This is a genomic window from Serratia sp. CY33525 (assembly GCF_052169115.1).
Lineage (GTDB): Bacteria > Pseudomonadota > Gammaproteobacteria > Enterobacterales > Enterobacteriaceae > Serratia > Serratia sarumanii.
The window spans coordinates 1-54,389 of sequence record NZ_JBJNLK010000012.1; the positions used below are offsets into that span (position 1 = coordinate 1).

The window sequence follows — 54,389 nt, forward strand, 5'->3', positions numbered from 1 at the left end:
CCCTGATGTACAGTTCAGCCAATGACCGCCGGAAACTTCGATTTCAAATACAGGCTTGCTCAGTTCGCTCAGCTTATTGTCCATCATGCTGCAATACCTCTCACTTGCCCCATATAGCGAATCATCTCCGCTCCAACCCACATGCCCACCTGAACGCTTACCCCGTTACCGATCTGCTTGTAAGCGGCGGTATCAGAAACAGGGAAGTTGAACCAATCAGGAACGCCCTGCAGGCGCGCATACTCACGTTTCGAATATGGGCGCACGCCAAGCGGGAAGCGTTTATCGACGACGAGCCGAGTGCTCTTGTCTTTCGCGTAGTGGGCGACACATGTCGGCGCCAGATCACCCGCTGCAGGGTCACTGATAATTGGTAGGTCGCGGTAGGCGCCGTTCATGCGCTTGGCGATAGCCGATGGCAACGTGACTTGCGGGTCATCTTCAAGAATCGCTGACAGCGGGATGCGCGCTGAATTCTCCGGCGGCCGCACGGCGAATGTGCGGCGGGTACCGATGATGATCAGGCGGCTTCGCTTCTGTGGTAACCACGTCTCCGACTTGATCGGGCAGAACACCTGGATGAAATAGTCCGGCATGCGCGTCATCGCCTCCATCACGACAGGAAATGCACGCATCCCTGGCACGTTCTCGATCACGTAAAATTCGGGCTTTGCCAGCGCGAAGTGACGGAGAGCATGCAGGAACAAATCATCGCCGGTGCGCACACCGTGTATATCGCCGATCGTCGAGTATTTCGTGCATGGGTACGTGAAAACCATTCCGTCGCAGGTATCTTGCTCGAAAACCAATTCCTGGCTGATATCGCACTGCTTAACGTGGTCGCCGAGGTTGTGCCGGTAGGTTTTGCAGGCGTCGGCGTCCAGCTCAAACGCCTGGTTAACCCTGATGCCGGCATCCATCAGGCCGATATCCATCAGGCCGGCACCGCAGAAGTATGAATTGACGGTTACGTTCATTGCTGCACCTCCCTAGCGCTGTCACCGGTAACCATTTTCGTAAAAGCTTCATGAACAGCACTTTTCATCTTGCCGATATCATCTTCCATACTGCGAAATTCGACCTGTTTACGGCTTCTCTGCAGGGTGTAACCGCAGCGAGCCATGTACCAAAGGAAGGTATCAACAACGTAGATATGGCCATCGCGCGCGTTGCCGTTTTGATCGGCGTTTACGATGACGTGGTGCATTGCCTTGAACACATCTTTTTGGGCATGGAAGTCGCGCATAAACTCCGGCAGATATTCTCCGCTTAGCAACCAATCTGAAAGTTGCTTCAGTTCATTTGCTGGCATCACTGGGCGCTCTTTCATTTGGCCTCCTGCTTTGCCGCGTTGTACTCGCTGCCGAGTATTTCTACCGCGCCAGCATCGGCCTTCGGTTTTGCGCCGGTTTCGATGTAAATCGTATTGGAATGGCGGAACATGGAAAAACCAGTCATGAACAGGATCCCCCAATCAAGTCCTATAGCAGGGTAGAAAGCTGAGACATCTACTGAATTTTTGGGGCGGTTACTATTCCAAAGCGCCGTAAGTTCTTTGTGCTCAGCCGACATCCCGCGAGGGGCTTTAGATTTTGGCCAACTGCAGTAACCGTTGTTGTTGGTTGGTTGAGTCCACAGAGACTCGGAAACATACGTAGTGCCGTGAAAACGAATGCCGTGGAAAGACGTGCTGGTAACGTCATTTTTAAAAACTGGGCGAGCACCGAACAATTTAGCGAACTCTGAACCCTGTTGGCGAAGCGCGGCATCAGCCTGCTGCATTGCATCCCAAGCGGCGATCGCTTCCGGGGTACTGATTTTATAGAAGCTCATTTGGGCTCCCGCAGCTGCTGAATCTTGCCGTCGAACAGGAAATCGATGTGGTCAGCCGAATCGCTGGAAATTGCCGACTTTGCGAGGTCTTTTGCTTCAGCCCAAACGCGCGCTTCGATAGATGCAATGGCGGAGTCAGTGTCTGGTATTCCTCGCAGAACGCTGCACACGTCGTCAGTGGCGCACGGGTCATCTTCACCACACCTTTCACAGAAGTGCGTTGAGTTTTTGTGGTCGGTAATCGCTCTAACGAGGCAGGCATTCTCCACAGCCAGCGCATCGCTCTTGATTAACGCTGCCGCGGCATCAGAAAAGTATCCTTTGCATTTGGCTTCAGACATTAAAAGCTGGCGTTCCAGCGCATCGCGCTCAGCCTTCAGTGCCTCATAACTCATTGGCAACGGCTTATCAGTTTTTATACCTTGATTTTCAACGATATTTTTCATTATCAAATCCTTACCTGTGTGTACGTTGGTTCAGTTCTTCCAGCTCTTTACAGTCGATGCAGAGCCGAACGCCTGGCACGGTTCTGCGCCGTGCCTCTGGTATTTCTTCGCCGCACTCGTCACATTCGTGCGCCGCACTCGTCACATTCGTGCGCCGCCGGCAGTGATGACTTTTTGGTTACCGCATCGATCTGCGCCTGCAGATATGTGGCTGCGCGCTCGTTTGCATCGTCGATGTTGTCCATCGTTAAAACTCCTCTTGCTGCCAGCCACCGCCGGCCTTTTTGCTTTTGGCCTTGAGCGCGATAAACCTGAATGGGTACATATCAGCGGCGACTTTGATTTTTACCCTGGCGTCGTCAGTCCAAAATCCTTTCACCTCATGCAGTTCAATCGTTCCGTCTGCGCGCATCACTGCGAAGTCAGGCGTGTAAAACGTGTTATCTGCCAGGCGGAGCTTTACCCCTTCGAACTTGAACCAGGCGATCAAGCCAGATGACTTCTGCGTATTGAGTTCAGCGAAATACGCCTCTTCGGTTTTATTCATCTGCCCTGTCTTAAGGCGGCCAAGGGCAAAGGAACGGTTTGCAACTCGCTTCACTGCTCACTCCTTAAATCACCTTTTAGGTAATCATTACCAATTAGGTAATTATTTGCAACTAAAAAATAGCGATTGCTCTCACAAATCGCACATGCAATAAAACTCTCCGTACGGGCCTACAATCGATTTTATGGCTTAACCCATCTCGTTACATGCCATCAAGGCACTTAACGCAATCTACCCACCGTAGCCGCGGAAATTTCAGCATTTCAATTCGTATTCGGTTTTCCATTTCGCAATCTCGCCAGCATTTCCATTGCTGCGGAATGGCCAGCACCAGGTGCACCGCGTTTCCGCGAGGATGCTTTTTCAGAGAGCAAGGGAACCGGATCGGGGATCGATTCTCCAGCCTGCACTTTGGCGCCCCAAGCATTCAGTTTTTTCTTTGCCAGCTTTTCCAGTTCTCCGCTGGTAAGGTTTTTCTGGATCATCTCAGAGCGAAGGTCACAGCATATCCAGTAGAAAACCGGATGCTTCCACGGATATGTTTCCGCGCAGCTGTAGCGGCTTCGATTCTTGCAGTAGGCGTTAAACTCCTGCATCACCTCGTCAACGTCGATTCCAAGGCCATGCTTTGTGGTGCTGCTGACGTATGCCAAGAAGTCGGATAAGTCCGGAGCAAACTTATTGCCTTCAACCAGGCACTGCCTCATACACTCACCTATGCCGGCCTTGATCTGAGCGTCAGACAGCTTTCCAATCGCGTTGATCCAGAGTGATGGCGGGGTCAGCCCGTTCCGCCTGGTCCACTTGTCTGAATACAGCTCCACCATGCGATCCCAAATCCTGATTGTTCTGTCCAGTGCTTGTGAGTCCGTATTGCTCTCGCATCCTGGCTGTTGCTGCGTGAACTGCTTCGACTGCGTTGCCTTTGTAATCAGGTCCCGCACCATATCGCCCGCCTGTCTCATGGTTGCCTCCGGTCTTAAGTTCAAATAACCCATGCCAACTATTGGCCATGCTTTGCTTGATGATTTCTGCCTGCACCTGCAGATCTCCACCTGACAGCTTCAACAGGTTCGTGATTGCTGCCCCTTCGCTCCTTGGCGTCGGTGCATACGCCTTGATCTTCAAATCACGTCGATACTGCTTCCACTCCTCCCAGGCGGATACGTTCAATCCTTCCGGATAGGGATAAGCTTGTTTTTCCTTTGGGGGAGTAAGAGGGGGATCTTTATCTTTTAGATCTTCTCTTCTCTTCTCTTCTCTGGTCGTCATTTTGTCCGCTTGCGATGCGGACATTTTGCGGACGCTTCTTTTCCTCGCTGCATCCTGCGCGCGACGCTTGGCAGACTGCCCGTTATGCTCGTCAAATCTGGGCATTACGAGGTTTTCGCCGTCAACTTCCAGCCAGCCAACAGCCATCATTGCGCGAGAAAATCCAGGAAATCCGATCATGTCGTCGAGCGTTTCAGGACTGTAACCGTCAAGGAATCCGTCAACAGAATGGACATCAAAAAGACACCATGCGGAATGTAGTCCGCCAACAATCCGAAGTCTGTCCGCTTTCAATGCGGACGCCATGCGGACAATTTTCGGATGTGTGTGGAGGTCAGAACGCATTTTTATCCAGTCGCCGGCCATCAGCTCACCTCCGCTACTTTTGCCCTAGCGTCGTGGATCAGTTTCTTGATGTGCTTGCGGTAAGCGGATGAGTGTTGCGCGGAGCATTCCACACAAACGCCGTTACTCGTAAAGCGCTCAGAGTAGTGACCATTACGGCAAGGCTTGCCGGTATAGAACCGGAGTTGACCGAGATTTATGGCCTCGGCCCGGGTAACAATTTTCATTCATAGGCCCCTTTTACTGTCGTCAGTGATGTAAGAATGCATGCAAAGCAAAAATAGATCAACCATAAATAGATTTTTATTACCCATAACCGTGGGGCAATAAAAAAGGGCCGCGTTAGCGACCCTTGATATGGTGTTGTCAATCAGTAGAAGAACAGCACCAGCTCCTGCTTTGTCAAATCCGGATTTCTTTTCTTGCACGCCTTAAACAGCTGATCAATGAACTTTTTCTTCGGCATTCGCGTCTTCCTCTGCGTATGCGTCATGATGTAGAGCGCGGTGGTGCCGGCTTCTTCTGCAAACGCATCACGCTCATCTTTGCTCATCCCCAGCCAGAATTGTTTGAAGTTAAACGGCTCCATATCCTGCCTCTTTTCAATGTTTGATCGTGCAGATAATTACCTAAATGGTGCCAATTCGCAAGTTTGTTACCTTTCCGGTTCGTTTACCATTTAGGTAATTTTGTTTTAAATACAGGCAACAACCTATTCAAGGGACTGTGAAACCACTATGAAAAGCATTAACGACATCCGCCGCGAGAATCTCCGCGACATCATCAACCGTGATTTCGATGGCCGACAAGTACGCCTGGCGGAACGGCTGGAGATTAATGCCAACGTGATAAGCCGTTGGCTGAAGCCGGCGACAGACAAGAACCACAAGACAATCGGTGACTCAGTAGCGCGCAAGCTTGAGGTTGCAGCGAATAAACCTAAGTTTTGGTTGGACCGCGATCACATGATGGCAATGGCTGCCGGCGCCGAAGCTGTGCAAGAAGAAACCGAAGTCGGCGCCATTGTGGCGAGCAACCTGGAATTGTGGATGAGCAACAACCGCGAGCTTTCCAGCCAGGCTAAAGTTGGTGCCGCCGCCGGCGTTGGCCAATCTACAGTTAATCGGGTGCTGAGCCGTGAAGGAAATATCACGATCAACAGCCTGGAAGCGATCGCCGGTGCGTTCGGGCGCCGCGGCTATGAGCTGCTGCTGAAGCCGAAAGACCCTACTCTGATTAACTATGATCGATCACAATACGCGCAGTTGCCGGCCGAAGATAAAGCCAAGATCGAATCATTCATTGAGTTCGTGATGCAGCAGGCGCGAATCTAACAAGGCAATCCCTTTCCATGACAACAAGTTACCGCCATGCGGCGGTTTCTCACGCCACCAATAATTACCTTTTTGGTAATTATTTCTATTACTGACTATTGACAACAACCCTTTTACGGTCGATTATTACCTCAAGAAGTTACCAATCTGGTAATGATGCTCTTTAACAATCAGGCAGGAATTGAGGCACCGCGATGATGCGGTGAAACAGCACGGATTGCGTGCATTCCTTTGACCTTAATAGTTACCAAATGGGTAACCTAAAGAGATGAAAATGATTTCTCAAACCATCAACGGGATTTTCTGCGTGACCGTCTGCGGCTGTGTCAGTTGGCGGTTTGCAGATTTCGGCGAAGCCCTCGCTTGGGCATTTACAACACGTGTCGCGCTGGACGCGGCCAATCAATTAGAGGTTGCACACAGATGAGCGAAGAAAAACAACTGCCGGCCATCAGCATAACCGAAGAGATGGCACCAGCAATTTATAAACCTAACGGCCTGGATCAGTTTTTCGAACAGATCAAGGAGGCGGTGGCCAATGAAGTACCAGACCTGTCAACCAAGAAAGGGCGCGACAGGGTCGCATCACTGGCGGCGCAGGTTTCCAGAAGCAAGACAGCGGTCGAGAAGCCAGGGCGTGATTACCTCCGCCGCCTGAAAGAGGCGGTAAAACCTGCAGAGCAGGAAATTAAAAGATTTGTTGATGCATGCGATCAACTTCGTGACGCAGTACGCCTTCCTCTTACCGAGTTTGAAAACGCAGAAAAGCAACGCGTTGCCGACCTGCAGCAACGACTGTCAGCTCTTCGTGAAATTTCCAACGTTGTCGATGAGTTTGGCAGCATCCCATCAGCGGAAGAGATAGCGGCAAGGCTGGAATCGGTTAAAGCAACAGCGATAGATGACTCATGGCAGGAGGTTACGGCAGAGGCAGGCGTAGCAAAAGATGCAGCTATCACCAAGTTAGAAGTAGCTCTGAAAGCAGCACAACAACGCGAGGCGGAAGCGAAAGAGCTTGAGCGCCTGCGCATTGAGCAAGCCGAGGCTGCACAGCGGGAACGAGAAGCACAAATCAAACGCGAAGCAGAAGAACGCGCGCGCAGAGAAGCAGAAGAAAAGAGCCGGGCAGAACTCGAAGCCGCGGCCAGACGAGAAGCCGATGCAAATGCAGCCGCCGAACGCGCAGAGCAAGAGCGCATTGCAGCAGAACAACGTGCTGAACGCGAGAAGCAAGAAGCCGTTGAGGCTGAACGGCTCCGGGCACATAAGGCAGAGCAGGATCGGATTGCTGCAGAGAAAAAAGCAGCGGACGAAATTGCGGCTAAATCGGCAGATGTTGAGCATCGTCGCGCTGTTAATCGCTCTGTTGTTGCCGATTTGGTAGCGGCGGGAGTGCAGGAAGATTGCGCGAAAAAATGCGTTGAAGCAGTTGCACGTATGCAGGTGCAGCACATGACCATTAACTACTGAGGCCATTATGAACGCACAACAGGCTATCGATATTGAAAAAATCGTTGCCAGCTTCACGGAGCAGGACAACGAAGCAGTTTATGCAGAGGTTGAGGCGTTGGATAAGAAGGTGCCGATCCACGGCTTCACCGCTTTCATCAGTAAGTACCTTCCGCCGGACTTTGACCCGGAGGTTTTAGCCCTTGGCGCCGACTCAACCGAATACCAGGAACTTGCAGGCGCTGCAATTTTTGATTGCATAACGGAGCTGGTAAAGCGTCAGCGCGCAATGGAGATCTACCGCCGGCGCCACCAGTTCGACGAGGTGGCGTGATGAAACAAGGTATCTACCACGACATTTCAAATGAGGATTACCACGCCGGCGACGGCGTGAGTAAGTCGCAATTGGATATGGTTGCCAAGAACCCGGCTCTGCTGCAGTGGATCAAGTCGGCACCGGTCGACACTGAAAAGCTGAAGGCGCTGGACATGGGAACGGCGCTACATTGCAAGTTGCTTGAGCCGGACGAATTCAGCAAACGGTTCATCATCGCGCCGGAATTTAACCGGAGAACCACGGTAGGCAAGGAATCCGAGGCAGCATTCCTGAAAGACTGCGAGCATACCGGCAAAACTGTCATGGACGCAGAGCAAGGCAGGAAGCTCCAGTTAATGCGCGACAGCGTTATGGCTCACCCCGCGGCGCGCTGGATGCTCGAAGCAGAAGGCCATTGCGAATCATCGTTCTACTGGACTGACCCGGAAACTGGCGAGTTATGCCGGTGCCGGCCAGACAGGCACTTGAGTGATCACCCGGTGATTGTGGACGTGAAGAAGGTCGCAGATATGGACCGTTTTGCGCGCCACATCGAAGAATTCCGGTATCACGTCCAGGATGCCATGTACCGCGATGGATTCCAGCAGGTCACCGGCGAAACTCCTGGATTTTTCTTCTTGGCTGTCAGCGAGACGATCGACTGCGGCCGCTACCCGGTACGCGTTTTTGAACTCGACGCAGCAGACGTAGACGAGGGTCACCGACTCTACCGCCGGGATCTGAATTCCTATCACCAATGCCGCATCACTGATGAATGGGGCGGCGTAGAAAAAATTCAACGTCCAGCATGGGCGCGCAAACAGGACCAAAACGCATGAGCAATGACATCATCACAGTGGGAAACCACGACGTAACAGACACGGCCACGGCAATTTTTAGCCCATCCGGACTACGCCAGTTACAACAGTTCGCTGAAGTAATGGCTCAGAGTGTACAGACGCTGCCAAAACACCTTGCAGGAAAACCAGCGGATTGCATGGCTGTGGCCATGCAGGCGGCCCAGTGGGGAATGAACCCGTTTGCAGTAGCCCAAAAAACCCATCTGGTAAATGGCACCTTGGGCTACGAGGCTCAGTTGGTTAACGCAGTGGTAACCAGTTCTCGCGCCGTACAAGGTCGATTCAAGTACGAATATGGCGGCGACTGGGATGCGTACATGCTGCACCCTGATAAACAGCATGAAGCCGGTTTATTTATTCGTGTAGGCGCAGTGATCCGCGGTGAAACAGAAATAACTTGGGGTGAGCCAGTCTATCTGGCTCCGATCACCACGCGAAATTCCCCCCTTTGGAAAACTGCACCAAAACAGCAGATCGCCTACCTGGCAGTAAAATACTGGGCGCGCCTGTACTGCCCTGAAGTGATTCTCGGTGTGTACACGCCGGATGAATTCGACGCGCCGCAACCACGCGTTGAACGCGACGTCACCCCACCCGCCACCAGTGCCGCCGGCGTAAATAGCCTGATAAACGGCAAGAAGCCAGAAAAAGAGATCAAGACGGTGAACCAAGATGAGCGGTCGCCTGATGACCTGCTGGCTGCATTTACCGAAGCGGCAAACAAAGCCGCAAGCGTGGAAGAACTGGACAAAGCCTATAAATACGGCGCCCACGTTCTGGCGCCACATGAAGAACAGTTGCAGGCAGCCACCGACGTTTACAACATCCGTCGCGATGAGTTGAACGAAGTCCCTATGTAACCAACAGCCGCGGGGCTACGGCCCCGCCAAAGGAGAAGCAATGAAAGCAGCAATTCGAAAAACCCGACTCCTGGCGATGGTTCCCATGTCGGAGTCGCAGATCACCAAACTGGAAAAAGCAGGAGAGTTCCCGCAGCGCTTTGCACTGACCAACCGAACCGTGGCCTGGAACTTGGATGAAGTAGAAGCCTGGCTCGATGAGCAACAGGCCAAGAATACCGGCCGCACGCCGGATTATTCCCCCGATGTCCGCCAGCGCAAGCAACGGCCAGTACAGGAGCGCGCAGCATGAATATCAAACGTCACATGATGCGTAATGTGTGGGCCTATATGCTTGCTGGCCTGTTTGTGTTTTGGTTTCTGTCGATCGGCCTGACTGTGCTGGTCGTTAAGATGGCGGAGGCGATAAGTGGATAGGCTACGTGAAGAGTTTGAAAAGTGGTTTAACAAAGAAATGGTGCTACACATCAGCGCGTCAAATGAGACTGTCGTTCGCTTGATGTGGAAGGCATGGCAGGCAAGCCGCGCGGCGATTGTCGTTGGGCTGCCGGAGAAAGACGACTTGAGATTAGCCGGGGATGCATCGACAAAAGTCGTGATTAAGTTCCGCAACTCAGCAATCGATGAGTGCGCTGAATCCATCCGCTCTATCGGCCTATCAATCAAAGGGGAGTGATAGCCATGAAAGACACAAGTTTTACTGATTGGATGATTATCGGCCTGATGGCTATCAGCTACCTGTTCATTTTGTCTCACGCGTGGAAGTGGCTGATACAGATTCTGGCCAACAGGTTCGATCGGTTTTTAAACCGTAACAGCCCAAAACAATTAGCTATCAACGCACTGTGCGATGCCTTTGAATTGCAGAAAATGAAGCAAGGCGACCGCATAACCGCGAAAACAGTGAACGGTCTGTGCATCAGGATATCGCGGGAGCCACGCGAAGAGGATAGATCATGAACTATCAACTCATCTACGCAGATCCGCCTTGGCAGTACGGCAACAAGATCAGCAACGGCGCCGCCGGCAACCACTACAGCACGATGACGCTGCAGGACTTGAAGCGGCTTCCTGTGTGGTCAATAGCAGCAGAAAATAGCGTATTGGCAATGTGGTACACCGGCACGCATGCAGAGCAGGCGAAGGAGCTGGCTGCGGCATGGGGATTCGACGTGCGGCAGATGTTCCTGTTTACCTGGGTGAAGTTCAACGAACTTGCAGAGCGTACCGTCAACGCCGCTATCGAAGATGGTTTGGTCGACTTTTACGACTTTCTCGATCTGCTAAACGGCGTGACAAGGATGAACCCTGGGAATTACAGCCGCGGCAACCAAGAATCAATGCTCGTTGCCGTCCGCGGCTCCGGACTTGAACGACAGGATGCATCTGTGAAGCAGGTGATCTATGCGCCGATAAGCCAGCACAGCGCGAAGCCCTGGGAGGCTCGCCACCGGATTGAACGTCTGTACGGTGACGTGTCACGAATTGAACTTTTCAGCAGAGGTGACGCGCCAGGATGGCACCATTGGGGTAACGAATGCCCACGGAATGACGTCGAACTCCTCCCCGGCGGTTTTACCATACCAGCAGCAGTGAGGATCGCATCATGAAACACAACCGTGATGATGTTATGCAGATCGTGAAAAACAACGAGAACATCGGCTATGCAAAGATAAAGGAACTGTACGAGATGGCACACAAGCCAATCTCGTCACATGCCCTTAGCCGCGCGCTGGCGACGTTGGTTGACCACCAGCTTATCGAGCGTAAGCTCCACGGCAATCAACCATGCACTTACGCGTATTCCGGCGGCAAACGCCGGTTCTCGCAAAGCCCCAAAATAGCCATGTTCGATCAGTGCCTGGCATCAGTCAGCGCACGACAAAATTGATTTCTATTTTACCCGCTCCGCATCAATCCACCCATCCACCATATTGGCCCATTGCTGCAGCATACCCCGGCGCTGTTCGGCATACTCTGCTTTGTTGTATACCGCGCGCACGCCGCGCTGCTCATGGGCCAAACACTTCTCAATCCAATCCGTATTAAACCCCTCTTCATGCAACAGCGTGCTGGCAGTTCTACGCAGATCGTGAACTGTGAAGTGCGCTATTTCTTTTCCTGATTCCCTGATTTTTTCGTTTGTCGTATTGATCACCCTATTAAGCGCCGAGTTTGACATAGATTTTCGTGGGTTATACCTGGCCGGCAGAATGTAATCTGAACCACACGCTGCCACTTGCAGTGCAATCATGATGTCGATCGCCTGCTGGGACAGATAAACAACATGCGGCCGCCCTGCCTTCATCCGTTCCGCTGGTATCGTCCAGCGCGATGAAGAAAAATCGACCTCCTTCCAGGTGGCGTCAGTCAGCTCTCCCTTGCGCACCATCGTGATCAGTATCAGTTTCAAAGCCAGCTTTAATGAAGATGCGGCGCCGGTAGAGTTTAGGGCATTGAAGAACAACCCGATCTCATAAGGCTCCAGCGCGCGATCGCGTTCTTCAAATGTGGCAATGCTGGAAGCTTTGATATTTGCCGCCGGGTTTGGAACTGCGTGGCCGCGGTCAATAGCATGGGTGAAAACGGCACTGACAATTTCCCGCACCTGGATCGCCGTCGCCCTGGCGCCGCGGTCGACTATCTTGTCGCACAGTGTGCGGAGCATTGGCGTAGTGATTTCATGCAGAAGTTTTTTCCCCAGCGTTGGCAGGATGTCTCTGTCGATCACTGCCTGTTTCATCGCCCGAGTGCTATCTGCAAGGCGGACGTGTTTCATATAGGCGACGGTATAGTCTGAGAAATTTTCCGCCCCCTTAATTTGCATGATACCGTCGCGCTTGGCTGCAGCCGGCGACTGGCCTGCATCCACCATCTTTTTGGCGGTATTGAGTTCGTCGCGCGCTTCAGCCAATGTGATACCGTCAGCACCATATCGGCCGATCGTCAGCGTCTCGCGCCGGCCATTAATTCGATAGTCATATCGGAAGGAGACGGAGCCGCTTGGTTGCACGGCAACGTAGAGGCCATCACGATCGGTGACTTTATAGAGCTTCTCTCTTGGCTTCAGGTTTTTCAGTTTCGTATCTGTGAGCATGACCGCTTCTCTCTGCTGTGCTTGATACCGTCAAAAATGACCAAAAAGGTGGTGAACGGATTAGGCCGAGAGTACAGCGAAAATGGATATACCGTCAAAGGTACCGTCAAAAATTAAATGCTTTCAAAAATAGTAATTGATAGTCAGAAAGAGAAAACCCCCGAACAGCTAAGCCGCAGCGGGGGTTTTTAAATAATCACTGATAGTCAGTAATTAGCTGTTCATCATTCCCACTCGATCGTCGCCGGCGGCTTGCCGCTAATGTCGTACACCACGCGGGAGATGCCGTCCACTTCGTTGATGATGCGGTTGGAGACGCGGCCGAGGAAGTCATACGGCAGGTGCGCCCAGTGCGCGGTCATGAAGTCGATGGTTTCTACCGCACGCAGGGAGACCACCCAGTCGTATTTGCGGCCGTCGCCCATCACGCCGACCGAACGCACCGGCAGGAACACGGTGAACGCCTGGCTGACTTTGTTGTACAGGTCGGCCTTGTGCAGTTCTTCGATGAAGATGGCGTCGGCGCGGCGCAGCAGATCGCAGTACTCTTTCTTCACTTCGCCCAGCACGCGCACGCCCAGACCCGGGCCCGGGAATGGGTGACGGAACAGCATGTCGTACGGCAGGCCCAGCTCCAGGCCGATCTTGCGCACTTCGTCTTTGAACAGCTCTTTCAGCGGCTCGACCAGGCCCAGCTTCATCTCTTTCGGCAGGCCGCCCACGTTGTGGTGCGATTTGATCACGTGCGCTTTGCCGGTGGCGGAAGCGGCGGATTCGATCACGTCCGGGTAGATGGTGCCCTGTGCCAGCCATTTCACCTGCTCTTGCTTGCAGGCTTCTTCGTCGAACACTTCAACGAACACGCGGCCGATGATCTTGCGCTTGGCTTCCGGCTCGTCCACGCCCGCCAGTGCGGTCAGGAAGCGGTTTTCCGCTTCGACGTGCACGATGTTCAGGCCGAAGTGGTCGCCGAACATTTCCATCACCTGCTTGGCTTCGTTCAGGCGCAGCAGGCCGTTATCGACGAACACGCAGGTCAGGCGTTTGCCGATGGCGCGGTGCAGCAGCATCGCGGTCACGGAGGAGTCGACGCCGCCGGACAGGCCGAGGATCACGTGATCTTCACCCACCTGCTCGCGGATGCGCTCGACCGCATCTTCGATGATGGTGGCCGGGGTCCACAGGGCTTCACACTGGCAGATGTCCAGTACGAAGCGCTCCAGCATGCGCTGGCCCTGGCGGGTGTGGGTCACTTCCGGGTGGAACTGCACGCCGTAGAAGCGTTTTTCTTCGTTGGCCATAATGGCGAACGGGCAGGTGTCGGTGCTGGCGACGGTCACGAAGTCGGACGGGATCGCGGTCACTTTGTCGCCGTGGCTCATCCACACGTCCAGCAGCGGTTTGCCGGCCGGGCTGATGGCGTCTTCGATGTCGCGCAGCAGCGCGCTCTCGTTGACGATTTCCACCTGCGCATAGCCGAACTCGCGTTCGGTGGAACCCTGCACATGGCCACCCAGCTGCATCGCCATGGTCTGCATGCCGTAGCACACGCCCAGCACCGGCACGCCGGCGTTGAACACGTAGTCCGGGGCGCGCGGGCTGCCGGCTTCGGTGGTGCTTTCCGGGCCGCCGGACAGGATGATGCCGCTTGGGTTGAATTCGCGGATCTGCTCTTCGCTAACGTCCCAGGCCCACAGTTCGCAGTAAACGCCGATTTCGCGCACGCGGCGGGCGACCAGTTGGGTGTATTGCGAACCGAAGTCCAGTATCAGGATGCGATGCTTATGGATATTTTGTGTCATGTGAGGCGAATTCCAGCAACAAGAGAAAAAGAGCGAAAATGTGTGTTTCGGGATGGGGCTTAACGCCCCACCCCGGCCTCTCACTCAGGAGAGGTTAAGGCATTAGCCCATGCGGTAGTTCGGCGACTCTTTGGTGATGGTCACGTCGTGCACGTGGCTTTCCTGAATGCCGGCGCCGCTGATGCGCACGAACTCCGCCTTGGTGCGCAGATCGTCGATGGTGGCGCAGCCGGTCAGGCCCATGCAGGAGCGCAGGCCGCCCATCTGCTGGTGCACGATGGCTTTCAGCATGCCTTTATAGGCCACGCGGCCTTCGATACCTTCCGGCACCAGTTTGTCGGCGGCGTTATCGGTCTGGAAGTAACGGTCGGAAGAGCCTTTGGACATCGCGCCCAGCGAGCCCATGCCGCGGTAAGATTTGAACGAACGGCCCTGATACAGCTCGATTTCGCCCGGGGATTCTTCGGTGCCCGCCAGCATGGAGCCGACCATCACACAGGATGCGCCCGCGGCGATCGCTTTGGCGATGTCGCCGGAGAAGCGGATGCCGCCGTCGGCGATAACCGGGATGCCGGTGCCTTCCAGCGCTTCCACCGCATCGGCGATGGCGGTGATCTGCGGTACGCCCACGCCGGTCACGATGCGGGTGGTACAGATGGAGCCAGGGCCGATACCGACTTTCACCGCGCTCACGCCGGCTTCAGCCAGCGCTTTGGCGCCCGCTGCGGTCGCGACGTTGCCGCCGACGATCTGCAGATCCGGGTATTTGGCGCGGGTTTCGCGGATGCGCTGCAACACGCCTTCGGAGTGGCCGTGCGAGGAGTCGATCAGCAGAACGTCAACGCCTGCCGCCACCAGCGCGTCAACGCGCTCTTCGTTGCCGGCGCCTGCGCCGACCGCCGCGCCCACGCGCAGACGGCCGTGCTCGTCTTTACAGGCGTTCGGTTTGCGTTCCGCTTTCTGGAAGTCTTTAACGGTGATCATGCCCAGCAGGTGGAAGCTGTCGTCCACCACCAGCGCTTTTTCTACGCGCTTTTCGTGCATCTTCTGCAGCACCACGTCGCGCGCTTCACCTTCTTTCACGGTGACCAGACGATCTTTTGGCGTCATGACCGCGGTGACCGGCTGGGTCAGATCGGTCACGAAGCGCACGTCGCGGCCGGTGATGATGCCGACCAGCTCGTTGTCTTCGGTGACGACCGGGTAACCGGCAAAGCCGTTGCGCGCGGTCAGCTCTTTCACTTCCTGCAGCGTGGTGGATGGGGTAACGGTCTGCGGGTCGGTAACTACGCCGCTTTCATGCTTCTTCACGCGGCTGACTTCTTCAGCCTGGCGCTCGATGGACATGTTTTTGTGGATGAAGCCCAGGCCGCCTTCCTGCGCCAGCGCGATGGCCAGGCCGGATTCGGTAACGGTATCCATGGCTGCGGACAGCATAGGGATGTTCAGGCGGATGGTTTTGGTCAGTTGGGTGCCGAGCTCTGCGGTGTTAGGCAGAACCGTGGAGTGGGCTGGAACCAGGAGGACGTCGTCAAACGTCAGAGCTTCTTTAGCGATACGTAGCATGGGCAATATCTCACCAGGGTGGGCTGTGAAAAAGATAAAATATTGCCGCGGCATTATACAGAGCGGAATCGGTTGCCTCCAGCACTTTCTTACAAAAAGTCTTGATTACCTTTTTCAGCCATGTAGTATCGACCAATTAAGTGATTGTTTTGAAATTTGATCTGGGTCACATGTCGCTACCTGTTTCGCCTTCCATTTTTACCGTAAGCCGCCTCAATCAGACGGTTCGCCAACTGCTGGAAATGGAAATGGGGCAGATTTGGCTCTCCGCCGAGATCTCCAACCTCTCCCAGCCCGCCTCCGGCCACTGGTATTTCACGCTGAAAGACGATCGCGCCCAGGTGCGCTGCGCGATGTTCCGCAACAGCAACCGCCGCGTCACCTTCCGGCCGCAAAACGGCCAGCAGGTATTGGTGCGCGCCAGCATCACGCTGTATGAACCGCGCGGCGACTACCAGCTGATCGCCGAGAGCATGCAGCCCGCCGGCGACGGCCTGCTGCAGCAACAGTTCGAGCAACTGAAACAGCGCCTGAGCGCCGAAGGGCTGTTCGATCAGCAGTTCAAGCAGCCGCTGCCCGCCCCAGCCAAACGCGTCGGGGTGATCACCTCCGCCAGCGGCGCGGCGCTGCACGATATTCTGCAGGTATTGCAGCGGCGCGATCCGTCGTTGCCGATCGTCATCTACCCCACCTCGGTGCAGGGCGCCGAAGCGCCGATGCAGATCGTGCGCGCCATCGAGGCCGCCAACCGCCGCGACGAATGCGACGTGCTGATCGTCGGCCGCGGCGGCGGTTCGCTGGAAGATCTGTGGAGCTTCAACGACGAACGCGTGGCGCGGGCGATCTTCGCCAGCCGCATTCCGATCGTCAGCGCCGTCGGCCATGAAACCGACGTCACCATCGCCGACTTCGTCGCCGATCTGCGCGCGCCGACCCCTTCCGCCGCCGCCGAACTGGTCAGCCGCAATCAGCTCGAGCTGTTGCGCCAGCTGCAGTCGCAGCAGCAGCGGCTGGAGATGGCGATGGATTACTATCTGGCGCAGCGCCAGCAGCAGTTCACCCGCATTCACCACCGTTTGCAGCAGCAGCATCCGCATCTGCGCCTGGCGCGCCAGCAGACGCTGCTGTTCAAGCTGCAGCGCCGGATGGAAGACGGCATGCAGCAACAGCTGCGCCTGGCCGCCCGCCGCAGCGAACGCGCCCAGCAGCGGCTGGCGCAGGTGCAGCCGCAGGGCCGCATTCATCGCTACCAACAGCGCGTGCAGCAGCAGGAATACCGCCTGCAGCAAGCGATGGAGCGGCAGCTCAACGCCTACCGCCAGCGCTTCGGCGTGGCCTGCAGCCAGTTGGAAACCGTCAGCCCGCTGGCGACGCTGGCGCGCGGCTACAGCGTGACGCAAACCCCGCGCGGCGAGCTGCTGAAAACCACCAAGCAGGCGCAGGTCGGCGAACTGCTGAAAACCCGCCTGCAGGACGGCTGGGTGGAAAGCGAGGTGAAAACCATCACCGTCGCCAAGAAGCCGCGCAAGAAACGCGCGGCCGAGTAACCCCTACTCCAGCGTAAAACGCTCGCCCGGTTCGCCGTTCACCCACAGCGCGCGCATTTCGCCTTCCGGCAGGCTGAGCGCCAACGTGCGCCAGGCCGGGCGGAAACGCCCTTCCGTCGTGATATCCAGCATGATGCGCTGATGGTCGCAGCGCATTTCCCAACGCAGCCACAGCGCATCGCCCTGTCGCCAGCCTTCGCTTTCACCGTCGTCCTCAAACAACAGCCCGCTGCTTGCGCCGCAGCCCTTGAGCGGAAACAGCTGCAGCTCGCGCCGATCGTCGGCGGCCACGTCCACATGCGCCAGCCGCTGCGACAGCGGCAGCGCCGCCCCGGCGCGCACCAGCAGCGGCAAACGCTCCAGCGGCGCCTCCAGCGTCACCGTCTGGCCGCCGCCGAACCATTGGCCGCTGTAGAAGCAGTACCAGCCTTCGCCGTTGTCCGGCAGATACACCGAACGCCGGCGCTGCCCCGGCTCCACCACGCTGGCCACCAGCAGATCGCGGCCGATCAGAAAATCGTCGTTCTCGCCGAAGGTGCGCGCATCCTGTTCATGATCGAGGAAGGTCGGGCGCAGCATCGGCTCGTCGTCGGCGCAGGCCTGCCACAGCAGGGTGTAGAAATACGGCAGCAGCCGGTAACGCAGGTTGATCGCCTCGCGCACCGCCGGGGTGGCGGCCGGGTACATCCAGGGCTCGTTGACCGTGGCGTCGTCGTTCCAGGAGTGGATGGTGAAACGCGGATGCATCACGCCGTTTTGCACCCAGCGCACCAGCAGCTCCGCGTCCGGTTTGTCGCCCGAGAAGCCGCCGACGTCGTGGCCAAGGTTATACAGCCCGGACAGGCTCATGCCCAGCCCCATACGGATGTTGTAGCGCAGCGTCTGCCAGCTGGTGCGGTTGTCGCCGCTCCAGGTCTGCACGTAGCGCTGCATGCCGGCGCAGCCGGAGCGCGAGATCAGGTACGGCCGCTTCTGCGGCGCGAAGCGCTGCTGGGCCTCCATCGAGGCGCGCATCATCAGCAGCGGCATCACCGGGCGGATGTGCTTGATGGCGATTGGCCGCCCGAAGCCGTGGCAGCGTGCTTCGCCATCCCACACTTCGTACTCGTTGTTGTCGTTCCAGGTCGAGTCGATGCCCATCTCCAGCAGCTGCTGCGTGACGCCCTGCTGCCACCAGCGCACCGCCGCCGGGTTGGTGAAGTCGAGGTGCGATCCCTCGTCATCCCAGAAGCTGGAACGCTCGGGCGCGTCGCTTTGCGAATCGCGGATGAACAGCCCCTGCGCCGCCACCGCCTGATACTGCGGGTGATCTTGCAGCAGGCACGGCTTGATGTTAGCCGCCAGCCTGAGACCGGCGTCGTGAAACGCCTGGCTCAATAGCTTGGGCTGCGGCACCTTGTCGTAATTCCAGTTGAACACGTAGCGCTTGTTGTTGATCGAGGTGTAGCCCGACGACAGCTGGAAGGAGTCGCAGGGAATGGCGTGTTGACGGCACAGCGCGATGAACTGCTGCAGCTGCTGCTGGGCATCCGGCGCGTCGGTGTAGTGCATGGTCGAGCCGCTGTAGCCCAGGCTCCACTTCGGCCCGAAGTGGGTGCGGCCGGTCAGGCGCACGAAGGCCTTGGTGACGTCCACTACCTTCGGCCCGAGGAACAGGTAGTAATCCAGATCGCCCGCTTCGGCCTGATAGCGGCGATAGGCCGCGTGGTAGTTGTCGATCTCGTTGCCCAGATCCAGCCAGCAACTGCTCAGGTTATCGTAAAACAGGCCGAAGCTCGCCTCCGGCCCGCGGGTGATGGTAAACGGAATGTGTTTGTACAGCGGGTCGGTACTGGCGGCGTTATAGCCCATCGCGTCCAGATTGCGCATCTCGAAGCGGCGGCCGGTGCGTTCCAGATCGCCGGCCTTCTCCCCCAGGCCGTAATAGCGCTCATCGGCGAAACGCCGCTGGTAGTGCGCCACGCCGTCGCCGTGCGCATTAAGCAGGTAGGCGCTGGTCGGCCGATCCGCCGCCAGCGGCCGCCATTCGCCGGCGGCGTTGCAATATTCCCATTCCAGCCACAGCGGCTGATGCACCGTCACGCGCAGCAGCGGCGTGCTGACCACCAGCCGATCGCCCTCCTGGCGCAGCTGGTAGCCCGGCAGGCTGAAGCCGGCGACGCTGAGCCGATCGCGCCCCTCCCAGGGCACATCCTCCTGCGGCGCGATGCTCCAGGTGCGATCCAGCGCCAGTTCGCCCTCACGTTTGATCAACACGCGGAACAGACCGTCTTCCAGCACGTACAGGCAGAAACGGTGGCGTTCATCGACCAGCAGCTCAACGTGGTCGGCATGCTGCGCCGCCAGCGTCCAGTTTTTCAAGGTTTTCATAAGCATTCCACTTAGCTGTGTGAAGGTGTTTTCTTACCGCCGCGTTCGGCGATCAGGGCAATCAGGAACAGGGCACCGATCAGATCGAAGAAGCCCATGGCGATGAACAGCGGGTTGAAGCCGATGGTGTCGGATACCGCGCCGATCAGCAGCGTGAACAGGAAGCTGGCGATCCAGGCGCTGGATCCGCGCATGCCGTTGACCGTCGCCATCTGGTTTTTATCGAACGACTCCACCACCAGCGCGCTGAGCATGCAGGAGATCACCTGGTGACCGAAGCCGCCGATCGAGATCAGCGCGATCGCCACATAGGGATCTTGGGTGATCGCCACGAACGCCAGCGACACCATCAGGAAAGCGCCGGTCACCGAGCTGGCGACCACCGAGTTGACGCGGCTGCAGCCGAACCATTTGCGGTACAGGGTGGTGAGATAGCCGCTGGCGACGCTGCCGATATCCGCCGCCAGGAACGGCAGCCAGGCGAACATCGCGATCTGTTTCAGATCCATGCCGCGTTCGGTGGCCAGGTACAGCGGCACCCAGAAACTGAATACCGCCCAGGCCGGCTCGGCGAGAAAGGCCGGGATGGCGATGCCGTAAAACTTCTTGTTCTTGCACAGGCTGGCCAGCGAGGTGAGGAACGGCAGCTTCGGCAGCACCGGTTCGTTGTCTTCGCGGATCAGATCCAGCTCTTGCTGGCTGAGGTTCGGGTGCTGCTGCGGCGAGTGGTAGAACAGCCACCACAGCACCACCCAGATCAGCGCCAGCCCGCCGGAGAACAGGAAGGCGCCCTGCCAGCCGAAGGAGACGTGAGCGATGACGATGATCGGCGGTGCCAGCATGGCGCCGATGGAGAAACCGACGCCCGCCCAGCCGGCGGCGATCGGCCGCTCCTTCTTCGGAAACCAGTCGGAGATCGCCTTGGCGTTGGCCGGGGTGGCCGCCGCCTCCGCGCCCCCCATGAAGAAACGCAGAATGGCCAGTTGCAGCCAGCTGCCTGCGCCGGCGTGCAGCATGCATACCACCGCCCAAATACCGGCGCAGATCAGAAAGCCCATCTTCAGGCCGATAACGTCGATCAGCCAGCCGCAGATCGGCTGAAACACCGTGTAAGCCAGTTGGAACGACGCCACCACCCAGGCATATTGCTCGGTGCTCATGTTCAGGCTGGTTTTCAGCTCCGGCGCCAGAATGCCCAGCGAGTTGCGGGTGATGTAGTTGACCGTGACGCCCAGCAAGAACAGCGCCAGCATCCACCAGCGCAGCGATTTGAACTTGCGCCGGCCGCTCTGCGCGACCGCCTGATTGATCTCCACACTCATCGGTTCTCTCCCCGCGGCCGCCGGCTACGGCGACGCGCGTTTTGGTAGGGTACGTTGTGCTATCAAACACGGGGCGGTGAAAACGGGTCGGCGCCATATCATTGGCCGACAGACAATCACAACCCCATGATTTATTTTTGTTTTCATTTTCGCACACCGTTAAAATTGGACTGACAGGTCGCTAAAATTGGTGTACCAATGCAGACTACCCAGCGAGAGCGCGCAGCGAAACGCTGTTTTTTGCAAAGATTTTCACAGGCGGGTGAAAAAATAGTCATAATGACCAAGAAATCCGGTCAAGACGCTGAAAATCTGCAATGAAAATATTCTCACGGACGAATTTGAAGGAGATCACAGAATGAACGGAAAGCTGAAAATTCAGGAGATCGCTCGCCAAACCGGGTTGTCGATCAGCACCGTTTCCCGCGTGCTGGCAGGCAAGGCCAACACCAGCGCCGAGGCGCGCCGCAAGGTGCTGGACTGTGCGCAGCAAAACGGCATTCTGCAGGGCATTTCCAGCGGCCGACTAATGCTGAACAACGTGATGGTGTTCGCGCCGCAGCGCGCGTTCGACGTACGCACCGACATCTTCTACTACAAGGTCATTCAGGGTATCGCCGCCGCGCTGATGGAGCACGAGGTGCGCATCCGCTACTGCGGGCTGGAAGAGCAACACAGCGACGGCGCGCTGTTTCTGGAAAAGATGAGCGACCCGCACACCGAAGCGGCGCTGATCATCGGCATCGACGACGAGCATATCCACACCCTGGCCGCCGATCTGCACAAGCCCTGCGTGCTGATCAACTGCAGCGATCGGCAGATGCGGCTGGACAGCGTCTCGCCGGATCATCAGCTGATCGGCGACTATTCCGCCAGCTACCTGTTTCAGCAGGGGCACAGCCATATCCTCAATCTGCAATGCCTGCGCCGCCACACCATGGAGCTGCGGCTGGCGGGCATCCGCCAGGCCTACGCCCGGCATCATCTGCCGTTCGACGACGGCCGCCATCTGATCACCACCTCCGGCTTCGGCGGCGAAGAGGCCGAGCAGGCGCTGACCACCTATCTCGACGGCATCCACGGCCACTCCCCGCTGCCGACGGCGATCCTGGCCGGCGGCGACTACATGGCGGTCGGGGCGGTCAAAGCGCTCAACAAGCGGGGGCTGAGCGTGCCGGGCGACGTCTCGGTGATGAGCACCGACGGCTTCAATCTGGCGGAAATCCACGATGTGCCGCTGACCTCGGTGCAGGTGCCGCGCGACGAACTGGGTTACGAGGCGATCCAGCTGCTGCAGCGGCGCATGCTGCGCGCCGACGCGCCGCCGTGCAATCTGCTGCTGCACGGCCGGCTGGCGGTGCGCGCCTCGGTGCGACGCATCAGCCCGCACAAGACCGCGCCGGCGGTGAGCACGCATGACCACAGGCTTTATGACGAGTAGGCTACACTTAGGCACAGTGCATTCATTCGATGAGGTAAAATTTTTGCCTAAGGAGAGCCACTATGCCAGCCCAGCGCATGCGTTCCGTCATTCCTCCCTACATGCTGCGCCGCATCATTGAACACGGCAACGCCCCGCAGCGCGACTGCGCGCTGCACACGCTGAACCACGTGCAAAGCCTGCTCGGCAACAAGCCGCTGCGTTCGCCGACCGAGAAAAACGCCCGAGCCGGCGAAGCGCTCCGCGATATCTACGACGCCCAGAACGGCACCCAGCTGCCCGGCAAACAGGTGCGCAAAGAGGGCCAGCCCAGCAACCACGACGTGGCGGTGGACGAAGCCTACGACTACCTCGGCGTCACCTACGATTTCTTCTGGCAGGCCTACCGCCGCAATTCACTGGATAACCAGGGGCTGCCGCTGGTCGGCAGCGTACACTACGGCAAGGAGTACCAGAACGCCTTCTGGAACGGCCAGCAGATGGTGTTCGGCGACGGCGACGGCGAGATCTTCAACCGTTTCACCATCGCCATCGACGTGGTCGGCCACGAGCTGGCGCACGGCGTGACCGAGAGCGAAGCCGGGTTGATCTACTACCAGCAGTCCGGGGCGCTCAACGAGTCGTTGTCCGACGTATTCGGCTCGTTGGTCAAGCAGTTCCACCTGCAGCAAACCGCCGATAAAGCCGACTGGCTGATCGGCGCCGGGCTGCTCGCCGAGGGCATCAAAGGCAAAGGGCTGCGCTCGATGTCGGCACCCGGCACCGCCTACGACGATCCGCTGCTGGGTAAAGACCCGCAGCCCGCCAGCATGAAGGATTATATCCAGACCAAGGAAGACAACGGCGGCGTGCACCTCAACTCCGGCATCCCCAACCGCGCCTTCTACCTGGCGGCGACGGCGCTGGGCGGCTTCGCCTGGGAGAAAGCCGGTTACGTCTGGTATGACACGGTGTGCGACAAAGCGCTGCCGCAAAACGCCGACTTCGCCACCTTCGCCCGCACCACGGTGAAACATGCGCAGGCGCGTTTCGATCAGAGCGTGGCGGACAAGGTGCAGCAAGCCTGGCATCAGGTGGGGGTGGAATAATGAAACCGCTGCCGACGCTCAATCAGGATACGGTCATTGAGCTGGCGCGCGAGGGAGGCTTTGCCTACATTCCCAAACTGGCGGGCCAGCGCCGCATCGCGCTGGCCGATATCACGCCGGAGCAGCGGCAGCGCCTGAATCAGTTGCTGAACCAGACGCTGCCCTATGCGCAGGAAGAAGGCCAGCCCACCTCCCCCGGCTGCGGCGACCAGCGCTACTACCGCGTGCAAATCAACTACACCAGCCCCACCCTGAGCACTGAGATCGTGCTGTTAATCCCGGAAAGCAGCGCGCCGCAGGCGCTGGTGGATCTGTGGAAAACCGGCCAGGTGGATGAGTGAGGGCTTACAGCGGCTGATAGCTGAAATTCACCCGTTTTTTGGAGATCAGCCCGTGCCCGTTCTGGCACAGGTAATCCACCGCCCCGCAGGCTTTCAATTCTTGCAGCGGCTGCCCGCACGCCGGGCAGCTCGCCAGCTGCCGATAATCGCGCTGGCAGGCTTCACAATGGTAGTGACCCGCTACCCACTTCATGGTCTGACGGCAGTGCGGACAGTGCGCTTCCATAACGACTCCAGGTTAAATCGCGCCCCATGAGCGCAAGAAATAAATCCCCAACGCGGTGGTGAAGAACGAACCGACGGTGGTGATGGCGATAATGTTGGCCGCCAGCGTGGCGTTGCCGCCCATGGCGCGCGTCATCACATAGCTGCCCGACGCGGTCGGCGTGGCGGAAAACAGGAAGATAATGCCCAGCGCAGCCCCCTGAAACCCGCACAGCCAGCCGGCCAGCGTCATCAGGCACGGCACCAGAAACAGCTTGGCCGCCGACGACAGCGCCGCCACGTTGGACGAACGGAACATGGCGCGAAAATCCAGGCTGGCGCCGGTGCACAGCAGCGCCAGCGGCAGCGACAGCGCAGAGATATAGCTGCCGGTTTGGCGGATCACGGTCGGGATGCCCAGCCCGGTTTGCGCGTACAGCAGCCCGCACACCAGGCCGATGATCAGCGGGTTGGTAACGATGCTGCGCAGCAAAGACAGGTGGCTGATTTTCTTGCCCTGCCCGCCCTGCAGGCTGCGCGTGAGGGTGATGACCGACAGTATGTTGAACAGGATCACCGTCACCGTCAGGTACAGCGAAGCGAGCGCAATGCCTTCGCTGCCGTAGGCGGTCATGGCGTAGGCCAGGCCAACGATGGCGGTATTGGCACGGAAACCGCCCTGCACGAACACCCCGCGCTCACGCGGTTCTTTCACCAGCCACTTGGCGGCCAGCTCCAGGAGCAGGAAGGTCGCCAGCGTGCCGACCGCGCCGAACAGCACCAGCGGCAGGTTGCCGAGCAGCTGCGGATGGTTGGTGGCGATGCTGAAAAACAGCAGGCACGGCAGCGCCAGATTGAACACCAGGCGGGTCGCGCCGTCGACGAAGCGGTCATCCATCAGGCGCCAATGGCGCAGCAGGATCCCCAACAGCATCATCAGCAGATTCGGCACGGTGACGTTAAACGCAAAACTCCAGGTTTCCCAGGACATGGTGTTCCTTCAGGCAGGCGAGGTAATCTTCAGATAATAAAACGATTTCGGGCCAATAAAAAAGGGGCGCGGCATCACTGCCGCGCCCCTCATGAGCGATTACTTGCTCTTTTTCAGGTGGCTCATCAGGCGCTTGCGCTTACGCATCTGGGTCGGCGTCAGCAGGTTGCGTTTGCCGGCGAACGGGTTGTCGCCCTCTTTGAACTGGATGCGGATCGGCGTCCCCATCACGTTCAGCGAGCGGCGGAAGTAGTTCATCAGGTAGCGTTTGTACGAATCGGCCAGATCGCTGACCTGGTTGCCGTGGATCACCACGATCGGCGGGTTGTAACCGCCGGCGTGAGCATATTTCAGCTTCACACGGCGGCCGCGCACCAGCGGTGGCTGGTGATCGTCAACCGCCATCTGCATGATTTTGGTCAGCATCGAGGTGTTTACGCGGCGGGTTGCGCACTCGTAGGCTTCCTGCACCGATTCGAACAGGTTGCCGACGCCGCTGCCGTGCAGCGCGGAAATGAAGTGCACGCGCGCGAAGTCGACGAAGCCCAGACGCAGGTCGAGCATCTCTTTCACGTGCTCGCGATCTTCTTCGCTCATGCCGTCCCACTTGTTGACCGCAATCACCAGTGAGCGCCCACTATTGAGGATAAAGCCGAGCAGCGAGAGATCCTGATCGGAGATGCCTTCACGCGCGTCGATCACCAGCAGCACCACGTTGGCGTCTTCAATCGCCTGCAGGGTCTTGATCACCGAGAACTTCTCGACGGTTTCAGTCACCTTGCCGCGTTTACGCACCCCGGCGGTGTCGATCAGCACGTATTCGCGTTCGTCACGCACCATCGGAATGTAGATGCTGTCGCGGGTAGTGCCCGGCATGTCATACACCACCACGCGCTCCTCGCCGAGGATGCGGTTAGTGAGCGTAGACTTACCGACGTTCGGACGGCCGACGATCGCCAGCTTGATCGGCAGATCCTGCGGGTTGAACGCTTCTTCTGGCTCTTCGTCTTCTTCGCCTTCCAGCGTTTCGCCGTTTTGCTCGGCCCAGTAAGCGGCGTTGGCCTCTTCCTCGGTCAGCTCGACGTCTTCCGGTTTTTCCGGCACGAACGGCACCAGCACGTGTTCGATCAGTTGGGTCACGCCACGGCCGTGGGAAGCGGCGATAGCGAACACTTCACCCAGGCCGAGCGAGTAGAAATCGGCGGTGGCGGTGTCCGGATCCAGACCGTCGGTCTTGTTGGCCACCAGGAAGGTCGCCTTCTGGCGGCTGCGCAGGTGCTGGGCGATGCCCTGATCCGCCGGCATCAGGCCGGCGCGGGCGTCGACCATGAACAGCACGATGTCCGCCTCTTCGATCGCCAGCAGCGACTGACCGGCCATGCGCGTTTCGACGCCGTCTTCGGTGCCGTCGATACCGCCGGTATCGACGATGATGAATTCATTGCCTTCGATTTCAGCACGACCATACTTGCGGTCACGCGTCAGCCCCGGGAAATCCGCCACCAGCGCATCGCGCGTATGGGTTAAACGGTTGAACAAGGTGGATTTACCCACATTCGGGCGCCCGACCAGCGCGACGACAGGTATCATTGTTGAAGCCTCATTACTTAATAATCAATGCGTTACTGCACTGTGGATAGACACCAGCGGTGCAGCTTATAAAAATACGAAACGGCCCCTGAACATTCAGGAGCCGTTTTCAAGCCTTGCGACGAGCGGCGTTAGCGGGTGAAAGCGTAAACTTTCCCGCCGCGAGCCTGGATGACCAGCTTGTCGCCGGCCACCATCGGCGCAGACAGGAAGCCGGAGCTGTCCACTTCCTGCTGGGCGACAAAACGGCCATCGGTGGTATTGATCCAGTGCAGATAGCCTTCGGCGTCACCGGTCACCAGATAACCATTATACATCACCGGCGGCGTCAGGTTGCGGTGCAGCAGATCGCTTTGCGTCCACACGGTCACACCGCCTTCGGTGCTGAGCGCGACTACGCGATCGTTTTGGTCGATCAGGTAGATGCGGCCCGCGTCGACGATGAAATCGTTCACCGAACCCAGCTCGCGTTTCCAGATGATCTGGCCGGAACGCAGATCCAGCGCCGTCAGGTTGCCGTTGTAGCCCAGCGCGTAGACCACGCCATCAACGATCACCGGCGTGGTGTCCACGTCGTTCAGGCGATCGATTTCGGTCGCGCCGCTCGGCTGAGAAATACGCTGTTGCCAGATCAGTTGGCCCTGCTGCATCAGCACGGCGCTGACGCGGCCGTTGTCACCGCCGACGATGGCGGCGCCAAAGGCGACGGCCGGCGCGGATTCACCGCGCAGCGACAGCGAAGGCATGTCCAGGTTAACCGTCCATTTCACCGCGCCGTCGGCTTCGTTCAACGCCTGCAGCATGCCGTTGGAGGTGTGCACCAACACCATACCGTCGCTGACAACCGGACGGGAGATCGCTTCGCCGGCCACTTTGGTCTGCCAGGCGATGGCGCCGTCGGCGGTGTTCAATGCGTAAACCACCGCTTTTTCGCTGCCGACGTAAACCTTGTCACCCGCGACCGTCAGGCCGCCCGACAGCAGCGCAGACAGGTTGCTGGAGAAGAAACCGGTCTTCTCGGAGAGATTGACCTTCCACTTCTCGTTGCCGCTGTCGGCGTCCATCGCTTTCACGATGCCGAAGCGATCGGCGGCGTAAATGGTGCTGTCCTGATAGGCCGGACGCAGGTGGGAGTAATACTCACCGATGCCGTCGCCCACCGAGGTGCTCCACGCCTTGCTCGGCGTAAACTGATTTTCAACTTTCGGCAACGGCGACATGGTAACCACGTCTTCTTCGCTGTTAAACAGCGAGCAACCACTCAGCAAGGCAGCGGAAACCAGTCCGACCAAGAGTGTTTTACGCAATTGCATGGGAATTCCCCTTAGCTGGACAAGTTATTCAATTTCATGCGCAGCAGAACCTGCAGCGCCTGAGAAGCGTTGGACTCAATGCCTTTGCTGTAAGCTTCGCGCGCGCCCTTGGCGTCGCCCTTGGCCAGCAGCACATCGCCGCGCACATCCTGCATCATCGCCGCCCAGCCTTCGCCTTTCACGCCATCCAGCGTTTTCAGCGCTTCATCCAGCTTTTTCTCCTGCAGCTGGACGCGCGCCAGACGCAGGTCGATCATCGCCAACAGGTTGTCGTCTTTGGTCTGGCCCTGCGCCAGCGCCAATTGCTGTTCCGCCTTGGCGAAATCATTCTGTTCGACAAAGTGCTTGGCCAACTGCAGCGCGGCCAATACGCCGTAGCTGTTGCCGTTAGCCTGGACAAATTTCTCCGCGGCAGCCACGTCATCCGGCTTGCCGGCCGCCAGACGATCGCTGGCTTCCTGATAGGATTGCGACGCAGCCATCATGTTGGAGTTTTCATGGCTCTGCCAGTAACGCCAGCCAACCAGGGCACCAATTCCGAGCACCACGCCCACCGCCAGCGCTTTGCCGTTCTCGGCAAAGAACCGACGCAGTGCGTCGACTTGTTCGTTTTCAGTGGTATAGACTTCCACGGTGTCCTTCTCCTTAACCTAACATCAAAGCCAGACGCGCAGCGACTTCGCTTTGCGCCAGCGTTTCTTGTTCACCACTGCGCAGGTCTTTCACCACCACCTGCTGCGCCGCCACTTCGCTCTCACCCAGGATCAGCGCAATGCGCGCGCCCCATTTGTCCGCACGGGTGATCTGCTTCTTGAAGTTGCCGCCGCCGTAATTGGTCATCAGCTTCAGCTGCGGCGCCGCGTCGCGCACCTGTTCAGCCAGCTGCATCGCCGCGCTCTGGGTGCCCGCGCCGGAAGAGATGACGTACACGTCGATAGCCGACGGCGCCTTGAATTCCGGGTTAACCGCCTGCACCAGCAACACCAGGCGTTCGAGGCCCATGGCGAAACCGACCGCCGGGGTGGCGCGGCCGCCCAGTTGCTCGACCAGGCCGTCGTAACGGCCGCCCGCGCAGACGGTGCCCTGCGCGCCCAGGCTGGTGGTCACCCACTCAAACACGGTGCGGTTGTAGTAATCCAGACCGCGCACCAGGCGCTCGTTAACGGTATATGGGATACCTGCCTGCGCCAAAAGTTCACACAGACCGGCGAAGTGAGCACGGGATTCTTCATCCAGGTACTCGGACAGGCGCGGCGCGTCGTTCAACAGCGCCTGCACCTCAGGATTCTTGGAGTCCAGCACGCGCAGCGGGTTGCTGTACATGCGGCGTTTGCAGTCTTCGTCCAGCACCTCAACGTGCTGCTCCAGGAACGCCACCAGCGCGTCGCGGTAGTTGGCGCGCGCCTCCAGCGAACCGATGGAGTTCAGCTCCAGCTTGACGTGCTCGGCGATGCCCAGCGCTTTCCACCAGCGGGCCGTCAGCAGGATCAGCTCGGCGTCGACGTCCGGGCCTTGCAGGCCGAACACTTCCGCGCCCAGCTGATGGAACTGACGGTAACGACCCTTCTGCGGGCGCTCGTAGCGGAACATCGGGCCGATGTACCACAGACGCTGTTCCTGATTGTACAGCAGACCATGTTCGATGCCGGCGCGCACGCAGCCGGCCGTCCCTTCCGGACGCAGCGTCAGGCTTTCGCCGTTGCGGTCTTCGAAGGTATACATCTCTTTTTCCACGACGTCGGTCACTTCACCGATCGCGCGTTTGAATAACGGGGTCTGCTCTACAATCGGCAACCGGATTTCGCTGTAACCGTAGCTGCCCAGCACCTGCTTGAGGGTGCCTTCAATACGCTGCCATAATGCCGTTTCTTCCGGCAGGTAGTCGTTCATGCCGCGAATGGCTTGAATGTTCTTTGCCACGTGAGTTCTCTGTCCGTTGTCTGTAAAAATGAACCTGATTATAGGGACTTTGCCGCCCGGTATTCAACGCGGATGCGGTTTTCTGCCCTTCAGGTTCATAAACAAGCGGGCCAACAGGCCCGCCGTGTAGCGATAACGCTTATTTTTCCAGCAGGTTGACCGTGATGCGGTTGCTTTCGTCCATCATCGCGGCCTTGGCGCGAATTTTCGCTTCCAACTGGTCGATCATCTGTTCGTTGTCGAAACGCTCTTTCTGGCGCACGCCGTCTTCATAGAAGCCGCTCTTCTTGTGGCCGCCGGTCACGCCCATGGTGGACACCAGCGCTTCGCCCGGGCCGTTCACCACGCAGCCGATGATCGAAACGTCCATCGGCGTGATGATATCTTCCAGGCGCTGCTCCAGCGCGTTCACCGTGCCGATCACGTCGAACTCCTGACGCGAACAGGTCGGGCAGGCGATAAAGTTGATACCGCGTGCGCGGATGCGCAGCGACTTCAGGATATCGAAACCGACCTTCACTTCTTCGACCGGATCCGCCGCCAGCGAGATGCGCAGGGTGTCGCCGATGCCTTCAGACAGCAGCATGCCCAGGCCGATGGCCGATTTGACCGACCCGCTGCGCGCGCCGCCGGCTTCGGTGATGCCCAGATGCAGCGGCTGATCGATGCGCGACGCCAGCAGGCGATAAGATTGCACCGCCAGGAACACGTCCGACGCCTTGACGCTGACCTTGAACTGGTCGAAGTTGAGGCGATCGAGGATGTCCACGTGGCGCATGGCGGATTCCAGCAGCGCTTCCGGCGTAGGTTCGCCGTACTTTTCCTGCAGGTCTTTCTCCAGCGAGCCGCCGTTGACGCCGATGCGAATCGGGATGTTCTTGTCGCGGGCGCAGTCCACCACCGAGCGAATGCGCGATTCGTTGCCGATGTTGCCCGGGTTGATGCGCAGGCAGTCTACGCCGTATTCGGCAACCTGCAGCGCGATGCGATAATCGAAGTGGATATCGGCGACCAGCGGCACGTTGACCTGCTGCTTGATCAGCTTGAACGCCTCGGCGGCGTCCATGGTAGGAACCGAAACGCGGACGATGTCGACGCCCACGCGCTCCAGCGCTTTGATCTGATTAACCGTTGCTTCAACATCGGTGGTACGGGTGTTGGTCATCGACTGCACGGCAATCGGCGCGCCATCACCAATAGGCACCTTGCCGACGTAAATGCGTGTAGATTTTCGACGGTTGATGGGCGCTTGGTTATGCATTACTTACTCTCCATTGCTGCTCTGACATCACGACCGGTGCCGCGCGATTACTGCGCGGCGACGGTCAGGCGAGCAACACGGTTTGACTTAACGAACCGGCTTAAATCAACCGGCTTACCCTGATACTGGATCTGTACTGCCGCCGGCGCGCCGATGGTCAGTTTATACGGCGCAGTGCCGGTCAGGTTCAGCTTGCCACCCTGTTTCTGGGTGCCGCTGAACAGCGTCTTACCGCTCGAATCGGTCACCTGCAGCCAGCAGTCGGCAGAGAAATCCATCACCAGCGCATTCGGATCGGCCGCCGGCGCAGCCACGCCCGCATCGGCGGTCGGCAACGGCGCTTGTGCCGCCGGCGCGGTTTCCGGCAGGGTGGTCTGGCTTGGCGACACCACGGCAGGCTGCTGCTGAGCCGCGCTTGGCGCCTGGGCGGTCGCCGCCGGCGCCTGAGCCGCTGCGCCAGTATCGGCCGGCGCGGCGCTGTTGTCGGTCAACGGCACGTTGGTGCCGGTGTCGGCATTGCCGTCGGTCAGCGGCACGGACTGCCCTTCGTTATTCTGCGAAAGCTGCGCGGAGGACTGATCGGCCATGGTGGCGATCTCTTCCTGCTGGGCCTTGTGGTTTTGCCACCACCAGGCGCCGGTCAGGCCGATCACCACGAACACGATAAGCCAGGTGAAGCTCATCAGCCAGCCGTCGCGTTTCTTGCGGCGCTTGCCCAGCGAGAAGCTTTGCATCGGCGCCACTTTCGCCATCTTCAACGGCGCCTGCTTGGCCAGCATCGGCAGCAGTTCGTCTTCCGGCAAATGCACCAGCTTGGCGTAGGAACGGATGTAGCCGCGCACGAAGGTGGACGCGAGGTCAGCGGACACGCTGTCTTCCTCGATATCGCGCACGGTGGACATTTTGAGACACAGGCGTTCTGCAACGGTCTGTTGGCTCAGCCCGAGTTGCTCACGGGCCTGACGCAGGCGCTGGCCCGTCGTCATGGATACGGTTTTATCTTGGGAGGCTTCAGTATTCATTAGCTAAGAACTGCTGGTACTGTTTGGATTGTGGAAAACTTCGCGCTAGCTGCTTGCCATAGCGTTGAACGCTATCCTGACGGCCGGCTAACGCGGCGAAACGAATCTGTAACCATAAGCTGCTGGCGCTGGCCGGCAGAACATGCTGATAAACATCCAATAAAAGTTGCGACTGGGCGCGCTTCCCTTCTCCAAATTGCTTTTCGGCCTCCGCCAACAGCGGAGTGCCTTTGTCCGGATCGACTTTCAGCGCGCGGCTCAACAGCGTGCGCGCCTCATCGTTTTGTCCGGCCTTGAGAAAACAGTAACCTGCGTTTTCCAGGCTGTCGGCGACCTGGCCATAATCGGGCGCCAGCGCCGCAGCGCTAAACTGCTGTTGCGCCGGTACATACTGCCCTAAACCGCAAAGAAACGCACCGTAATTATTCAATACGGTGCCATTGCCCGGCGCAAGTTTGAGCGCTTGCCGATAACGCTGTTCGGCCGCGGCATTTTCACCGATCCGCTGTTCATAGAGCGCCATGCCCAACTGCGTGCGGTAATCCTGCGGGGCCGCGTCCAGCGCCTTTTCCAGGTTCTGGCGCGCGGCGTCCATGTCGCCTTGCTGCAGGTACTCCAGGCCTAGCTGCAACCGCGTTTGGCCCGCCTCAGAGACTTGTGCTTCCTTTTCCGGCGCTGAACCGGAACACCCGGCCAACAACCCGGCCGCCAGCCACACACCCCACAGTTTCAGCTTCATGCCCGCATTCATTTCCTTATCGGCCGTCAGCTAACGCCCATCAGCGACACACTTTCGCATAACAGGCTGTTAGATAACAAAAAATGGTGCTATAGGATTCAGACCGCCCGTACGTTGATAGGTTCCCCGGCCATTTTCTTCTTCAGGGTACGCTTGGTACGGTCGATCACTTCACCCGCCAGTTGCCCGCAGGCGGCGTCGATATCGTCACCACGGGTTTTACGAACAATAGTCGTAAAGCCGTATTCCATCAACACCTTGGAGAAACGATCCACCCGGCTGTTGGAGCTGCGGCCGTAAGGGGCGCCCGGGAACGGGTTCCATGGGATCAGGTTGATCTTGCACGGCGTGTCTTTCAGCACTTCCGCCAGTTGATGCGCATCGTCGGTGCTGTCGTTGATATGATCCAGCATCACGTACTCGACGGTCACGCGGCCCTGGTTGGCGTTGGATTTCTCCAGATAGCGGCGCACCGCGGACAGGAAGGTCTCGATGTTGTACTTGCGGTTGATCGGCACGATCTCATCGCGGATGGTGTCGTTCGGCGCGTGCAGCGAAATAGCCAGCGCCACGTCGATCATGTCGCCCAGCTTGTCCAGCGCCGGCACCACGCCGGAGGTAGACAGGGTCACGCGGCGTTTGGACAGGCCAAAGCCGAAGTCGTCCAGCATGATTTCCATCGCCGGCACCACGTTGTTCAGGTTGAGCAGCGGCTCGCCCATGCCCATCATCACCACGTTGGTGATCGGGCGTTGGCCGGTCACCTTCAGCGCGCCGATGATCTTCGCCGCGCGCCACACCTGGCCGATGATTTCCGACACGCGCAGGTTGCGGTTGAAGCCCTGCTGCGCCGTCGAACAGAATTTGCACTCCAGCGCGCAGCCTACCTGCGAGGAGACGCACAGCGTCGCGCGGTCGGCTTCCGGGATGTACACGGTTTCGACCTGCTGATCGCCGACTTTAATCGCCCACTTGATGGTGCCGTCGGCCGAGCGCTGTTCTTCCGCCACTTCCGGCGCGCGGATTTCCGCCACGCGCTGCAGCTTGCCGCGCAGGACTTTGTTGATGTCGGTCATCTGCTCGAAATCGTCGCAGCAGTAGTGGTAAATCCACTTCATCACCTGATCGGCGCGGAACGGTTTCTCGCCCATTTCGGCGAAGAACTCGCGCATTTGCTGGCGGTTCAGGTCCAGCAGGTTGATTTTGGCCGCAGCCGGTTGCTCCACGTTAACGGAGGGGGTAGTCAGCGAATTATTTTCAGACACGGTGTGCTCGGACGTGATGGGTTCTAACATAATGATCTCTGGCCTCGTTATTACACGTTATGGCGCTAAAGAATGGACAGTAAGTTGTGCATTTCAGCCCGCATGATTCGGGTGGCGGCACTAAAAACACGCCCCTGACAAGTCGTCTTATCAGGGGCGCGGCATTGTACAAATTTTAGTAGCGGGTGGCTACGGCTGAAAGGCATTCAGGGCATTTTTATTGTTTCAGCCGGTGAATGCCTGGTTATCAGCCAAGAAACGGCACGATTAACGTGCGCAGATTTCGCTTTCGTTGAAGAAGTAAGCGATTTCGCGCTGTGCGGATTCAACGGAGTCGGAACCGTGAACGGCGTTAGCGGTGAAGCTGTCCGCGTAGTCGGCACGCAGGGTACCGGCCAGCGCGTTGTCCGGGTTGGTTGCGCCCATGATGTCACGGTTGCGCTGCACGGCGTTTTCAGATTCCAGAACCTGCACCATGATTGGGCCGGAGGTCATGAACTCAACCAGACCGTCGAAGAATGGGCGGCCTTTGTGCTCAGCGTAGAAGCCTTCAGCTTGTTCGCGAGTCAGACGCAGCATTTTAGCGGCGATGATTTTGAAACCGGCGCGCTCGAAACGCGCGTAGATAGCGCCGATGTCGTTGTTGGCTACAGCGTTTGGTTTAACGATGGAAAAGGTACGTTCTACGGTCATGATGGCCTCTGTATGACTTCCAAAACAGGCCGGTCTGCAATGTTGCCGGCCTTCTCAAGTGGCGCAGATTATATGTGCGCCGTTAACGCTTGCCTACGGGAAAATCAACATTTCATTAAAAAAATATGATCTTCATGGGCCATTTTCGACAACGTGGGGGCACTACTGGGTCTTGTCGGTAGACGGGATCAAATTGCGCAGCCAGCTGCCCCAGCGGCGCTGATAAAACGGCTGCGTATGGGAGATCAGATAGTGGCTGATGCCGCGCTCGTTCTCCGACACCAGGCAGAAATCCACCGGTTCATCGTTCGGCGCCGTTTCGCTGGCGACGCTGCCGGCCTCGTTGATCAACGCCTCAATCTCCGCCGGCTCGGCGTCCACTTCCAGACCGATCAACAGATTCGGCTTCTCGTCCGCCGCCTGGTCGTGCATCAGCGCCAGAAACGCGCGGCGCACCGGCTTGCGCTGGCTGAACAGCGTGGTCAGCGCATCCACCATCGCCGACGGATACTCTTCGGGCTGCCCCAGCAGGATTTGGGTCTCTTTATCGACGTAATGCTCCACCGGTTTGACGACGCCGCCGGTCGCCAGCAGCATCGCCACCTCTTCCGGATAGAACTCTTTGCCGTACTCCGCCTTCGGGTTGAGGAACAGATCCGCACCCTGGGTGATTTCGAACAGCACCCGCGTCGGCATGGCGATGAACGGCTGTTCGTCCTCAACGGCTTTCTGCAGCGCTTCCAGCGAGGTGAAGAACGGAATGATGCTGCCGCCGTCCTGCTTTTCCCAATGCTGGATATTGACCGGCGTATCCGCGTTCAGCGCGATGTCGCCGTCCTGCTGCAGCTGCTCGCTGTCGCCGAGGATCAGCACCGTGGCGTCGAGCAGTTCACGGAAGAACGCCGGGCGGTGGGCCGGCTCCGTCACCGCCAGCTTCAGCAGGCGTTCAAGTTCGTTCTCGCTCGGGGCGGCATCGTGATGATGGGCACTCATGGCAAACTCCAGGGATCAAATAGCGAGGCCCAGCATGCTGGGCCCCGAAGATAATGCGCATTCTAGCGCCCGACGCAGCGGGCGTTCAATTATTTGGTTTTGCTCAGCAGCAGGTTGGCCAGGGTACGCACGCCCAGACCGGTCGCGCCGGCCGACCACTGATCCACCGCGCCTTTGCGGTAGGTGGCGGAACAGTCGATGTGCAGCCAGCCTTGTTGGTAGTTCTTGACGAAGTGCGACAGGAAGGCCGCCGCGGTGCTGGCGCCGGCGGTGTAGGCCGGGCCGGCCACGTTGTTCAGCTCGGCAAAGTTGGACGGCAGTTGGCTGCGGTGGAACTCGGCCAGCGGCAGACGCCAGAACGGCTCTTGCTCGGCGGTGGCGCTGTTCAGCAGCTCCTGCGCCAGCGCGTCGTCGAAGCTGAACAGCGCATGGTAGTCGTTGCCGACCGCGGTTTTGGCGGCGCCGGTCAGGGTGGCGCAGTCGATAATCAGCTGCGGGTTCTGCTCAGAAGCGTCAATCAGGCCGTCGGCCAGCACCAGGCGCCCTTCCGCATCGGTGTTCATTACCTCGACGGTTTTGCCGTTGCGGTAGCGAATGATGTCGCCCAGTTTGAAAGCGTTGCCGCTGACCATGTTGTCGGCGCAGCACAGGTACAGCTTCACGCGCTGCTTCAGGCCGCGCGCCGCCGCCAGCGCCAGGGCGCCGGTGATGGTGGCCGCACCGCCCATGTCAGCCTTCATCGAATCCATAAAGGCGCTCTGTTTCAGGCTATAACCGCCGGTATCGAAGGTGATGCCCTTGCCGACCAGGCAGGCGAACACCGGCGCGTCCGGGTTACCGGTCGGGTTGAAGTCGAGCGCCAGCAGCACCGGTGGGCGCTCGGAGCCACGGCCGACGGTGTGGATGCCGGCATAGTTCTGCTCGCGCAGATCTTCGCCCTTGGTGATGCGGTAGCTGACGGCATCGCAGCCGACGTCGCACATCAGATCGACGGCGCGGGTCGCCAGTTGCTCTGGCCCCAGCTCTTCCGCCGGCATGTTGATGGTGTCACGCACCCAGTCAACGATCTTCAGGCGCTTATCCAGCTCCTGACGTGCGGCTTCCGGCAGCTCGGCCCATTCGACGTTGCGCTGCCCTTTCGGCCCGCGGTAGCCCTGCCAAAACGCCCAGCTGTTTTCCAAGTCCCAACCGTCGCCGGCCAGCTTGACGTTTTTGATGCCCTGACCGTCAATTTTGCGGCCCGCACGCTGGATCGCACCCAGTTTGTCGGCGCCGGTCAGGTGGATGGTCATCCCTTCGCCGTTGGTGCTGAGCAGCGCTTTTTCGCCCCAACGGGCGTCGGCAGGTTGTTGCGACAGCGTGACCTGCATGAATTCTGTTGTCATAGCCTTCTTACTCCGGATTATTCTTTTATTAATCTTGTCGGATACAAAATAAACGGGCCGCCCATGGCAGCCCGTTACGCTATTTACTCCGCTTCATCTAACCAGACCAGCAGGATCGCTTCCAGTATTTTTTCGTTGGAAGCCTGCGGATCGTCGTCGAACTCTTCGAGATCGCAGATCCACTGATGCATGTCGGTAAAACGCACGGTTTTCGGATCGGTGTCCGGGTATTGGTCGTACAGGGCTTCGCCGATTTCTCGGCTGTCGGTCCACTTCAGTCCCATTATGATCTCCGGGTTGGCGCTGCGGCTAACAATTAATGCTCACGCGCGTGGTTGACGGTGTAGCGCGGCATTTCGACCACCAGATCTTCGTCGGCGACCAGCGCCTGGCAGCTCAGGCGGCTTTCCGGCTCCAGCCCCCAGGCCTTGTCCAGCATGTCGTCTTCCAGCTCGCTGCTCTCTTCAAGCGAATCGAAGCCTTCACGCACGATGCAGTGGCAGGTGGTGCAGGCGCAGGATTTCTCGCAGGCGTGCTCGATTTCAATGCCGTTGCGCAGCGCAACGTTGAGGATCGACTCCCCTTTTTCAGCTTCCAGAACCGCCCCTTCCGGGCAAAGATCTTGATGGGGCAGGAAAACAATTTTAGGCATGGTTAAACCTCATCCACAGAATGGCCAGCCAGCGCGCGGCGAATGGAAGCGTCCATGCGGCGCGCGGCAAAATCTTGCGTTTGTGCATCTAATGTTTTGATGGCGTCTTCGATAGCGGCGGGATCTTCACCCTGCACCGCCTGCTGCAACGCCTGGGTCGCGGCGGCGATCGCCTGGCTTTCCGCCTCGCTCAGCAGCGCGGCGTCGCTGGCCAGCGCGCCCTGCAGGCTTTCCAGCACCCGCGCGGCTTCCACGCGTTGCTCCGCCAGCTTGCGCGCGCCCACGTCGCTTTGCGCGTTGGCCATCGAATCCTTGATCATGCCGGCGATTTCGCTGTCCGACAGGCCGTACGACGGCTTCACCTGAATCGAGGCTTCGACGCCGGTGGATTTCTCCATCGCGGTGACGCTCAGCAGACCGTCGGCATCCACCTGGAAGGTGACGCGAATGTGCGCGCCCCCGGCAGGCAGCGGCGGCAGGCCGCGCAGCGTGAAACGCGCCAGCGAACGGCAGTCCTGCACCAGCTCGCGCTCGCCCTGCAGCACGTGGATCATCATCGCGCTCTGGCCGTCTTTAAAGGTGGTGAATTCCTGCGCGCGCGCCACCGGAATGGTGGTGTTGCGCGGGATCACTTTCTCCACCAGACCGCCCATGGTTTCGAGGCCCAGCGACAGCGGGATCACGTCCAGCAGCAGCATGTCGCTGTCCGGCTTGTTGCCCACCAGAATGTCGGCCTGGATCGCGGCGCCGATGGCGACCACTTTATCCGGATCGATCGACGTCAGCGGCGTGCGGCCGAAGAAGGCGCCCACCTGCTCACGCACCAGCGGCACGCGGGTGGAACCGCCGACCATCACCGCTTCCAGCACCTCGTCGGCAGCGACGCCGGCGTCTTTCAGCGCGCGGCGGCAGGCCATCAGCGTGCGTTTCACCAGCGGGGCGATCAGCGCTTCGAACTGGGCGCGGGTCACCTCGCCCTGCCAGCCGGCCACCTCGACGCGCACGCTGTCGGCATCGCTCAACGCGATTTTAGCGGCGATGGCGGCGTCCAGCAGCTGGCGCTGCACGCCGTGGTCGCTGCGATCGGCCACGCCGGCCTGCTCGCGCAGCCAGTCGGCCAGCAGGTGATCGAAGTCGTCGCCGCCCAGCGCGGAATCGCCGCCCGTGGCCAGCACTTCGAACACGCCGCGGCTGAGGCGCAGAATGGAGATATCAAAGGTGCCGCCGCCCAGATCGTAAACCGCGATCACCCCTTCCTGGCCGGAGTCCAGCCCGTAGGCGATCGCTGCCGCGGTCGGTTCGTTCAGCAGGCGCAGGACGTGCAGGCCGGCCAGACGCGCCGCGTCTTTGGTGCCCTGGCGCTGCGCGTCGTCGAAGTAGGCGGGAACGGTGATCACCACGCCATCCAGCTCCCCTTCCAGCGCCGCTTGCGCGCGCGCGGACAGGGCCCGCAGGATATCGGCGGAGACGCCGACCGGGTTAACCGGACCGGCGGCGGTGACGATCAGCGGCAGGCCGTTGTCGCTGGCCTGGAATTGATACGGCAGGTTCGGGTAACGCTGCTGCACGTCCGCCAACGAGCGACCCATCATGCGCTTGATGGAGCTGACGGTATTGGCCGGATCCTGCGCCGCCTGTTGGCGCGCCTCCCAGCCGACGCGCTGCGCGTCCGCCTGATAATGCACCACCGAAGGCAGCAAATGGCGGCCCTGTTCGTCGGCCAGCGTTTCCGCTTGCCCGCTGCGCACCGTGGCGACCAGCGAGTTGGTGGTGCCTAAGTCGATGCCGGCGGCCAGACGTCGCTGGTGCGGCGCAGCGCTGAGGCCAGGCTCACTAATTTGTAATAAGGCCATGTTGAAGCTTCCACAATCAGAATCAGAAGGTGTTACTCAAAACCCAGCAGTTTTTCTTCGAGTTGTTCAACCTGTTGCTGGAGTTTGTCCAAAAAGCGCAGCTTGCGCACGGTGTCGGCGGCGTCCGCCCACTGCTCGCCGTCCAGCTGCTGCAGCATCAGCGTGCTGCGCTGTTTGATCGAGGCGGCCAGCCGCGCGCCGAAATCGGCCAGCAGGCTTTCCGCCTCCGGCTTGCGCTCAATGGCGTCGAGCTCTTCGCGCAGCTCCAGCTGTTCCATCAGAAAGGCGGTGTCGCGCATCGTATGCTGTTCGTTGCCCAGATCGAAGCCGTGCAAAGATAGCATATACTCCGCGCGTTTTAACGGGTGCTTCAGCGACTGGTAAGCTTCGTTGATGGTCGCCGCCTGCTGCAACGCCATCAGGCGTTCGCGCTCCGGCTGGTTGGCGAAACGATCGGGGTGGAATTGGCGCTGCAGATCCTGGAAGCGGGACGCAAGCAGGCTGCCGTCCACGGTGTAGCGAACTGGCAGCCCGAATAAAGTAAAGTAATCCATAGCGTGCTCTGGGCGTTAGCGGATGAAGTTCCCCCGCCGAAACGGGGGAGCATGATGGACTGTCAGACGTTGAAACTCTCGCCGCAGCCGCATTCGCTTGAGACGTTCGGGTTGTTGAACTTGAAGCCTTCGTTCAGGCCTTCCTTAACGAAATCAAGCTCGGTGCCGTCAAGGTAAACCAGGCTCTTGCCGTCGATGATCACCTTGATGCCTTTGTCTTCAAACACGATGTCGTCATCGTTGGCTTCGTCAACAAATTCCAGCACGTAGGCCATTCCGGAGCAGCCGGAAGTTCGCACTCCCAGACGCAGGCCGAGACCCTTGCCGCGGTTCGTCAAAAACGCCTGAACACGCTGCGCAGCGCTGTCGCTCATGGTAATAGACATCACAACCTCACACTTCAAATCAAAGCCCGGCGTGGCCGGGCCGACTCAGACAAATTACTCGGCGCTATGCTTGCTCTTATAGTCGGCAATCGCTGCTTTGATGGCGTCTTCAGCCAGGATCGAGCAGTGAATTTTGACCGGCGGCAATTCCAGCTCTTCGGCGATCTGGGTGTTTTTGATCGCTTCAGCCTGATCGAGCGACTTGCCTTTCATCCATTCGGTCACCAGCGAGCTGGAGGCGATGGCGGAACCGCAGCCGTAAGTTTTAAAGCGCGCGTCTTCGATGATGCCTTCATCGTTAACCTTGATTTGCAGCTTCATGACGTCGCCGCAAGCCGGCGCCCCTACCATGCCGCTACCGACGGTAGGATCTTCGTTGTCGAAGGAACCCACGTTGCGCGGGTTTTCATAATGATCGATTACTTTTTCGCTGTAAGCCATGACCTTGCTCCTGAAACCTGAGAATTAATGATGCGCCCATTCGATGCTGTTGATGTCCACGCCCTGCTTGAACATCTCCCACAGCGGAGACAGATCGCGCAGACGGCCGATGGATTTACGCACCAGTTGAATGGTGTAGTCGATCTCTTCTTCCGTGGTGAAACGCCCCAGGGAGAAACGGATCGAGCTGTGCGCCAATTCATCGCTCATGCCCAGCGCGCGCAGCACGTAGGACGGCTCGAGGCTGGCGGAGGTACAGGCTGAACCGGAGGAAACGGCCAGGTCTTTCAGCGCCATGATCAGCGATTCGCCTTCAACGTAGTTGAAGCTGACGTTCAGGATGTTCGGTGCGCCGTGCTCCAGATCGCCGTTCAGATACACTTCTTCCATATCTTTCACGCCGTTCCACAGACGATCGCGCAGGGTGCGCAGACGCGCCATCTCTTCGGTCATCTCTTCTTTGGCGATGCGATAAGCTTCGCCCATGCCGACGATCTGGTGGACAGGCAGGGTGCCGGAGCGCATGCCGCGCTCGTGACCGCCGCCGTGTATCTGCGCTTCGATGCGGATGCGCGGCTTGCGGCGCACGTACAGCGCGCCGATGCCTTTCGGGCCATAGATTTTGTGGCCGGAGAACGACATCAGATCGACTTTCAGCTTGCTCAGATCGATAGGCAGTTTGCCCACGCTCTGGGTGGCGTCAACGTGGTAGATGATACCGCGCGCGCGGCACATTTCGCCGATCGCTTCGATGTCCTGCACCACGCCGATTTCGTTATTGACGTGCATGATGGAGACCAGAATGGTGTCATCGCGCAGCGCCGCTTCGAGATCCTGCAGGCTGATGATGCCGTTGCTCTGCGGCGCCAGATAGGTCACTTCGAACCCTTCGCGCTCCAGCTGACGGCAGGTGTCCAGCACGGCTTTGTGTTCGGTTTTGCTGGTGATGATGTGCTTGCCTTTTTTCTGGTAGAAATTGGCAGCGCCTTTGATCGCCAGGTTGTCGGATTCGGTCGCCCCGGAGGTGAAGACGATTTCGCGCGGGTCGGCGCCCACCAGTTCGGCGATTTGGTTACGGGCGATGTCTACCGCCTCTTCCGCCTGCCAACCGAAACGGTGGGAACGGGAAGCCGGGTTGCCGAAAGTGCCGTCCAGGGTCAAAAACTGCATCATCTTCTCAGCAACGCGCGGGTCAACCGGCGTCGTTGCTGAGTAATCCAGATAAATCGGTAATTTCATTGCTCTTGTGCTCCGTACATCACTTCCAAAAACTAAAATAATTTCGCCAGCTGCTTATGCGCGCAGATTAACGTTGATAGTTTCTTGCGGACGACCGTTGGCCGTGCGGCGCGTATCGTTGTTTTGACGATCCGCCACCACCAGCACTTCCTGGTTGTTGACCAGTTCTGCCAGCGTAATGTTGTTCAGGAACCCGCTGATGCGCTCGCTCAGATCGCGCCACAGGGCGTGGGTCAAGCAGCGATCGCCGCCCTGACAGCCTTCTTTGCCCTGGCACCGGGTTGCATCTACCGATTCATCGACGGCAGTGATGACAGCGCCAACGGCGATCTCACCCGCGTCTTTACCCAGCAGATAACCACCGCCCGGGCCGCGCACGCTGGCCACTAGGCCATTCTTGCGCAGACGGGAGAATAATTGTTCCAGATAAGAGAGCGAAATACCCTGGCGTTCGGAAATGTCCGCCAGTGGCACCGGCCCTTCCTGGGAATGCAGCGCTACGTCGAGCATAGCGGTTACGGCATAACGGCCTTTGGATGTCAGTCTCATAGCTCAATGGTTACCTGTTGGTCAAATATGGCCGAAAGTCTGACATTCCTGAGTAAAACAGTCAACTATTTAACCTAGTAATTAACTCAAGTATTAGCACGTTTTGAACTTAGCAAGAACAAAGGTATATAAAATACATGTTATAACCTTTGGATAACTAATACTATTGTCACCCGCCGCTATGCCACATCAATTAATTACCTTGATGTTTATCCTGTTTCTCGATCGACGTCAGCATGCCGCGCAGGATATTCAGCTCCTGCCCTTCCGGGCGCGCGCGGGTGAACAGCCGACGCAGGCGGCTCATCACCTGGCCCGGATGGGACGGGCGAATAAAGCCGGTGCGCTGCAGCGTCTGCTCCAGGTGCTGATAGAAACGCTCGAGGTCATCCACCAGCGGGTACGGCGTCTCTTCCAGCTGCGGCGCGCCCGCCTGTTGGCGATCGAGGTAAGCCACGCGCACTTCATACGCCAGGATCTGCACCGCCATCGCCAGGTTCAGCGAGCTGTAGTCCGGGTTGGCCGGAATGGCGACGTGGTAGTGGCACTTCTGCAATTCATCGTTGGTCAGCCCGACGCGTTCGCGGCCGAACACCAGCGCCACCGGCGCGTGTTCGCCCTCGTGCACCGCGCGCACGCCGCATTCACGCGGCTCCAGCATCGGCCACGGCAAGGTGCGAGAACGTGCGCTGGTGCCCACCACCAGGCTACAGCCGGCGATGGCGTCATCGAGGGTGTCGACGATAGTGGCGTTGCCGATCACGTCGCTGGCGCCGGCGGCCAGGGCGATGGCCTGAGAATCGGGTTTGATCAGCGGATTAACCAGATAAAGGTTGGTTAAACCCATGGTTTTCATGGCTCTGGCGGTCGAGCCCATGTTGCCGGTATGTGAAGTCTCTACCAGAACAATGCGGATATTGTGCAGCATACAAACTCTGAGCGTGGCGGAAAATCGCAGCATCTTAACACAGCCGTAGGCAATTTGCCGAACAGCTGCTATACTTCGCGCCGTTTCCTGTTCTTTAACATCCTAGTTGGAAGATACCCATGCATCCGATGCTGACTATCGCCGTGCGCGCTGCGCGCAAGGCCGGTAACCTGATTGCCAAAAACTACGAAACCCCGGACGCTGTAGAAGCGAGCCAGAAAGGGACCAATGACTTCGTCACCAACGTCGATCGCGATGCAGAGCATCTGATCATCGACGTCATCCGCAAGTCTTATCCGCAACACAGTATCGTGAGCGAAGAACGCGGTGAGCTGATCGGCGAAGATCGCGATGTGCAATGGGTGATCGATCCACTGGATGGCACTGCAAACTTCATCAAACGTTTCCCTCATTTCTCCGTTTCCATCGCCGTACGCATCAAAGGCCGTACTGAAGTGGCCGTGGTTTACGATCCGATGCGCAACGAACTGTTCACCGCCACTCGCGGCCAGGGCGCACAGCTCAACGGCTACCGCCTGCGCGGCACCAACGCCAAAGATCTGGATGGCACCATCCTGGCGACCGGCTTCCCGTTCAAGGTCAAACAGCACGCAACGCCTTACATCAACATCGTCGGCAAGCTGTTCACCCAGTGCGCAGACTTCCGCCGCACCGGTTCCGCGGCGCTGGATCTGGCCTATGTGGCCGCCGGCCGCGTAGACGGTTTCTTCGAAATCGGCCTGAAGCCGTGGGATTTCGCCGCGGGCGAACTGCTGGTGCGTGAAGCCGGCGGCCTGGTGACCGACTTCGTCGGCGGCCACAACCACTTCAGCTCCGGCAACGTGGTGGCAGGCAACCCGCGCGTAGTGAAAGCCATGCTGGCCACCATGCGTGAAGAACTGAGCGAAGCGCTGAAGCGTTAATCGCCAGAAGCGAATCGAAAAAAGCGCTGCCGATGCAGCGCTTTTTTTATGCCCGTTAGCGGGAGAAGGGACGGATGCCGCCGCCGAATTCCGGCTGCGCGCTGACGTACAGCAACAGCCCGGCGGCCAGCAGGATCAGGCCGCCGGCCAGCGCCAACGCCCCCCAGGCCACCGCGCTCCAGGCGGCGGGCGCGCGCGAACGGCTGAGGCGCACCGCCAGCCGGCGGCTGTAATGTACCAGCAGCGCCAGCATCGAGATGGTCAACGAGGTGCCGAACGCCATCGCCAGCGCGGAGATCACTCCCCAGCCGAACACGCCGATCACTTTGGAGAACAGCAGCACCAAAATCGCCCCCGAACAGGGGCGCATGCCCATCGCCAGCACGATGGCGGCCTGAGTGCGCCAGTCGCTTCCCGCCTGCAGCTCGCTGTCGCTCGGCAGATGCCGGTGGCCGCAGCCGCAATTGGCGCTGTGCACATGATCCGCCGCCAGCGGCGTCAGGCTGTTGATGCGCAGCGCCGGCGCCGGGCGCATCGCCTTGATCGCCGCAAACAGGCGTTTCAGCGCGCGCCAACTCAGCAGCACGCCAAGCAGCATCACCAGAATAAAGCTGCCCTTCTCCAGCCAGAAACTGCTTTGGTGCAGCTGGCGCGAAGAGAGCTGCAATACCACCAGCATCAGCGTGACCAGCGCGATCGCTACCCCACCCTGCACCAGCGAGGCGGCGAAGGTCAGCTTCAGGCTGCTTTTCAGCCGCGCCGGATGGGTAGCCAGGTAGGTGGCGATCACCACTTTGCCGTGGCCGGGGCCGAGCGCATGCAAGACGCCATAGCCGAGGCTGAACAGCATCAGCGCCAGCCCGGCCTGCTGCGGCGCGGCCTTCACCTGCTGCAACAGCCCCGCCATCTGCTGGTGCAGCGCTTTTTGCCACACCACGCTCTGCATCAGCAGCTGCGGCCAATAGTGCCACGCCAGCAGCGCGGCGGCCGCCAGCGCCAGCGTGAACGGCAGCAGCGGCCACAGGCCGAAGGCCCAGTGGCGCCGGCTCGTCGTCGGTTGCGAGAGATTTAACGACATTGCAGCGTCACCCGCTGGGCGAACTGCTGCCCCAGCGCCAGGTCTTCACCGGGCGAGTCGTTCTTGTCGAGCGACAGCGCATAGGCCTGCAGCGACGCATTCGGCTTCGGCGTCATCAGCTTGTAGCTGCACAGCTGCGCCATCTCCGGCGGCAGATGCAGCGCATTTTGGTCTTTATAGGTCATATCCACGAAATAAGTCGGATCGTAAGTAGAAAGTTCGAACGGCTTGCCCGCCAGCGGCTGTGGCTCGGCCAACGGCAGCACGAACTCCAGCACCGCCTGATTGCCCTGGCGCGACAGGTGATATTCGCTGGGCAAGTTCAGGTATTTCACCGGTTTGCCGTCGCGGTAAAGATCGGTGAAATAGTGCTGCCCCAGCACGTTGGCCATCACTTCCGCCGCCAGTTTTTTCCACACTGCCGAATCGCTCTTGGCGTTTTTCGCATCGTAGAGCAGATCCGCCGAGGTGATTTCATCCATCACCCACACCATTTTCAGGCCGACCAGCCGCTGGTCTTTGGCGACGAAGGTGGTATTCATGTCAATAAAGCTGTGCGGATGAGCGATCGCACCGGCGCTGAACACGGCGCCGAAGGCAGCCAAAAGACGACGTAACTTCATCATTATCCTGTCTTACCTGCATTTGTTATAACGTAACACAAATAGATGCCTAACGGCCCGCCTCTCCCGGCGATATTTGTGACGAAAGTTGTAAGCCGAAGTAAAAGCCGCGCGGTAATCCTGCCGTCACAAAGCCTTTTGCTATGCTTAGGCATAATCGCAACCTTTTATGCCGGAAGGTGATAATGAGCCTGGACACCTCTCCCGTGCCCGAGCTCTCCGGACAACAACGGCGCTGCCATCTGCTGCTGATGCTGTACACGCCGGAGCCCGAGTTACAGCTGGAGACCCTAAGCCGAATCAACGGCGTCGCCCCCCCGATAACCCGGCAAGATATAGCCGAGGTGGCCAGTGAAATCCAGCGTTTCCATCACCTGGAGATCGCCGTCGATCCCGACCATGGCTACCAACTGCGGGGCAGCGCGCTCGACCAACGCCTGTGCCTCATCCACTGGCTGCGGCGGGCCCTGCGCTGCAGCCCGCGGTTTGTCGAAGGCGATTTCGCCCCGCGCCTGCGGCAAGCGCTGGCGACCGATGCCGCCCCGGCGTCTGCGCTGGCAGAAGCGATCGACGCCTGCGAGCCGCTGCTCAGCCGCCACTTCGATGCGCGCGACCGCCAATTCCTGCAGCATTACCTGCTCTACTGCGCCTGGCAAAATCGCCTGCAGCAGCATCCGCGTTTCGACGCGGTTCAACGCGACTGGCTGCGGAAAAAGCCGGAACAGCAGGCCGCCGCCTGGCTGCATCAGGCCTGCAACCGGCTGTTTAACCAGCCGCCGCAGGCAGACGAGCGCGATTTTTTGGCGCTGACCTTCACCATGTTGAAAAATCACAGCTACCACAGCAACGACTCAGCGCAAGAGCGGAGATTGATGGTGGCGATCGACAGCATGGTCGAGCGCTTCCAGCAACTTTCCGGCATGGCCTTCAGCAGCAAGGCGGAGCTGGTCAGCCAGCTGTTCGCCCATCTGGCGCCGGCGCTGGAGCGCTGCCGTTTCGCCATCGGCATCGACAATATGCTGCTGGAAGAAGTGGTGCGCAAATACCCGCGGCTGATGCGCACCACGCAGGAAGCGCTGAAACCGCTGGAGCAGGAGTACGGCGTGCATTTTTCCAACGAGGAGGCGGGTCTGGTGGCCATCAGCTTCGGCGCCTGGCTGATGCAGGACAACGCGCTGCAGGAAAAGCAGGTGCTGCTGCTGACGCTGGACAACCCGCAGCTGGAAGAGGAAGTGGAATATCAGATCCGAGAGCTCACGCTGCTGCCGCTGAACATCAAGTACCTGCCGCTGAGCGACTATCTGCGCGGCGGCGCGCCGCAGGGCATCACGCTGGTGATCACCCCTTATGCGGCGGTGCACAGCGATCCGCACCCGCCGCTGGTCTATACCGAACTACCGCTGGAAACCCGGCAGCGCCAGGCGATCCGCGCGCTGCTGGAAGCCCCTTAATCAGCGGCTGACGCTGACCGCCGGCGGCCGGATGAACAAGGCCGGCACCGCGACCGCCGCCATCACCCAGAATACCCCGCCCTGCCAATGTTCGAACAGGAACCCGGCAATGACCGTCATGACGGCGATGCCGCCGCCCATCGCCAGCGCCGAATACACCGCCTGCAGTTGGATCACCTCTTGCCCCTGACGCGCGGCGATAAAGCGCATCGCCGCCAAATGGCAGACGGTGAAAGTGCCGCAGTGCAGGATCTGGATCAGCAGCAGCCAGCCCAGCTCGGTGCTGTAGGCCATCAGGCTCCAGCGCAACACGCCGCAGCAGGCGGAGAGCAACAGCAGGTTGCGCGCATTCCAGCGGCGGAACAGCACGTTGCTGCTGGCGAAAATAATCACCTCCGCCACCACGCCCAGCGACCACAGATAGCCGATGGTCGAGGCCGAATAGCCGGCCTCCTGCCAGTAAATGGAGCCGAAACTGTAGTAGCCGGCGTGCGCCCCTTGCAGCAGCGTGACGCACAGCAGGAAGCGCCAGACCGGCCCTTCTTTCAGCAGCGCCCACAGCGAACGTTCGGTTCCGCTGTGCGTGCGCGCTTCGCCCTGCGGCATGACGCTCGGCTTCAACAGCATGCCCAGCAGCATCGCCAGCACGCTGAAGATCAGGCTGTAGAGAATGGCGTTATGGCCCCACACCGCCACCAACTGCCCGGTCAGCGCCGAGCCGATGACGAACGCCAGCGAGCCCCACAGCCGCACCCGGCCGTAGTCCATACGGATCTGCTTTTGCCAGGTGGCGGCCAACGCGTCGGTCAGCGGCACCAGCGGCGAGAAGAACAGGTTGAAACCCGCTATCACCAGCATCAGCCAACCCCAGCCGTTGCCGAAACAGAAACCGACCGCAAAGGCCAGGGTCAGCAGCGCCAGCAGGCGCAGGGCGGAGACTAAATGAGAGGGATCTTTAACGCGGGGCGCAATCAGTAAGCTGCCGAGGAAGCGGGCCACCAAGCCGGCGCCGAGCAGCATGCCGATGGTTTCGGGCGCGATGCCCTCGCCTTTCAGCCACACGCCCCAGAACGGTAAGAAGATGCCATAAGAAAAGAAGTAGGTGAAATAACTGAGCGCGAGCCAACGCGTGGATTGCAGAACCATGATCCCTCCGGAGTGAGGGCAATACTTTGACAGAGCTCACACCGACCCGCAATCTTCATTCCACTTCAATGCGTTAGAGTGCCAGACAGCTCACAGTTTGCCGCGAGCGGCCACAAAAAAACCCGCCGCAGCGGGTTTTATAGGGCGAAAGCGGGATTACGCGTAAACCGGCAGGCGGGCGCAGATATCCAGCACTTTCTTCTTGGTGCGTTCGATGGTGGCTTCATCGTTGATGTTGTCCAGCACATCACAGATCCAACCGGCCAGTTCGCGCACGTCGGCTTCTTTGAAGCCGCGACGGGTGACGGCCGGGGTGCCGATACGCACGCCGGAGGTGACGAACGGGCTTTTCGGATCGTTCGGCACGCTGTTTTTGTTGACGGTGATGTTGGCGCGGCCCAGGGCGGCGTCCGCTTCTTTACCGGTCAGGTTTTTGTCGACCAGATCCAGCAGGAACAGGTGGTTATGGGTGCCGCCGGAGACCACTTTGTAGCCGCGCTGCAGGAACACTTCCACCATCGCCTTGGCGTTGACCGCCACTTGCTGCTGGTAAACCTTGAACTCAGGCTCCATCGCTTCTTTCAGCGCCACCGCCTTGCCGGCGATCACGTGCATCAGCGGGCCGCCTTGGCCGCCAGGGAACACGGCGGAGTTCAGCTTCTTGTACAGCTCTTCGTCGCCGCCCTTCGCCAGGATCAGGCCGCCGCGCGGGCCCGCCAGGGTTTTGTGGGTGGTGGTGGTGACGATGTGCGCGTGCGGTACCGGGTTCGGGTAGACGCCGGCGGCGATCAGGCCCGCCACGTGCGCCATGTCGACGAACAGGTAAGCGCCGATGCTGTCGGCGATTTCGCGCATTTTGGCCCAGTCAACCACGCCGGAGTAAGCGGAGAAGCCGCCGATGATCATTTTCGGCTTGTGGGTTTGCGCCTGCTTGGCCAGATCGTCATAGTCGATTTGGCCTTTGTCGTCGATGCCGTAAGGCACCACGTTATACAGTTTGCCGGACAGGTTGACCGGGGAACCGTGGGTCAGGTGGCCGCCGTGCGCCAGGTTCATGCCCAGAATGGTGTCGCCCGGCTGCAGCAGCGCGGTATATACGGCGAAGTTAGCCTGGGAGCCGGAGTGCGGCTGCACGTTGGCGTAATCGGCGCCGAACAATTCTTTGGCGCGATCGATAGCCAGCTGCTCAACGATATCCACGTATTCGCAGCCGCCGTAGTAACGCTTGCCCGGATAGCCTTCAGCGTATTTGTTGGTCAGCTGGGAACCCTGAGCCTGCATCACGCGCGGGCTGGTGTAGTTCTCAGACGCGATCAGCTCGATGTGCTCTTCCTGACGCACCACTTCCTGCTCCATGGCACGCCACAGTTCCGCATCGTAATCGGCAATGTTCATTTCACGCTTTAACATCCGGCATCTCCTGACTTAAATCAGCTAACTAAAAAATCACCAAATAACTACCCGTTTGGGTTCTGGGCCACAGTGTAAACCGTTTCGCCCCACCGAAGATAGGTCTTGACAGAGGTTTTTACGCAAACGATTGGCATAAGGTGGCGCAAGGCTTTGATCCGCGAAACACCGTCGTTTATCAACGGACATTTCCTCATGCGAACGATGCGCTTTTTTCATGTTCTGTGAGCGCGATCGACGCCCGAAGAACACCGCAACGAAAACAAGGGTATTTACAAGCGACGCGGAACCCAATAAGATGCATTTAAAATACATCATTACAATTATCGTCAAGATCCCAACCCAAGGAGCGCTTCCATGCTGGATAGCCAAACCATCGCCACCGTGAAATCCACCATTCCCCTGCTGGCTGCGACCGGGCCGAAGCTGACCGCCCACTTTTACGATCGCATGTTCGCGCACAACCCGGAATTGAAAGACATTTTCAACATGAGCAACCAGCGCAACGGCGATCAGCGTCAGGCGCTGTTCGACGCCATCTGCGCCTATGCCGCCAACATCGAGAACCTGGCGGCGCTGCTGCCGGCGGTGGAGCGCATCGCGCAGAAGCACACCAGCTTCAATATCCAGCCGGAGCAGTACAACATCGTCGGCGGTCACCTGCTGGCGACCCTGGACGAAATGTTCAGCCCGGGTCAGGAAGTCCTGGACGCCTGGGGCAAAGCCTACGGCGTGCTGGCCAACGTATTTATCCAGCGTGAAGAACAGATTTATCAGCAGAGTGAAACCGACAACGGCGGCTGGCGCGATCTGCGCGCGTTCCGCATCCTGAAGAAACAGCCGCAGAGCGACGTGATCTGCAGCTTCGTGCTAGCGCCGGTGGACGGCGGCCGAGTGGCGGACTTCAAACCGGGGCAGTATCTGGCGGTCTACATCAAGCACGACAGCCTGGAACATCAGGAAATTCGCCAGTACTCGCTGACCACCTCGCCGAACGGCGAGTTCTACCGCATCGCGGTGAAGCGCGAAGATCAGGGGAAAGTGTCCAACTACCTGCACCAGCAGGCGCAGGAAGGCGACGTGATCTACATCGCCCCGCCGCACGGCGACTTCTTCCTCGACGTGGCGCCGACCACGCCGGTGGCGCTGATCTCCGCCGGCGTCGGCCAAACCCCGATGCTCGGCATGCTCAACACCCTGCACGACAGCCAGCATCAGGCGCAGGTCCACTGGCTGCACGCGGCGGAAAACGGCGGCGTGCACGCCTTTGCCGATGAAGTGGCGGATATTGCCGGGCGCATGCCGAATCTGAGCCGCCATGTGTGGTACCGCGAGCCGGGCGCCGATGACGTGGAAGGCCGCGACTACCACAGCCGCGGATTGATGGATTTGAGCGCGCTGCAAGGCAGCCTGGCCGATCCGCAGATGCACTATTACTTCTGCGGCCCGGTGGCCTTCATGCAGTTCGTGGGTAAACAGCTGCTGGAAATGGGCGTAGAGGCCGAGCGCATCCACTACGAATGCTTCGGCCCGCATAAGGTGCTGTAATGCTTGCGGAGCGCGGCCGTCAGACCGCGCTCCCTCTTCATTTCGCCTGCAGTTGGCGCGCGTCCTGCACCTGCTGCACCGTCACCGGCGCCGCCTGGTTGCCCCAGCTTCCCCGCAGATAGCTCATCAGATCCGCCGCCTGCCGATCGTTCAACGCCCAGCCGTAAGCCGGCATGTCGAACGCCATCGCCTGCTGCGTGATCGGCGTATGCGCCCCCTCCAGCACCACCCGCAGCGCGGTCAGCGGATTGTCCGCCGTTACCGTGGCATTGCCCGCCAGCGCCGGAATGGCGAAGTCGGTGCCCTCCCCCTTGTTGCCGTGGCAGGTCGAGCAGTACATCGCGTAGGTCGCCTTGCCGCCCGGATTATTCGCCTGTACGGCAGGCGCAGCGGCTTTGGCGGCGGCTTCCGGCGCCAGGCTGCGCAGATACACCGCTATGGCGTTCAGATCGCCGTCGCTGAGGTACTGCGTGCTGTGGGTCACCACCTCGCTCATCGGCCCGGCGACCGCCGCATGGCGGCTGCGGCCGGTTTTCAGCAGTGCCGTCACCTCTTCCGGCGGCAGGCCGCGCAGATTGGAGGCGTACCAGCCGTCCAGCTCGGCGCCGCTCAGGAACACCGGCTCCTTGCCGTCCAGCCCCTTCTCCTGCATCGCCCAGCCGCGCGGCGTGTGGCAGCTGCCGCAATGGCCCGCGCCCTGCACCAGGTAGGCGCCGCGGTTCCACTCGGCGCTTTGCTGCGGATCCGCCTGATACGGCTGGTCGTCGTGGAACAGCTGGTTCCACACCGCCAGCGGCCAGCGCATCGACAACGGCCAGCTGATGTCGCTGGCGCGGTTGGCGACGTTCTGCGCCGGCACCTCATTCATCAGATAGTCATACAGCGCGCGCATGTCTTCCGCGCTCATTTTGGCGTACGAGGTGTACGGCATCGCCGGGTAGAGCCGGTGGCCGTCTTTGGCTACCCCCTGGCGCATGGCGCGATCGAACTCTTCGAACGAATAGGCGCCGATGCCGTGCAGCTTGTCCGGCGTGATGTTGGTGGCGTAGATAGCCCCGAGCGGCGTCGGGAACTTCATGCCACCCGCCAATTCGGCGCCGCCCGGCGCGGTGTGGCAGGCGGTACAGTCACCGGCTTTGGCGACGTATTCCCCGGCCGACATCGCCTGGGCCGAGCCGCCTGCCGCCAGCAGGCTCAACAGGTACAGCGAACGCAGACTCATGCTCCCTCCTTGGCGGCAACCTTGCCGTAGGCCAGTTCATTCACCGCGCGCCACGCCTGATCGATAGCCGAGTTGGCGTACGGGCTCCAGTCGGCATCGGAGTTGGCGATAACGATCTTGCCGATCGGCTGCCGCGCCGTTTCGATGATTTTCGTGGCCTCGTCTTCGTCGTCAAACAGCCCGTTGAGGAAGTAGGAGTAACCGTGCGACCAGCGGTTGACGGTGATCGCCTGAATGTCGCGCTGATGGTCGAAACCGGCCTCGCCCAGCATGCCCTGCAGCTGTTCGCGGATCATCTGCTCGTGCACCTCGAACGGCGTGCCCAGCAGCAGCGCGCGCCCTTTGCGCGACTGCTCGCGCGGGCTGAGGCCGCTGCCCGGCAGCGTCGGCACGTACACCATATGCAGGCCGATCGGCCGATCCGGATCGCGCGGGTGCTGATACCCGCCCATGCTCACCGGGTAATCCAGCTTCACGCGGCTGTACGGCGCGGCCGGCGAATAGATCTCGTGCACGCCCAGCTTGATGAACGGCTGCCAGTTGCGGATCACCACCTTGCTGTACACCAGCGGCGACTTGACGTTCTGTTTCAGCGCCTCCTGCTGCTCGTGCGACATCTCCGGCACCAGGTACGGGATCATCATGTTGTAGCCGGCCATCACCACCTGCCCGGCGCGCACCTTGGTCATCTTCTCGCCGGTCATGTAGGTGACTTCCACCTTGTCGCCAACGTTGGCCGCATGCAGCCCGGTGCTGTTCAAACGCAGCTTCACCGGCGATTCCGGCCGATCGAGCTGGCCGTAGTCGAATTTGGCCAGCACCACGTCGTTCATGTCGTTGCCAGCCGGCGCCACCGCCGGGATCAATTTGCGCACCATCAGGCGCGCCAGCGTGGCGTTGCCGTCCGGGAAGTGGAACACGTAAGGATCGTCGAGATCCGCCTGCGACTCCTCGTCCAGCGGTGGCAGATTCATGCCGTCAAGGCCCGGCAGATCGCAGATGCGCGCATCGCTGCACGACGTGCCGTCGATGCCCACCGCCTGGAAATCGTTGGTGGTCTGCTGGAAATAACGGATCGCCAGCTCACTCAGGCCCACCTTCTCGCGCAGGAACTGGGTGTAGCTGTGGGTATCGAGCCACTCGACCTTCTGCTCCAGCGTCATCTCCGGCAGAT

At 59.4% G+C, this 54,389-nt stretch carries 62 protein-coding genes (1 of these 62 running past the window's edge); 19 read left to right on the forward strand and 43 right to left on the reverse strand.

What is annotated here, in order from left to right; translation table 11 throughout:
• Positions 1–83: 83 nt before the first annotated feature.
• From ACJ8IM_RS22120 to ACJ8IM_RS22165, 10 genes are all read right to left on the reverse strand, one after another.
• Positions 84–977 carry a DNA cytosine methyltransferase gene (locus tag ACJ8IM_RS22120; RefSeq protein WP_308317483.1) on the reverse strand — a complete coding sequence of 298 codons (894 nt, stop codon included), beginning with the start codon at positions 975–977 and terminating at the stop codon, positions 84–86.
• On the reverse strand, positions 974–1,330 hold the full coding sequence (locus ACJ8IM_RS22125; RefSeq protein ID WP_308317482.1) for a hypothetical protein: 357 nt from the start codon (positions 1,328–1,330) through the stop codon (positions 974–976). The genes ACJ8IM_RS22120 and ACJ8IM_RS22125 overlap by 4 nt, the downstream gene beginning before the upstream one ends.
• The gene (locus ACJ8IM_RS22130) at positions 1,327–1,833 is read right to left on the reverse strand and encodes a hypothetical protein (protein ID WP_308317481.1); all 507 of its coding nucleotides are present in this window, start codon (positions 1,831–1,833) and stop codon (positions 1,327–1,329) included. Before ACJ8IM_RS22130 ends, ACJ8IM_RS22125 begins: the two co-directional genes overlap by 4 nt.
• Entirely contained in the window at positions 1,830–2,279 is a 450-nt protein-coding gene (locus tag ACJ8IM_RS22135) for a hypothetical protein (protein ID WP_308317480.1), read from the reverse strand. Before ACJ8IM_RS22135 ends, ACJ8IM_RS22130 begins: the two co-directional genes overlap by 4 nt.
• 10 nt (positions 2,280–2,289) lie before the next feature.
• The gene (locus ACJ8IM_RS22140; RefSeq protein ID WP_373275245.1) at positions 2,290–2,424 is read right to left on the reverse strand and encodes a TraR/DksA C4-type zinc finger protein; all 135 of its coding nucleotides are present in this window, start codon (positions 2,422–2,424) and stop codon (positions 2,290–2,292) included.
• On the reverse strand, positions 2,399–2,524 hold the full coding sequence (locus ACJ8IM_RS22145; RefSeq protein WP_308317479.1) for a hypothetical protein: 126 nt from the start codon (positions 2,522–2,524) through the stop codon (positions 2,399–2,401). Before ACJ8IM_RS22145 ends, ACJ8IM_RS22140 begins: the two co-directional genes overlap by 26 nt.
• A gap of 2 nt (positions 2,525–2,526) precedes the next feature.
• Positions 2,527–2,826, reverse strand: a complete 300-nt coding sequence (locus ACJ8IM_RS22150) for a DUF1064 domain-containing protein (protein ID WP_308317484.1) — start codon at positions 2,824–2,826, stop codon at positions 2,527–2,529.
• A gap of 263 nt (positions 2,827–3,089) precedes the next feature.
• Positions 3,090–3,533, reverse strand: coding sequence for a replication protein P (locus tag ACJ8IM_RS22155; RefSeq protein ID WP_308317478.1), 444 nt, complete (start codon positions 3,531–3,533; stop codon positions 3,090–3,092).
• Positions 3,534–3,564: 31 nt separating this feature from the next.
• Positions 3,565–4,464, reverse strand: coding sequence for a DNA replication domain protein (locus tag ACJ8IM_RS22160; RefSeq protein ID WP_308317477.1), 900 nt, complete (start codon positions 4,462–4,464; stop codon positions 3,565–3,567).
• A 349-nt stretch (positions 4,465–4,813) separates the two neighbouring features.
• Complete coding sequence (locus tag ACJ8IM_RS22165) at positions 4,814–5,032, reverse strand: hypothetical protein (protein ID WP_160208012.1); 219 nt, start codon at positions 5,030–5,032, stop codon at positions 4,814–4,816.
• Between the two features lie 148 nt (positions 5,033–5,180).
• Here ACJ8IM_RS22165 and ACJ8IM_RS22170 point away from each other — a divergent pair, with 148 nt between their 5' ends.
• The 12 genes from ACJ8IM_RS22170 (at position 5,181) to ACJ8IM_RS22225 (ending at position 11,153) form a co-directional block, all read left to right on the forward strand.
• Positions 5,181–5,777 (forward strand): helix-turn-helix domain-containing protein, encoded by a 597-nt coding sequence (locus tag ACJ8IM_RS22170; protein WP_033632339.1) that lies wholly within the window; start codon positions 5,181–5,183, stop codon positions 5,775–5,777.
• A gap of 274 nt (positions 5,778–6,051) precedes the next feature.
• Complete coding sequence (locus ACJ8IM_RS22175) at positions 6,052–6,204, forward strand: hypothetical protein (RefSeq protein WP_308317476.1); 153 nt, start codon at positions 6,052–6,054, stop codon at positions 6,202–6,204.
• Positions 6,201–7,247 carry a hypothetical protein gene (locus tag ACJ8IM_RS22180; protein WP_308317475.1) on the forward strand — a complete coding sequence of 349 codons (1,047 nt, stop codon included), beginning with the start codon at positions 6,201–6,203 and terminating at the stop codon, positions 7,245–7,247. The genes ACJ8IM_RS22175 and ACJ8IM_RS22180 overlap by 4 nt, the downstream gene beginning before the upstream one ends.
• Before the next feature lie 7 nt (positions 7,248–7,254).
• A complete protein-coding gene (locus tag ACJ8IM_RS22185) occupies positions 7,255–7,560 on the forward strand; it encodes a hypothetical protein (RefSeq protein WP_308317474.1) in 306 nt (101 codons plus the stop codon).
• Positions 7,560–8,381 (forward strand): PD-(D/E)XK nuclease-like domain-containing protein, encoded by an 822-nt coding sequence (locus ACJ8IM_RS22190; RefSeq protein ID WP_308317473.1) that lies wholly within the window; start codon positions 7,560–7,562, stop codon positions 8,379–8,381. The genes ACJ8IM_RS22185 and ACJ8IM_RS22190 overlap by 1 nt, the downstream gene beginning before the upstream one ends.
• Complete coding sequence (locus tag ACJ8IM_RS22195; protein ID WP_308317472.1) at positions 8,378–9,262, forward strand: RecT family recombinase; 885 nt, start codon at positions 8,378–8,380, stop codon at positions 9,260–9,262. Before ACJ8IM_RS22190 ends, ACJ8IM_RS22195 begins: the two co-directional genes overlap by 4 nt.
• Positions 9,263–9,302: 40 nt before the next feature.
• Positions 9,303–9,554, forward strand: a complete 252-nt coding sequence (locus tag ACJ8IM_RS22200) for a helix-turn-helix transcriptional regulator (RefSeq protein WP_308317471.1) — start codon at positions 9,303–9,305, stop codon at positions 9,552–9,554.
• Positions 9,551–9,679 (forward strand): hypothetical protein, encoded by a 129-nt coding sequence (locus ACJ8IM_RS22205; protein ID WP_265093588.1) that lies wholly within the window; start codon positions 9,551–9,553, stop codon positions 9,677–9,679. The genes ACJ8IM_RS22200 and ACJ8IM_RS22205 overlap by 4 nt, the downstream gene beginning before the upstream one ends.
• Positions 9,672–9,938 (forward strand): hypothetical protein, encoded by a 267-nt coding sequence (locus ACJ8IM_RS22210; RefSeq protein WP_308317470.1) that lies wholly within the window; start codon positions 9,672–9,674, stop codon positions 9,936–9,938. Before ACJ8IM_RS22205 ends, ACJ8IM_RS22210 begins: the two co-directional genes overlap by 8 nt.
• A 5-nt stretch (positions 9,939–9,943) precedes the next feature.
• Complete coding sequence (locus tag ACJ8IM_RS22215) at positions 9,944–10,222, forward strand: DUF4752 family protein (RefSeq protein ID WP_308317469.1); 279 nt, start codon at positions 9,944–9,946, stop codon at positions 10,220–10,222.
• On the forward strand, positions 10,219–10,872 hold the full coding sequence (locus tag ACJ8IM_RS22220) for an MT-A70 family methyltransferase (RefSeq protein WP_308317468.1): 654 nt from the start codon (positions 10,219–10,221) through the stop codon (positions 10,870–10,872). The genes ACJ8IM_RS22215 and ACJ8IM_RS22220 overlap by 4 nt, the downstream gene beginning before the upstream one ends.
• Entirely contained in the window at positions 10,869–11,153 is a 285-nt protein-coding gene (locus tag ACJ8IM_RS22225; protein WP_308317467.1) for a hypothetical protein, read from the forward strand. The genes ACJ8IM_RS22220 and ACJ8IM_RS22225 overlap by 4 nt, the downstream gene beginning before the upstream one ends.
• A gap of 3 nt (positions 11,154–11,156) precedes the next feature.
• On the opposite strand, the gene ACJ8IM_RS22230 is transcribed toward ACJ8IM_RS22225, so the two are convergent.
• The 3 genes from ACJ8IM_RS22230 to guaB all read right to left on the reverse strand — a co-directional run bounded on the left by ACJ8IM_RS22230 (position 11,157) and on the right by guaB (position 15,727).
• On the reverse strand, positions 11,157–12,359 hold the full coding sequence (locus ACJ8IM_RS22230) for a tyrosine-type recombinase/integrase (RefSeq protein ID WP_308317466.1): 1,203 nt from the start codon (positions 12,357–12,359) through the stop codon (positions 11,157–11,159).
• Between the two features lie 224 nt (positions 12,360–12,583).
• Positions 12,584–14,161, reverse strand: a complete 1,578-nt coding sequence (gene guaA / locus ACJ8IM_RS22235; protein ID WP_033654273.1) for a glutamine-hydrolyzing GMP synthase — start codon at positions 14,159–14,161, stop codon at positions 12,584–12,586.
• A 102-nt stretch (positions 14,162–14,263) separates the two neighbouring features.
• On the reverse strand, positions 14,264–15,727 hold the full coding sequence (gene guaB / locus ACJ8IM_RS22240) for an IMP dehydrogenase (protein WP_033635581.1): 1,464 nt from the start codon (positions 15,725–15,727) through the stop codon (positions 14,264–14,266).
• A 170-nt stretch (positions 15,728–15,897) separates the two neighbouring features.
• On the opposite strand from guaB, the gene xseA reads away from it, so the two are divergent.
• Positions 15,898–17,274 (forward strand): exodeoxyribonuclease VII large subunit, encoded by a 1,377-nt coding sequence (xseA, locus tag ACJ8IM_RS22245; protein WP_031299944.1) that lies wholly within the window; start codon positions 15,898–15,900, stop codon positions 17,272–17,274.
• Between the two features lie 3 nt (positions 17,275–17,277).
• On the opposite strand, the gene ACJ8IM_RS22250 is transcribed toward xseA, so the two are convergent.
• Positions 17,278–19,644: a glycoside hydrolase family 31 protein gene (locus ACJ8IM_RS22250; RefSeq protein WP_033654275.1), complete on the reverse strand. Its 2,367-nt coding sequence runs from the start codon at positions 19,642–19,644 to the stop codon at positions 17,278–17,280.
• Positions 19,645–19,655: 11 nt separating this feature from the next.
• Positions 19,656–20,966, reverse strand: a complete 1,311-nt coding sequence (locus ACJ8IM_RS22255; protein WP_033635583.1) for an MFS transporter — start codon at positions 20,964–20,966, stop codon at positions 19,656–19,658.
• Between the two features lie 358 nt (positions 20,967–21,324).
• On the opposite strand from ACJ8IM_RS22255, the gene ACJ8IM_RS22260 reads away from it, so the two are divergent.
• From ACJ8IM_RS22260 to ACJ8IM_RS22270, 3 genes are all read left to right on the forward strand, one after another.
• Positions 21,325–22,407, forward strand: coding sequence for a LacI family DNA-binding transcriptional regulator (locus ACJ8IM_RS22260; protein WP_033654276.1), 1,083 nt, complete (start codon positions 21,325–21,327; stop codon positions 22,405–22,407).
• Between the two features lie 62 nt (positions 22,408–22,469).
• Entirely contained in the window at positions 22,470–23,495 is a 1,026-nt protein-coding gene (locus tag ACJ8IM_RS22265) for a M4 family metallopeptidase (RefSeq protein ID WP_033648910.1), read from the forward strand.
• A complete protein-coding gene (locus ACJ8IM_RS22270) occupies positions 23,495–23,836 on the forward strand; it encodes a protealysin inhibitor emfourin (protein WP_033635587.1) in 342 nt (113 codons plus the stop codon). Before ACJ8IM_RS22265 ends, ACJ8IM_RS22270 begins: the two co-directional genes overlap by 1 nt.
• 4 nt (positions 23,837–23,840) lie before the next feature.
• Here ACJ8IM_RS22270 and ACJ8IM_RS22275 read toward each other — a convergent pair whose 3' ends face one another.
• The 22 genes from ACJ8IM_RS22275 to trmJ form a co-directional block, all read right to left on the reverse strand.
• Complete coding sequence (locus ACJ8IM_RS22275) at positions 23,841–24,062, reverse strand: zinc ribbon domain-containing protein (RefSeq protein ID WP_033654277.1); 222 nt, start codon at positions 24,060–24,062, stop codon at positions 23,841–23,843.
• A 12-nt stretch (positions 24,063–24,074) separates the two neighbouring features.
• Positions 24,075–25,031: an AEC family transporter gene (locus ACJ8IM_RS22280; RefSeq protein ID WP_033648913.1), complete on the reverse strand. Its 957-nt coding sequence runs from the start codon at positions 25,029–25,031 to the stop codon at positions 24,075–24,077.
• A 99-nt stretch (positions 25,032–25,130) separates the two neighbouring features.
• On the reverse strand, positions 25,131–26,621 hold the full coding sequence (der, locus tag ACJ8IM_RS22285) for a ribosome biogenesis GTPase Der (RefSeq protein WP_004941442.1): 1,491 nt from the start codon (positions 26,619–26,621) through the stop codon (positions 25,131–25,133).
• Positions 26,622–26,752: 131 nt separating this feature from the next.
• The gene (gene bamB / locus ACJ8IM_RS22290) at positions 26,753–27,934 is read right to left on the reverse strand and encodes an outer membrane protein assembly factor BamB (RefSeq protein ID WP_033648914.1); all 1,182 of its coding nucleotides are present in this window, start codon (positions 27,932–27,934) and stop codon (positions 26,753–26,755) included.
• An 11-nt stretch (positions 27,935–27,945) separates the two neighbouring features.
• On the reverse strand, positions 27,946–28,566 hold the full coding sequence (locus tag ACJ8IM_RS22295) for a YfgM family protein (RefSeq protein ID WP_033635592.1): 621 nt from the start codon (positions 28,564–28,566) through the stop codon (positions 27,946–27,948).
• A 13-nt stretch (positions 28,567–28,579) separates the two neighbouring features.
• Entirely contained in the window at positions 28,580–29,854 is a 1,275-nt protein-coding gene (hisS, locus tag ACJ8IM_RS22300; RefSeq protein WP_033635593.1) for a histidine--tRNA ligase, read from the reverse strand.
• A 139-nt stretch (positions 29,855–29,993) separates the two neighbouring features.
• Complete coding sequence (gene ispG, locus ACJ8IM_RS22305; RefSeq protein WP_016929756.1) at positions 29,994–31,115, reverse strand: flavodoxin-dependent (E)-4-hydroxy-3-methylbut-2-enyl-diphosphate synthase; 1,122 nt, start codon at positions 31,113–31,115, stop codon at positions 29,994–29,996.
• A 47-nt stretch (positions 31,116–31,162) separates the two neighbouring features.
• Positions 31,163–32,137 (reverse strand): cytoskeleton protein RodZ, encoded by a 975-nt coding sequence (gene rodZ / locus ACJ8IM_RS22310; protein ID WP_033654278.1) that lies wholly within the window; start codon positions 32,135–32,137, stop codon positions 31,163–31,165.
• Entirely contained in the window at positions 32,127–32,876 is a 750-nt protein-coding gene (gene pilW / locus ACJ8IM_RS22315) for a type IV pilus biogenesis/stability protein PilW (RefSeq protein ID WP_033638557.1), read from the reverse strand. Before pilW ends, rodZ begins: the two co-directional genes overlap by 11 nt.
• A gap of 98 nt (positions 32,877–32,974) precedes the next feature.
• Positions 32,975–34,171, reverse strand: a complete 1,197-nt coding sequence (locus tag ACJ8IM_RS22320; RefSeq protein WP_004941426.1) for a bifunctional tRNA (adenosine(37)-C2)-methyltransferase TrmG/ribosomal RNA large subunit methyltransferase RlmN — start codon at positions 34,169–34,171, stop codon at positions 32,975–32,977.
• A 237-nt stretch (positions 34,172–34,408) separates the two neighbouring features.
• A complete protein-coding gene (gene ndk, locus ACJ8IM_RS22325) occupies positions 34,409–34,834 on the reverse strand; it encodes a nucleoside-diphosphate kinase (RefSeq protein ID WP_004941424.1) in 426 nt (141 codons plus the stop codon).
• A gap of 162 nt (positions 34,835–34,996) precedes the next feature.
• The gene (sseB, locus tag ACJ8IM_RS22330; protein ID WP_033654279.1) at positions 34,997–35,827 is read right to left on the reverse strand and encodes an enhanced serine sensitivity protein SseB; all 831 of its coding nucleotides are present in this window, start codon (positions 35,825–35,827) and stop codon (positions 34,997–34,999) included.
• Positions 35,828–35,916: 89 nt separating this feature from the next.
• Positions 35,917–37,212: an aminopeptidase PepB gene (gene pepB / locus ACJ8IM_RS22335; RefSeq protein WP_033654280.1), complete on the reverse strand. Its 1,296-nt coding sequence runs from the start codon at positions 37,210–37,212 to the stop codon at positions 35,917–35,919.
• Between the two features lie 83 nt (positions 37,213–37,295).
• Positions 37,296–37,496 (reverse strand): Fe-S cluster assembly protein IscX, encoded by a 201-nt coding sequence (iscX, locus tag ACJ8IM_RS22340; RefSeq protein ID WP_006327336.1) that lies wholly within the window; start codon positions 37,494–37,496, stop codon positions 37,296–37,298.
• 32 nt (positions 37,497–37,528) lie between these two features.
• The gene (gene fdx / locus ACJ8IM_RS22345; protein ID WP_004941417.1) at positions 37,529–37,864 is read right to left on the reverse strand and encodes an ISC system 2Fe-2S type ferredoxin; all 336 of its coding nucleotides are present in this window, start codon (positions 37,862–37,864) and stop codon (positions 37,529–37,531) included.
• A gap of 2 nt (positions 37,865–37,866) precedes the next feature.
• Entirely contained in the window at positions 37,867–39,717 is a 1,851-nt protein-coding gene (gene hscA / locus ACJ8IM_RS22350; RefSeq protein WP_033654281.1) for a Fe-S protein assembly chaperone HscA, read from the reverse strand.
• 32 nt (positions 39,718–39,749) lie between these two features.
• The gene (gene hscB, locus ACJ8IM_RS22355) at positions 39,750–40,271 is read right to left on the reverse strand and encodes a co-chaperone HscB (RefSeq protein WP_033654283.1); all 522 of its coding nucleotides are present in this window, start codon (positions 40,269–40,271) and stop codon (positions 39,750–39,752) included.
• Positions 40,272–40,333: 62 nt separating this feature from the next.
• Positions 40,334–40,657 carry an iron-sulfur cluster assembly protein IscA gene (iscA, locus tag ACJ8IM_RS22360; RefSeq protein WP_004941410.1) on the reverse strand — a complete coding sequence of 108 codons (324 nt, stop codon included), beginning with the start codon at positions 40,655–40,657 and terminating at the stop codon, positions 40,334–40,336.
• A 54-nt stretch (positions 40,658–40,711) separates the two neighbouring features.
• Positions 40,712–41,098, reverse strand: a complete 387-nt coding sequence (gene iscU, locus ACJ8IM_RS22365; protein ID WP_033635600.1) for a Fe-S cluster assembly scaffold IscU — start codon at positions 41,096–41,098, stop codon at positions 40,712–40,714.
• Between the two features lie 24 nt (positions 41,099–41,122).
• Complete coding sequence (gene iscS / locus ACJ8IM_RS22370) at positions 41,123–42,337, reverse strand: cysteine desulfurase (RefSeq protein ID WP_033654284.1); 1,215 nt, start codon at positions 42,335–42,337, stop codon at positions 41,123–41,125.
• Positions 42,338–42,391: 54 nt separating this feature from the next.
• Positions 42,392–42,886 carry a Fe-S cluster assembly transcriptional regulator IscR gene (iscR, locus tag ACJ8IM_RS22375; protein ID WP_004941404.1) on the reverse strand — a complete coding sequence of 165 codons (495 nt, stop codon included), beginning with the start codon at positions 42,884–42,886 and terminating at the stop codon, positions 42,392–42,394.
• Positions 42,887–43,079: 193 nt separating this feature from the next.
• On the reverse strand, positions 43,080–43,814 hold the full coding sequence (trmJ, locus tag ACJ8IM_RS22380; protein WP_025303916.1) for a tRNA (cytosine(32)/uridine(32)-2'-O)-methyltransferase TrmJ: 735 nt from the start codon (positions 43,812–43,814) through the stop codon (positions 43,080–43,082).
• A 119-nt stretch (positions 43,815–43,933) separates the two neighbouring features.
• Between trmJ and suhB the strand changes: the two genes are divergently transcribed.
• Positions 43,934–44,737, forward strand: coding sequence for an inositol-1-monophosphatase (suhB, locus tag ACJ8IM_RS22385; protein ID WP_004941400.1), 804 nt, complete (start codon positions 43,934–43,936; stop codon positions 44,735–44,737).
• A 55-nt stretch (positions 44,738–44,792) separates the two neighbouring features.
• On the opposite strand, the gene ACJ8IM_RS22390 is transcribed toward suhB, so the two are convergent.
• On the reverse strand, positions 44,793–45,815 hold the full coding sequence (locus ACJ8IM_RS22390; RefSeq protein WP_016929766.1) for a nickel/cobalt transporter: 1,023 nt from the start codon (positions 45,813–45,815) through the stop codon (positions 44,793–44,795).
• Complete coding sequence (locus ACJ8IM_RS22395) at positions 45,806–46,441, reverse strand: DUF1007 family protein (RefSeq protein ID WP_049194926.1); 636 nt, start codon at positions 46,439–46,441, stop codon at positions 45,806–45,808. Before ACJ8IM_RS22395 ends, ACJ8IM_RS22390 begins: the two co-directional genes overlap by 10 nt.
• A 182-nt stretch (positions 46,442–46,623) precedes the next feature.
• Here ACJ8IM_RS22395 and csiE point away from each other — a divergent pair, with 182 nt between their 5' ends.
• A complete protein-coding gene (csiE, locus tag ACJ8IM_RS22400; RefSeq protein ID WP_033654286.1) occupies positions 46,624–47,889 on the forward strand; it encodes a stationary phase inducible protein CsiE in 1,266 nt (421 codons plus the stop codon).
• On the opposite strand, the gene ACJ8IM_RS22405 is transcribed toward csiE, so the two are convergent.
• Complete coding sequence (locus ACJ8IM_RS22405) at positions 47,890–49,035, reverse strand: 3-phenylpropionate MFS transporter (protein WP_033654288.1); 1,146 nt, start codon at positions 49,033–49,035, stop codon at positions 47,890–47,892. It lies immediately after the preceding gene.
• A 156-nt stretch (positions 49,036–49,191) separates the two neighbouring features.
• A complete protein-coding gene (gene glyA / locus ACJ8IM_RS22410) occupies positions 49,192–50,445 on the reverse strand; it encodes a serine hydroxymethyltransferase (RefSeq protein ID WP_004941389.1) in 1,254 nt (417 codons plus the stop codon).
• Between the two features lie 357 nt (positions 50,446–50,802).
• Here glyA and hmpA point away from each other — a divergent pair, with 357 nt between their 5' ends.
• Positions 50,803–51,993, forward strand: coding sequence for an NO-inducible flavohemoprotein (hmpA, locus tag ACJ8IM_RS22415; protein WP_033648924.1), 1,191 nt, complete (start codon positions 50,803–50,805; stop codon positions 51,991–51,993).
• A 37-nt stretch (positions 51,994–52,030) separates the two neighbouring features.
• Here the strand turns inward: hmpA and ACJ8IM_RS22420 are convergent, their stop codons facing one another.
• Positions 52,031–53,215 (reverse strand): c-type cytochrome, encoded by a 1,185-nt coding sequence (locus ACJ8IM_RS22420; protein ID WP_033654289.1) that lies wholly within the window; start codon positions 53,213–53,215, stop codon positions 52,031–52,033.
• Positions 53,212–54,389 carry the 3' portion of an NAD(P)/FAD-dependent oxidoreductase gene (locus ACJ8IM_RS22425; RefSeq protein WP_033654291.1) on the reverse strand. 733 nt of this gene lie beyond the right edge of the window, so 1,178 of the gene's 1,911 nt are visible here — the last part of the coding sequence; the start codon falls outside the window, past its right edge; the stop codon is at positions 53,212–53,214. Before ACJ8IM_RS22425 ends, ACJ8IM_RS22420 begins: the two co-directional genes overlap by 4 nt.

Excerpts from the sequence above, each read along its gene's own strand:
- ACJ8IM_RS22225 (WP_308317467.1), top strand. The coding sequence starts at position 10,869 with ATGAAACACAACCGTGATGATGTTATGCAGATCGTGAAAAACAACGAG.
- ACJ8IM_RS22160 (WP_308317477.1), bottom strand. The coding sequence starts at position 4,464 with ATGGCCGGCGACTGGATAAAAATGCGTTCTGACCTCCACACACATCCG.
- suhB (WP_004941400.1), top strand. The coding sequence starts at position 43,934 with ATGCATCCGATGCTGACTATCGCCGTGCGCGCTGCGCGCAAGGCCGGT.
- iscR (WP_004941404.1), bottom strand. The coding sequence starts at position 42,886 with ATGAGACTGACATCCAAAGGCCGTTATGCCGTAACCGCTATGCTCGAC.
- guaB (WP_033635581.1), bottom strand. The coding sequence starts at position 15,727 with ATGCTACGTATCGCTAAAGAAGCTCTGACGTTTGACGACGTCCTCCTG.
- iscA (WP_004941410.1), bottom strand. The coding sequence starts at position 40,657 with ATGTCTATTACCATGAGCGACAGCGCTGCGCAGCGTGTTCAGGCGTTT.
- ACJ8IM_RS22155 (WP_308317478.1), bottom strand. The coding sequence starts at position 3,533 with ATGAGGCAGTGCCTGGTTGAAGGCAATAAGTTTGCTCCGGACTTATCC.
- ACJ8IM_RS22185 (WP_308317474.1), top strand. The coding sequence starts at position 7,255 with ATGAACGCACAACAGGCTATCGATATTGAAAAAATCGTTGCCAGCTTC.
- rodZ (WP_033654278.1), bottom strand. The coding sequence starts at position 32,137 with ATGAATACTGAAGCCTCCCAAGATAAAACCGTATCCATGACGACGGGC.
- ACJ8IM_RS22280 (WP_033648913.1), bottom strand. The coding sequence starts at position 25,031 with ATGTCCTGGGAAACCTGGAGTTTTGCGTTTAACGTCACCGTGCCGAAT.
- ACJ8IM_RS22180 (WP_308317475.1), top strand. The coding sequence starts at position 6,201 with ATGAGCGAAGAAAAACAACTGCCGGCCATCAGCATAACCGAAGAGATG.
- ACJ8IM_RS22120 (WP_308317483.1), bottom strand. The coding sequence starts at position 977 with ATGAACGTAACCGTCAATTCATACTTCTGCGGTGCCGGCCTGATGGAT.
- ACJ8IM_RS22125 (WP_308317482.1), bottom strand. The coding sequence starts at position 1,330 with ATGAAAGAGCGCCCAGTGATGCCAGCAAATGAACTGAAGCAACTTTCA.
- ACJ8IM_RS22270 (WP_033635587.1), top strand. The coding sequence starts at position 23,495 with ATGAAACCGCTGCCGACGCTCAATCAGGATACGGTCATTGAGCTGGCG.
- trmJ (WP_025303916.1), bottom strand. The coding sequence starts at position 43,814 with ATGCTGCACAATATCCGCATTGTTCTGGTAGAGACTTCACATACCGGC.
- hscA (WP_033654281.1), bottom strand. The coding sequence starts at position 39,717 with ATGGCCTTATTACAAATTAGTGAGCCTGGCCTCAGCGCTGCGCCGCAC.
- ispG (WP_016929756.1), bottom strand. The coding sequence starts at position 31,115 with ATGCATAACCAAGCGCCCATCAACCGTCGAAAATCTACACGCATTTAC.
- ACJ8IM_RS22250 (WP_033654275.1), bottom strand. The coding sequence starts at position 19,644 with ATGAAAACCTTGAAAAACTGGACGCTGGCGGCGCAGCATGCCGACCAC.
- pepB (WP_033654280.1), bottom strand. The coding sequence starts at position 37,212 with ATGACAACAGAATTCATGCAGGTCACGCTGTCGCAACAACCTGCCGAC.
- fdx (WP_004941417.1), bottom strand. The coding sequence starts at position 37,864 with ATGCCTAAAATTGTTTTCCTGCCCCATCAAGATCTTTGCCCGGAAGGG.
- ACJ8IM_RS22390 (WP_016929766.1), bottom strand. The coding sequence starts at position 45,815 with ATGTCGTTAAATCTCTCGCAACCGACGACGAGCCGGCGCCACTGGGCC.
- ACJ8IM_RS22145 (WP_308317479.1), bottom strand. The coding sequence starts at position 2,524 with ATGGACAACATCGACGATGCAAACGAGCGCGCAGCCACATATCTGCAG.
- ACJ8IM_RS22395 (WP_049194926.1), bottom strand. The coding sequence starts at position 46,441 with ATGATGAAGTTACGTCGTCTTTTGGCTGCCTTCGGCGCCGTGTTCAGC.
- ACJ8IM_RS22230 (WP_308317466.1), bottom strand. The coding sequence starts at position 12,359 with ATGCTCACAGATACGAAACTGAAAAACCTGAAGCCAAGAGAGAAGCTC.
- ACJ8IM_RS22165 (WP_160208012.1), bottom strand. The coding sequence starts at position 5,032 with ATGGAGCCGTTTAACTTCAAACAATTCTGGCTGGGGATGAGCAAAGAT.
- der (WP_004941442.1), bottom strand. The coding sequence starts at position 26,621 with ATGATACCTGTCGTCGCGCTGGTCGGGCGCCCGAATGTGGGTAAATCC.
- ACJ8IM_RS22150 (WP_308317484.1), bottom strand. The coding sequence starts at position 2,826 with ATGAATAAAACCGAAGAGGCGTATTTCGCTGAACTCAATACGCAGAAG.
- ACJ8IM_RS22205 (WP_265093588.1), top strand. The coding sequence starts at position 9,551 with ATGAATATCAAACGTCACATGATGCGTAATGTGTGGGCCTATATGCTT.
- hmpA (WP_033648924.1), top strand. The coding sequence starts at position 50,803 with ATGCTGGATAGCCAAACCATCGCCACCGTGAAATCCACCATTCCCCTG.
- ACJ8IM_RS22220 (WP_308317468.1), top strand. The coding sequence starts at position 10,219 with ATGAACTATCAACTCATCTACGCAGATCCGCCTTGGCAGTACGGCAAC.
- ACJ8IM_RS22405 (WP_033654288.1), bottom strand. The coding sequence starts at position 49,035 with ATGGTTCTGCAATCCACGCGTTGGCTCGCGCTCAGTTATTTCACCTAC.
- ndk (WP_004941424.1), bottom strand. The coding sequence starts at position 34,834 with ATGACCGTAGAACGTACCTTTTCCATCGTTAAACCAAACGCTGTAGCC.
- ACJ8IM_RS22265 (WP_033648910.1), top strand. The coding sequence starts at position 22,470 with ATGCCAGCCCAGCGCATGCGTTCCGTCATTCCTCCCTACATGCTGCGC.
- ACJ8IM_RS22175 (WP_308317476.1), top strand. The coding sequence starts at position 6,052 with ATGATTTCTCAAACCATCAACGGGATTTTCTGCGTGACCGTCTGCGGC.
- ACJ8IM_RS22320 (WP_004941426.1), bottom strand. The coding sequence starts at position 34,171 with ATGTTAGAACCCATCACGTCCGAGCACACCGTGTCTGAAAATAATTCG.
- bamB (WP_033648914.1), bottom strand. The coding sequence starts at position 27,934 with ATGCAATTGCGTAAAACACTCTTGGTCGGACTGGTTTCCGCTGCCTTG.
- ACJ8IM_RS22420 (WP_033654289.1), bottom strand. The coding sequence starts at position 53,215 with ATGAGTCTGCGTTCGCTGTACCTGTTGAGCCTGCTGGCGGCAGGCGGC.
- ACJ8IM_RS22215 (WP_308317469.1), top strand. The coding sequence starts at position 9,944 with ATGAAAGACACAAGTTTTACTGATTGGATGATTATCGGCCTGATGGCT.
- iscX (WP_006327336.1), bottom strand. The coding sequence starts at position 37,496 with ATGGGACTGAAGTGGACCGACAGCCGAGAAATCGGCGAAGCCCTGTAC.
- iscU (WP_033635600.1), bottom strand. The coding sequence starts at position 41,098 with ATGGCTTACAGCGAAAAAGTAATCGATCATTATGAAAACCCGCGCAAC.
- ACJ8IM_RS22200 (WP_308317471.1), top strand. The coding sequence starts at position 9,303 with ATGAAAGCAGCAATTCGAAAAACCCGACTCCTGGCGATGGTTCCCATG.
- xseA (WP_031299944.1), top strand. The coding sequence starts at position 15,898 with ATGTCGCTACCTGTTTCGCCTTCCATTTTTACCGTAAGCCGCCTCAAT.
- ACJ8IM_RS22255 (WP_033635583.1), bottom strand. The coding sequence starts at position 20,966 with ATGAGTGTGGAGATCAATCAGGCGGTCGCGCAGAGCGGCCGGCGCAAG.
- guaA (WP_033654273.1), bottom strand. The coding sequence starts at position 14,161 with ATGACACAAAATATCCATAAGCATCGCATCCTGATACTGGACTTCGGT.
- ACJ8IM_RS22275 (WP_033654277.1), bottom strand. The coding sequence starts at position 24,062 with ATGGAAGCGCACTGTCCGCACTGCCGTCAGACCATGAAGTGGGTAGCG.
- ACJ8IM_RS22260 (WP_033654276.1), top strand. The coding sequence starts at position 21,325 with ATGAACGGAAAGCTGAAAATTCAGGAGATCGCTCGCCAAACCGGGTTG.
- sseB (WP_033654279.1), bottom strand. The coding sequence starts at position 35,827 with ATGAGTGCCCATCATCACGATGCCGCCCCGAGCGAGAACGAACTTGAA.
- ACJ8IM_RS22190 (WP_308317473.1), top strand. The coding sequence starts at position 7,560 with ATGAAACAAGGTATCTACCACGACATTTCAAATGAGGATTACCACGCC.
- glyA (WP_004941389.1), bottom strand. The coding sequence starts at position 50,445 with ATGTTAAAGCGTGAAATGAACATTGCCGATTACGATGCGGAACTGTGG.
- hscB (WP_033654283.1), bottom strand. The coding sequence starts at position 40,271 with ATGGATTACTTTACTTTATTCGGGCTGCCAGTTCGCTACACCGTGGAC.
- ACJ8IM_RS22135 (WP_308317480.1), bottom strand. The coding sequence starts at position 2,279 with ATGAAAAATATCGTTGAAAATCAAGGTATAAAAACTGATAAGCCGTTG.
- csiE (WP_033654286.1), top strand. The coding sequence starts at position 46,624 with ATGAGCCTGGACACCTCTCCCGTGCCCGAGCTCTCCGGACAACAACGG.
- ACJ8IM_RS22195 (WP_308317472.1), top strand. The coding sequence starts at position 8,378 with ATGAGCAATGACATCATCACAGTGGGAAACCACGACGTAACAGACACG.
- pilW (WP_033638557.1), bottom strand. The coding sequence starts at position 32,876 with ATGAAGCTGAAACTGTGGGGTGTGTGGCTGGCGGCCGGGTTGTTGGCC.
- ACJ8IM_RS22170 (WP_033632339.1), top strand. The coding sequence starts at position 5,181 with ATGAAAAGCATTAACGACATCCGCCGCGAGAATCTCCGCGACATCATC.
- iscS (WP_033654284.1), bottom strand. The coding sequence starts at position 42,337 with ATGAAATTACCGATTTATCTGGATTACTCAGCAACGACGCCGGTTGAC.
- ACJ8IM_RS22130 (WP_308317481.1), bottom strand. The coding sequence starts at position 1,833 with ATGAGCTTCTATAAAATCAGTACCCCGGAAGCGATCGCCGCTTGGGAT.